The sequence below is a fragment of the Bradyrhizobium sp. genome, assembly GCF_035484855.1.
Lineage (GTDB): Bacteria > Pseudomonadota > Alphaproteobacteria > Rhizobiales > Xanthobacteraceae > Bradyrhizobium.
Genome location: NZ_DATHOP010000204.1, coordinates 1 through 55,503 on the forward strand (window position 1 = coordinate 1; position 55,503 = coordinate 55,503).

At 62.4% G+C, this 55,503-nt stretch carries 58 protein-coding genes and 1 tRNA gene; 31 read left to right on the plus strand and 28 right to left on the minus strand.

Annotation, left to right across the window (positions count from 1 at the left end; genetic code table 11):
• Positions 1–79 precede the first annotated feature (79 nt).
• The 3 genes from VK804_RS23105 to mobB form a co-directional block, all read right to left on the minus strand.
• Positions 80–322 (minus strand): hypothetical protein, encoded by a 243-nt coding sequence (locus VK804_RS23105; RefSeq protein ID WP_325374540.1) that lies wholly within the window; start codon positions 320–322, stop codon positions 80–82.
• A gap of 63 nt (positions 323–385) precedes the next feature.
• Positions 386–1,648 (minus strand): gephyrin-like molybdotransferase Glp, encoded by a 1,263-nt coding sequence (gene glp / locus VK804_RS23110; protein WP_325374542.1) that lies wholly within the window; start codon positions 1,646–1,648, stop codon positions 386–388.
• A gap of 8 nt (positions 1,649–1,656) precedes the next feature.
• Positions 1,657–2,184, minus strand: coding sequence for a molybdopterin-guanine dinucleotide biosynthesis protein B (gene mobB / locus VK804_RS23115; protein WP_325374544.1), 528 nt, complete (start codon positions 2,182–2,184; stop codon positions 1,657–1,659).
• Positions 2,185–2,280: 96 nt separating this feature from the next.
• On the opposite strand from mobB, the gene fdhD reads away from it, so the two are divergent.
• From fdhD to VK804_RS23130, 3 genes are read left to right on the plus strand one after another with little or no spacing between them, the layout of a single operon-like run.
• Positions 2,281–3,171, plus strand: a complete 891-nt coding sequence (fdhD, locus tag VK804_RS23120) for a formate dehydrogenase accessory sulfurtransferase FdhD (RefSeq protein WP_325374546.1) — start codon at positions 2,281–2,283, stop codon at positions 3,169–3,171.
• Positions 3,161–3,811, plus strand: a complete 651-nt coding sequence (gene mobA, locus VK804_RS23125; RefSeq protein ID WP_325374548.1) for a molybdenum cofactor guanylyltransferase MobA — start codon at positions 3,161–3,163, stop codon at positions 3,809–3,811. The genes fdhD and mobA overlap by 11 nt, the downstream gene beginning before the upstream one ends.
• 37 nt (positions 3,812–3,848) lie before the next feature.
• Positions 3,849–4,577: an SDR family NAD(P)-dependent oxidoreductase gene (locus tag VK804_RS23130; protein WP_325374656.1), complete on the plus strand. Its 729-nt coding sequence runs from the start codon at positions 3,849–3,851 to the stop codon at positions 4,575–4,577.
• 149 nt (positions 4,578–4,726) lie between these two features.
• Here the strand turns inward: VK804_RS23130 and VK804_RS23135 are convergent, their stop codons facing one another.
• On the minus strand, positions 4,727–6,688 hold the full coding sequence (locus VK804_RS23135) for a molybdopterin biosynthesis protein (protein ID WP_325374550.1): 1,962 nt from the start codon (positions 6,686–6,688) through the stop codon (positions 4,727–4,729).
• 12 nt (positions 6,689–6,700) lie between these two features.
• Complete coding sequence (locus VK804_RS23140) at positions 6,701–7,819, minus strand: molybdopterin-binding protein (protein ID WP_325374552.1); 1,119 nt, start codon at positions 7,817–7,819, stop codon at positions 6,701–6,703.
• 193 nt (positions 7,820–8,012) lie between these two features.
• Between VK804_RS23140 and VK804_RS23145 the strand changes: the two genes are divergently transcribed.
• Positions 8,013–9,203 (plus strand): ABC transporter substrate-binding protein, encoded by a 1,191-nt coding sequence (locus VK804_RS23145; protein WP_325374554.1) that lies wholly within the window; start codon positions 8,013–8,015, stop codon positions 9,201–9,203.
• Positions 9,204–9,266: 63 nt separating this feature from the next.
• Here VK804_RS23145 and VK804_RS23150 read toward each other — a convergent pair whose 3' ends face one another.
• Positions 9,267–10,232, minus strand: a complete 966-nt coding sequence (locus VK804_RS23150) for a TAXI family TRAP transporter solute-binding subunit (RefSeq protein WP_325374556.1) — start codon at positions 10,230–10,232, stop codon at positions 9,267–9,269.
• Between the two features lie 247 nt (positions 10,233–10,479).
• On the opposite strand from VK804_RS23150, the gene VK804_RS23155 reads away from it, so the two are divergent.
• Entirely contained in the window at positions 10,480–11,346 is an 867-nt protein-coding gene (locus VK804_RS23155; RefSeq protein ID WP_325374658.1) for a tripartite tricarboxylate transporter substrate binding protein, read from the plus strand.
• Positions 11,347–12,254: 908 nt separating this feature from the next.
• Positions 12,255–12,330, plus strand: a tRNA-Ile gene (locus tag VK804_RS23160).
• A gap of 419 nt (positions 12,331–12,749) precedes the next feature.
• Here VK804_RS23160 and VK804_RS23165 read toward each other — a convergent pair.
• From VK804_RS23165 to VK804_RS23180, 4 genes are all read right to left on the minus strand, one after another.
• Positions 12,750–12,992 carry a hypothetical protein gene (locus VK804_RS23165; protein ID WP_325374558.1) on the minus strand — a complete coding sequence of 81 codons (243 nt, stop codon included), beginning with the start codon at positions 12,990–12,992 and terminating at the stop codon, positions 12,750–12,752.
• Between the two features lie 1,860 nt (positions 12,993–14,852).
• Positions 14,853–15,095: a DUF6894 family protein gene (locus VK804_RS23170; RefSeq protein ID WP_325374559.1), complete on the minus strand. Its 243-nt coding sequence runs from the start codon at positions 15,093–15,095 to the stop codon at positions 14,853–14,855.
• A gap of 239 nt (positions 15,096–15,334) precedes the next feature.
• Positions 15,335–15,559, minus strand: coding sequence for a DUF4167 domain-containing protein (locus VK804_RS23175; protein WP_325374561.1), 225 nt, complete (start codon positions 15,557–15,559; stop codon positions 15,335–15,337).
• Positions 15,560–15,692: 133 nt separating this feature from the next.
• Positions 15,693–16,757, minus strand: a complete 1,065-nt coding sequence (locus VK804_RS23180) for a sensor histidine kinase (protein ID WP_325374562.1) — start codon at positions 16,755–16,757, stop codon at positions 15,693–15,695.
• Between the two features lie 572 nt (positions 16,758–17,329).
• On the opposite strand from VK804_RS23180, the gene VK804_RS23185 reads away from it, so the two are divergent.
• The gene (locus VK804_RS23185) at positions 17,330–17,518 is read left to right on the plus strand and encodes a hypothetical protein (RefSeq protein ID WP_325374564.1); all 189 of its coding nucleotides are present in this window, start codon (positions 17,330–17,332) and stop codon (positions 17,516–17,518) included.
• Positions 17,519–17,520: 2 nt separating this feature from the next.
• On the opposite strand, the gene VK804_RS23190 is transcribed toward VK804_RS23185, so the two are convergent.
• Complete coding sequence (locus VK804_RS23190; RefSeq protein WP_325374565.1) at positions 17,521–17,838, minus strand: HPF/RaiA family ribosome-associated protein; 318 nt, start codon at positions 17,836–17,838, stop codon at positions 17,521–17,523.
• Positions 17,839–17,978: 140 nt separating this feature from the next.
• Here VK804_RS23190 and VK804_RS23195 point away from each other — a divergent pair, with 140 nt between their 5' ends.
• Positions 17,979–18,347: a hypothetical protein gene (locus VK804_RS23195; RefSeq protein ID WP_325374567.1), complete on the plus strand. Its 369-nt coding sequence runs from the start codon at positions 17,979–17,981 to the stop codon at positions 18,345–18,347.
• 94 nt (positions 18,348–18,441) lie between these two features.
• On the opposite strand, the gene VK804_RS23200 is transcribed toward VK804_RS23195, so the two are convergent.
• From VK804_RS23200 to VK804_RS23230, 7 genes are all read right to left on the minus strand, one after another.
• The gene (locus VK804_RS23200) at positions 18,442–19,461 is read right to left on the minus strand and encodes an ABC transporter permease (protein ID WP_325374569.1); all 1,020 of its coding nucleotides are present in this window, start codon (positions 19,459–19,461) and stop codon (positions 18,442–18,444) included.
• A 228-nt stretch (positions 19,462–19,689) separates the two neighbouring features.
• Complete coding sequence (locus VK804_RS23205) at positions 19,690–21,201, minus strand: sugar ABC transporter ATP-binding protein (protein ID WP_325374660.1); 1,512 nt, start codon at positions 21,199–21,201, stop codon at positions 19,690–19,692.
• A gap of 37 nt (positions 21,202–21,238) precedes the next feature.
• Positions 21,239–22,192: a sugar-binding protein gene (locus VK804_RS23210; protein ID WP_414642834.1), complete on the minus strand. Its 954-nt coding sequence runs from the start codon at positions 22,190–22,192 to the stop codon at positions 21,239–21,241.
• A gap of 233 nt (positions 22,193–22,425) precedes the next feature.
• Positions 22,426–23,010, minus strand: a complete 585-nt coding sequence (locus tag VK804_RS23215; RefSeq protein ID WP_325374571.1) for a hypothetical protein — start codon at positions 23,008–23,010, stop codon at positions 22,426–22,428.
• Positions 22,997–23,341, minus strand: a complete 345-nt coding sequence (locus VK804_RS23220) for a hypothetical protein (protein ID WP_325374572.1) — start codon at positions 23,339–23,341, stop codon at positions 22,997–22,999. Before VK804_RS23220 ends, VK804_RS23215 begins: the two co-directional genes overlap by 14 nt.
• Before the next feature lie 75 nt (positions 23,342–23,416).
• On the minus strand, positions 23,417–23,617 hold the full coding sequence (locus VK804_RS23225; RefSeq protein ID WP_325374574.1) for a GDCCVxC domain-containing (seleno)protein: 201 nt from the start codon (positions 23,615–23,617) through the stop codon (positions 23,417–23,419).
• Positions 23,618–23,709: 92 nt separating this feature from the next.
• Entirely contained in the window at positions 23,710–24,672 is a 963-nt protein-coding gene (locus VK804_RS23230; RefSeq protein WP_325374576.1) for an aldolase/citrate lyase family protein, read from the minus strand.
• Positions 24,673–24,843: 171 nt separating this feature from the next.
• On the opposite strand from VK804_RS23230, the gene VK804_RS23235 reads away from it, so the two are divergent.
• The 10 genes from VK804_RS23235 (at position 24,844) to VK804_RS23280 (ending at position 32,156) form a co-directional block, all read left to right on the plus strand.
• Positions 24,844–25,572, plus strand: a complete 729-nt coding sequence (locus VK804_RS23235) for a tetratricopeptide repeat protein (RefSeq protein ID WP_325374577.1) — start codon at positions 24,844–24,846, stop codon at positions 25,570–25,572.
• 158 nt (positions 25,573–25,730) lie between these two features.
• Complete coding sequence (locus VK804_RS23240) at positions 25,731–25,880, plus strand: hypothetical protein (RefSeq protein WP_325374578.1); 150 nt, start codon at positions 25,731–25,733, stop codon at positions 25,878–25,880.
• A 164-nt stretch (positions 25,881–26,044) separates the two neighbouring features.
• A complete protein-coding gene (locus tag VK804_RS23245) occupies positions 26,045–26,644 on the plus strand; it encodes a hypothetical protein (protein ID WP_325374580.1) in 600 nt (199 codons plus the stop codon).
• A gap of 183 nt (positions 26,645–26,827) precedes the next feature.
• The gene (locus VK804_RS23250; RefSeq protein ID WP_325374581.1) at positions 26,828–26,977 is read left to right on the plus strand and encodes a hypothetical protein; all 150 of its coding nucleotides are present in this window, start codon (positions 26,828–26,830) and stop codon (positions 26,975–26,977) included.
• Positions 26,978–27,808: 831 nt separating this feature from the next.
• Positions 27,809–28,390 carry a DUF6932 family protein gene (locus tag VK804_RS23255; RefSeq protein ID WP_325374582.1) on the plus strand — a complete coding sequence of 194 codons (582 nt, stop codon included), beginning with the start codon at positions 27,809–27,811 and terminating at the stop codon, positions 28,388–28,390.
• Entirely contained in the window at positions 28,391–29,359 is a 969-nt protein-coding gene (locus VK804_RS23260) for a hypothetical protein (protein WP_325374584.1), read from the plus strand.
• A gap of 293 nt (positions 29,360–29,652) precedes the next feature.
• Positions 29,653–30,327 carry a hypothetical protein gene (locus VK804_RS23265; RefSeq protein WP_325374585.1) on the plus strand — a complete coding sequence of 225 codons (675 nt, stop codon included), beginning with the start codon at positions 29,653–29,655 and terminating at the stop codon, positions 30,325–30,327.
• A gap of 35 nt (positions 30,328–30,362) precedes the next feature.
• Positions 30,363–30,572, plus strand: a complete 210-nt coding sequence (locus VK804_RS23270) for a hypothetical protein (protein WP_325374587.1) — start codon at positions 30,363–30,365, stop codon at positions 30,570–30,572.
• A gap of 9 nt (positions 30,573–30,581) precedes the next feature.
• Positions 30,582–31,121 carry a hypothetical protein gene (locus VK804_RS23275; protein ID WP_325374588.1) on the plus strand — a complete coding sequence of 180 codons (540 nt, stop codon included), beginning with the start codon at positions 30,582–30,584 and terminating at the stop codon, positions 31,119–31,121.
• Positions 31,122–31,184: 63 nt separating this feature from the next.
• Positions 31,185–32,156, plus strand: coding sequence for a tripartite tricarboxylate transporter substrate-binding protein (locus tag VK804_RS23280; protein WP_325374589.1), 972 nt, complete (start codon positions 31,185–31,187; stop codon positions 32,154–32,156).
• A 55-nt stretch (positions 32,157–32,211) separates the two neighbouring features.
• Here the strand turns inward: VK804_RS23280 and VK804_RS23285 are convergent, their stop codons facing one another.
• Positions 32,212–32,460: a hypothetical protein gene (locus tag VK804_RS23285; protein ID WP_325374590.1), complete on the minus strand. Its 249-nt coding sequence runs from the start codon at positions 32,458–32,460 to the stop codon at positions 32,212–32,214.
• A gap of 116 nt (positions 32,461–32,576) precedes the next feature.
• The gene (locus VK804_RS23290; RefSeq protein ID WP_325374592.1) at positions 32,577–32,825 is read right to left on the minus strand and encodes a hypothetical protein; all 249 of its coding nucleotides are present in this window, start codon (positions 32,823–32,825) and stop codon (positions 32,577–32,579) included.
• A gap of 151 nt (positions 32,826–32,976) precedes the next feature.
• On the opposite strand from VK804_RS23290, the gene VK804_RS23295 reads away from it, so the two are divergent.
• From VK804_RS23295 to VK804_RS23325, 7 genes are all read left to right on the plus strand, one after another.
• Positions 32,977–33,975, plus strand: a complete 999-nt coding sequence (locus VK804_RS23295; protein WP_325374593.1) for a LysR family transcriptional regulator — start codon at positions 32,977–32,979, stop codon at positions 33,973–33,975.
• A gap of 117 nt (positions 33,976–34,092) precedes the next feature.
• Entirely contained in the window at positions 34,093–35,049 is a 957-nt protein-coding gene (locus VK804_RS23300) for a dioxygenase (protein ID WP_325374594.1), read from the plus strand.
• A 250-nt stretch (positions 35,050–35,299) separates the two neighbouring features.
• On the plus strand, positions 35,300–36,544 hold the full coding sequence (locus VK804_RS23305) for an amino acid ABC transporter substrate-binding protein (RefSeq protein ID WP_325374596.1): 1,245 nt from the start codon (positions 35,300–35,302) through the stop codon (positions 36,542–36,544).
• 146 nt (positions 36,545–36,690) lie between these two features.
• Positions 36,691–37,563: a branched-chain amino acid ABC transporter permease gene (locus VK804_RS23310; protein ID WP_325374598.1), complete on the plus strand. Its 873-nt coding sequence runs from the start codon at positions 36,691–36,693 to the stop codon at positions 37,561–37,563.
• Positions 37,560–38,519, plus strand: coding sequence for a branched-chain amino acid ABC transporter permease (locus VK804_RS23315; protein WP_325374600.1), 960 nt, complete (start codon positions 37,560–37,562; stop codon positions 38,517–38,519). Before VK804_RS23310 ends, VK804_RS23315 begins: the two co-directional genes overlap by 4 nt.
• Positions 38,516–39,262: an ABC transporter ATP-binding protein gene (locus VK804_RS23320; protein WP_325374602.1), complete on the plus strand. Its 747-nt coding sequence runs from the start codon at positions 38,516–38,518 to the stop codon at positions 39,260–39,262. Before VK804_RS23315 ends, VK804_RS23320 begins: the two co-directional genes overlap by 4 nt.
• A complete protein-coding gene (locus VK804_RS23325; RefSeq protein ID WP_325374604.1) occupies positions 39,252–39,989 on the plus strand; it encodes an ABC transporter ATP-binding protein in 738 nt (245 codons plus the stop codon). Before VK804_RS23320 ends, VK804_RS23325 begins: the two co-directional genes overlap by 11 nt.
• A 249-nt stretch (positions 39,990–40,238) precedes the next feature.
• On the opposite strand, the gene VK804_RS23330 is transcribed toward VK804_RS23325, so the two are convergent.
• Together VK804_RS23330 and VK804_RS23335 are read right to left on the minus strand one after the other, a co-directional pair.
• Entirely contained in the window at positions 40,239–40,361 is a 123-nt protein-coding gene (locus VK804_RS23330) for a type II toxin-antitoxin system VapC family toxin (protein WP_325374606.1), read from the minus strand.
• Between the two features lie 94 nt (positions 40,362–40,455).
• Positions 40,456–40,719, minus strand: a complete 264-nt coding sequence (locus tag VK804_RS23335) for a type II toxin-antitoxin system VapB family antitoxin (protein ID WP_325374608.1) — start codon at positions 40,717–40,719, stop codon at positions 40,456–40,458.
• Positions 40,720–40,799: 80 nt separating this feature from the next.
• Here VK804_RS23335 and VK804_RS23340 point away from each other — a divergent pair, with 80 nt between their 5' ends.
• The 3 genes from VK804_RS23340 (at position 40,800) to VK804_RS23350 (ending at position 45,427) form a co-directional block, all read left to right on the plus strand.
• Positions 40,800–41,684: a 3-keto-5-aminohexanoate cleavage protein gene (locus VK804_RS23340; RefSeq protein WP_325374610.1), complete on the plus strand. Its 885-nt coding sequence runs from the start codon at positions 40,800–40,802 to the stop codon at positions 41,682–41,684.
• Positions 41,685–41,783: 99 nt separating this feature from the next.
• Entirely contained in the window at positions 41,784–43,544 is a 1,761-nt protein-coding gene (locus VK804_RS23345; protein ID WP_325374612.1) for a caspase family protein, read from the plus strand.
• A gap of 320 nt (positions 43,545–43,864) precedes the next feature.
• Positions 43,865–45,427: a caspase family protein gene (locus VK804_RS23350; protein WP_325374614.1), complete on the plus strand. Its 1,563-nt coding sequence runs from the start codon at positions 43,865–43,867 to the stop codon at positions 45,425–45,427.
• Positions 45,428–45,479: 52 nt separating this feature from the next.
• On the opposite strand, the gene VK804_RS23355 is transcribed toward VK804_RS23350, so the two are convergent.
• On the minus strand, positions 45,480–47,216 hold the full coding sequence (locus VK804_RS23355; protein ID WP_325374616.1) for an ATP-binding protein: 1,737 nt from the start codon (positions 47,214–47,216) through the stop codon (positions 45,480–45,482).
• A gap of 10 nt (positions 47,217–47,226) precedes the next feature.
• Positions 47,227–48,276 carry a hypothetical protein gene (locus VK804_RS23360; protein WP_325374618.1) on the minus strand — a complete coding sequence of 350 codons (1,050 nt, stop codon included), beginning with the start codon at positions 48,274–48,276 and terminating at the stop codon, positions 47,227–47,229.
• Between the two features lie 209 nt (positions 48,277–48,485).
• Here VK804_RS23360 and VK804_RS23365 point away from each other — a divergent pair, with 209 nt between their 5' ends.
• Positions 48,486–48,890: a DUF4864 domain-containing protein gene (locus VK804_RS23365; protein ID WP_325374620.1), complete on the plus strand. Its 405-nt coding sequence runs from the start codon at positions 48,486–48,488 to the stop codon at positions 48,888–48,890.
• Positions 48,891–48,980: 90 nt separating this feature from the next.
• Here VK804_RS23365 and VK804_RS23370 read toward each other — a convergent pair whose 3' ends face one another.
• Complete coding sequence (locus tag VK804_RS23370; RefSeq protein ID WP_414642835.1) at positions 48,981–50,150, minus strand: MFS transporter; 1,170 nt, start codon at positions 50,148–50,150, stop codon at positions 48,981–48,983.
• Between the two features lie 333 nt (positions 50,151–50,483).
• Here VK804_RS23370 and flhA point away from each other — a divergent pair, with 333 nt between their 5' ends.
• Both flhA and VK804_RS23380 read left to right on the plus strand, forming a co-directional pair.
• A complete protein-coding gene (gene flhA / locus VK804_RS23375; RefSeq protein WP_325374624.1) occupies positions 50,484–52,715 on the plus strand; it encodes a flagellar biosynthesis protein FlhA in 2,232 nt (743 codons plus the stop codon).
• Between the two features lie 315 nt (positions 52,716–53,030).
• A complete protein-coding gene (locus VK804_RS23380; protein ID WP_325374627.1) occupies positions 53,031–53,228 on the plus strand; it encodes a hypothetical protein in 198 nt (65 codons plus the stop codon).
• Between the two features lie 177 nt (positions 53,229–53,405).
• On the opposite strand, the gene VK804_RS23385 is transcribed toward VK804_RS23380, so the two are convergent.
• From VK804_RS23385 to fliJ, 3 genes are all read right to left on the minus strand, one after another.
• Complete coding sequence (locus tag VK804_RS23385) at positions 53,406–54,278, minus strand: anti-sigma factor (RefSeq protein WP_414642836.1); 873 nt, start codon at positions 54,276–54,278, stop codon at positions 53,406–53,408.
• 33 nt (positions 54,279–54,311) lie between these two features.
• Complete coding sequence (locus VK804_RS23390) at positions 54,312–54,857, minus strand: sigma-70 family RNA polymerase sigma factor (RefSeq protein WP_325374629.1); 546 nt, start codon at positions 54,855–54,857, stop codon at positions 54,312–54,314.
• Between the two features lie 201 nt (positions 54,858–55,058).
• Complete coding sequence (gene fliJ, locus VK804_RS23395) at positions 55,059–55,481, minus strand: flagellar export protein FliJ (RefSeq protein WP_325374631.1); 423 nt, start codon at positions 55,479–55,481, stop codon at positions 55,059–55,061.
• Positions 55,482–55,503: the final 22 nt, after the last annotated feature.

Sequence of the window (55,503 nt, forward strand, 5' to 3'; positions counted from 1 at the left end):
CCGCCCGCGGATCCGGCAACCGCCCAAAGGCCTTCTTGAACTTCCGCATTCGACCCCCTCCATAATCCGGGAGTCATCTTCAGAATCCGTCTTGCCTTCCAATGCAATAGCCGGTGAAAACCCATATGCGATTCCCCTGCCGGTTATAGGGCGGAATGACCTTGTCCTCGCGATCAAGCTCGCCGGTTTCGAATGCCGCTGCCAGATGCGCCGCGCGCCGCTCGGCCGGCGCCACATAATCCACCGCCATCAGCGCCATGAAATAGATCGGCTGCAGCGCGAGCACCACCAGCACGGCGACGAATAATCCGCGGAAGTTCATGAGTAACTGGCCTCTCGAACCGGAGCATACCGGTATCCTGCGTCAGCGACGTACATTTCGCGATCATCCGCTGCCCAGGTTCGCATAGGCCAAAAATCCGACGGTCTGGCCCGGTTCGACATTCGTGATTCCCTCACCGAGTTCGACCAACCCGTCGGTGTCGACCAGCGACGACAACAGCCCCGCGCCCTCGCGCGGGAATTTCATCGCCTCCAGCGCGCCATCGGCCGCCCGACGCAACGTCGCCCGGACATATTCGCGGCGGCCGATCTTCTTCCGGTAGCTGAAGGCCGCGCGCACCGACATCGGAATAAGCTTCTGCTGGCTGGCGCCCGCCAGCGCCAGCACGGTCGGGCGTACCACATGCACGAAGGTGACAAAACTCGCCACCGGATTTCCCGGCAGGCCAATCAACGGCGTGCCCGCGATGATCCCCATTGCCACCGGGCGGCCGGGCTTGATCGCCATTCGCCACAGCACGAGCGAGCCCGCGCTCTCGACGGCGTTTTTGACGTGATCCTCCTCGCCGGTGGAAACCCCGCCGGTGGTCAGCAGCAGGTCGTGGGAGCCTGCGACCTGCCTGAGGCCCTGCGCCAGCGCGGCGCGATCGTCGCGCAAAATGCCGAGATCGCTAACCGCGCAGCCGAGCCGGTCCAGCATCGCCATCAGCATCAGGCGGTTGGAATCGAACAATTGCGCGGGCTTGCGGCGATCGCCCGGCGAGACCAGTTCGTTGCCGGTCGAAAACACCGCAACGCGGATGCGCCTCGTCACATCGATTTCGGTCAGCCCGAACGCCGCCAATAGCGCGACATCCTGCGGCCGCAACCGCTGGCCCGCTTTCAGCGCGGTGATCCCAATCGCAATATCCTCGCCGGCGGGGCGCACATTGGCCCCACGCTTCAAACCCGCGGGCAACACGACCCGGCCAGCTTCATCGAGCCGCACGTCTTCCTGCATGAACACGGTGTCGGCGCCCTCGGGCATCGGCGCGCCGGTGAAAATGCGCATCGCATGGCCCGGCTGGATCGCCTCGGCTGCCGACGTGCCGGCCTGGATGCGACCGGTGACGGGAAACGCCGCTTCGGCGCCGGTAGGAAGATCGCGGCTGCGCACCGCATAGCCGTCGACGGCGGAATTGGTGAAAGGCGGCAGCGGCAGTGGGGCGGAAACATCGCGCGCCAGAATGCGTCCGTCGGCCGCCTCTAGCGCGACGGTCTCGACCTCCCTGACCGCCGCCACCCGCGCGGCGATGATGCCGATAGCTTCATCGACCGACATCATCGGGCCGCCAAAGGCAAAGCAATCGTCGGACAATTGCGCCATGTTGCGTCTCAGGTTTCCGGTCGACTGCGCGCCAGCACGTCTTCGACGGGTATCGCAAACCGCTGCATCATAGCGGCAACGGCTGCGATGTCATCGAGATGGGCCACGGGAAGGGTGGTTTCAACCGCGGCATCGGTAGCAATCCCGGCGATGGCGGGATCCTCGGGAAACAGCAGCGGCTTGCCGTTGGCCAGCCGATGCACCTCGATCTTGCGATGCGGCTCGGACTTGAAGCCTTCGACGACGACGAGATCGACGGCCGACATCTTCCGCAGCAACTCCGGCAGAAGCGGCTCGCTGGCCTCCCGCAATTCATGCATCAGCGCCCAGCGCCTGCCCGAGGACACCAGCACTTCGGTCGCGCCGGACTGCCGATGCACCCAGGAATCCTTGCCCGGCACGTCGACGTCGAAACTGTGGTGGGCGTGCTTGATGACGGAGACGCGCAGGCCCCGTTCGAGCAAATGCGGGATCACCCGCGACAGCAGCGTGGTCTTGCCGGCGCCGCTCCAGCCGGCGAGCCCGATCACTTTCATCATATTCTCCGAGCCGCTTTCCGGGAACCGGGCTAGGTTTTGCCAAGGGGTGCTTTATATCGGGCTTCAGGGAAATGTCATGCTAGCCTGACCGACATGATGAAGATCGACAAAGCGCCCGTCCCCCTGATCCTGCCCAACCCGGGCGATCCCCGGCTGACCGAACGCGTTGCCGGTACCGATCAGACGGGCGCCGCGGTTGCGATCAACGTTCCGGTGGAGCGGCCGCTGACGCTGTATCTCAACGCGCAGGAGATCGTCACCATGATGACGATCGGCGACTATCCGGAATATCTCGCGCTCGGCTATTTGCTCAACCAGAACATGCTGAAATATGACGACGTCGTTACCGAGGTCGAATATGACGACGACCTGCAGGTGGTGGTGGTGCGCACCGAGCATCACACCAACTTTGAGCAGAAACTGAAAAAGCGGACGCAGACCTCGGGCTGCGCGCAGGGCACCGCGTTCGGCGACCTCTTGGAGGCGGTCGAAAGCGTCGCGCTGCCGAAGGCCGAGTTGCGTACGTCCTGGCTCTACCAGATGACGCATGCGATCAACACCATGCCCTCGCTCTATCTCGAAGCCGGCGCGATCCATGGCTGCGTGCTGTGCAAGGAGGGCACGCCCGTCTGCTACACCGAGGACGTCGGCCGCCATAACGCGGTGGACAAGATTGCGGGCTGGATGTTCCGCCACGGCGTCGATGCCGCCGACAAGATCCTCTACACCACGGGACGGCTGACCTCCGAGATGATCATCAAGACGGTGCGGATGGGAATTCCGATCCTGGTGTCGCGCTCGGGCTTTACCGCTTGGGGCGTCGACCTGGCGCGACAGGTCGGGCTGACACTGGTCGGGCGCGCGCGGGGAAAACGTTTCATCGCGCTGTCCGGACAAGAGCGCATCGTCTACGACCAGGACCTCGCTTATGTCGAGGAGGAATCCGTCCGTCACAAGCGCAAGGGCGCCGAGCGTGACGACTGAATTTCCGCCGACGTCAAGGGACGCGCCGGCGACGCCCGGAATATTGCTGGCCGGCGGCCTGGCGCGGCGGATGGGCGGCGGCGACAAGCCGATGCGCCGGATCGGCGGCCGCACCATCCTGGAGCGCGTGATCGCGCGGCTGAAGCCGCAATGCGACGGACTCATCCTCAATGCCAATGGGGATCCCTCGCGCTTTGCCGATTTTGGCCTGCCGGTCATCGCCGACACGGTCGAGAATTTTCCGGGACCGCTCGCCGGCATTTTGGCGGGCCTCGACTGGGCGGCGGCCCATCGGCCTGACGTTGCGTGGGTGCTGAGCGCGGCGGCGGACTGTCCGTTCCTGCCGCGCGATCTCGTCGCGCGGCTGCACCATGCGCGCGCCGACCAGGACGCACAGCTCGCAGTCGCCGCCTCCGACGGCCAGTCGCATCCGGTGATCGGCTTGTGGAGCGTGACGTTGCGCGAGGAGCTTCGCCACGCGCTGGTGGTGGAGGACGTCAGGAAGATCGACCGCTGGACCGCGCGCTACAAGCTTGCCACCGTCGAGTGGCCGACAAAACCGCTCGACCCGTTTTTCAACGCCAACACCATGAATGACATCGCGGAAGCGGAGCGATTGGCGGCGCTGGACGGGGGCTGAATCATCGCGAACTGAAGGGAATCCGATCATGACAGGCATGCCCGATCTGAAAGGCCGCGTTGCGCTGGTGACCGGGGGATCGCGTGGCATCGGCGCCGCGGTTGCCGCGGTGCTTGCCGCGGCCGGCGCCGCAGTTGCGGTCAACTATCGCGAACGTGCCGCCGACGCAGACGCCGTCGTTGCCGCCATCAAGGGCAAGGGCGGCCGCGCGATTGCGACCGCTGCCGACGTCTCGCAAGGCGCGGCGGTCGCCAAAATGGTCGCCGACGTCGCGGCGGCGCTGGGCCCGATCGATATCCTCGTCAACAATGCAGGCGTCGCGATCGTTCGTGGCGTTGATGACCTGACCGAAGCGGACTTCGACGCGACCATCGCGGTGAACCTGAAATCGGCCTTCCTCTGCACGCAAGCCGTGCTGCCCTCGATGCGCGCGAAGAAGTGGGGCCGCATCGTCAACATCTCGTCGGGGGCTGCACGCGGCGCCGGCTCGATCGGCCCGCATTACAACGCCTCGAAAGCCGGCATGGAGGGGCTGACGCGCGGCTATGCGGCGCGGCTGGTCAAGGAAGGCATCACCGTCAACGCGGTGGCGCCCTCGCTGATCGAAACCGACATGATGCGCGGCCGCTCGGATCTCGCCCAACGAATCCCGCTCGGACGCATGGGCCAGCCCGATGAAGTCGCCCACGCCGTGCTGATGCTGCTCGGCAACGACTACATGACCGGCCAGACCATCGCGTTGAGCGGCGGCATGGCGTTCAATTGAGCGGGGCCTTTCAACTCCACCGATGTCGTCATCCTGAGGCGCGAGCGCCGCGATGCCCTCGCATCGCGGATTTGAGCGAGCCTCGAAGGATGCGGCCGCAAGCTCCCTCTGCCGTCGCCCTTCGAGACGCCGCGCAAGTGCGCGGCTCCTCAGGGGGACGGCTGTACCGGCCGAAATCCCGCCGCCTCCAGCGCCGCGCGGCTTTCCTCCGACGCCAGCGCCTTCAGAAACGCCTGCACCGCCGGACGCTGCTTCCGCGCCGTCACCAGAGCGAAATCGTAATGCTCTTCGGCGAGCGGAATGAAGCCGAGGCCAGCCGCATGCGCGACCGGCGCGATCGTCATGCCCCAGTCGGCGCGAGCTTGCGCGATCGCAGCCGCAACCGCGTTGTGCGATTTCGGCTGGTTCCAGTAACCCTCGGGCCGTGCGCCGCCGAGCAGCCGATCGATCAGGATGCGGGTGCCGGCGCCCTGGTTGCGGTTGACCATGATGCAGGCGGGGTCGGCCAGCGCCGCGCCCACCGCGTGCCGCGCGCTCAGTCCCTCGAACCTGATATCGCCTTTTCGAAACACGATGCCCTGCATCCGCCGCCAGCCCGGCACCAGTTCGAGGCCGTCGCCGAGATATGGCGTGTTGTAGCTCTCGCTTTTTTCATCGAATAGATGGATCGGCGCGAAATCGCATTCGCCACGCTTGGCTGCCGCGAGCCCGCCGAGACTGCCGACCGCGATCGAACGCACGACGAGCCCCGCGCGCGAAAGCGGCGCGGTCACCAGATCGAGCCCGATGCAATGGCTGCCCACGATCACGAGATCAGGTACCCGCACATGCGGCGTGAACAGCGTGACCTCGGCCTCGGTGCCGGCCGGCATCTGATCGGCGAGCGCGTCGATCTTCAGGAATCCATCGGCCTGCGCAAAGGATGTGATCGCCCCGCTGCCCTTGCCGGTGGGATAGGCGATCAAGCCGCCCTCGCCTTCGACCAGCGACACCATGACGAATTCGGTGCGGCCGAGTTCGGAAGCGATCCGGACCGGGACCTTTGCCGCAACCTTGGCATCGGAGCGCGGTGGCAGGCCTGCCATCCGCCGCAGCACCGGCACGATCATGTCGTGGAAGGTAAACATTGCCGAGGTCGGAAATCCCGGCAGGATCACCACCGGTTTGCCGTCGCAGACCGCAAGGCACAACGGCTTGCCCGGCTTCAGCGCCACGCCGTGCGCGATGATGCCGGGCTTTCCGAGCCGCGCGATGATGCGATGCGACACGTCGCCCGCGCCCTTCGAGGTGCCGCCGGACAGCACCAGCATGTCGCAGGTCGCAAGCGCCTTGCGCATCACGGCTTCGAGCTGCTCCTCGTCATCGGCCACTGCGCCGAGAAACACCGCCTCGCCGCCGTTCTCGTTGACGGCCGCGGTGACGATGGCGCCATTGCTGTCGTAGATTTCAGCCACACCCAGCGGCGCGCCCGGTTGCACCAGCTCATCTCCCGTGGAAATCACCGCGACGCGTGGCTTGCGTGCGACGGAGACTTCCGCGATCCCGCAGGCCGCGCACATCCCGATCTCGCGCGAGCCGATCACGGCGCCGGCGCGCAACAGCGCCTCGCCGCGCGCGATGTCGGAGCCGGCATAGGACACGAACTGCCCGGGCGAGGCGGCGCGGCGGATCTCGATCGCGCGGATACCTGCCGGCTGGGTATGCTCGACCATGACGACGGCGTCGGCGCCGCGCGGCAACGGACCGCCGGTCGCAATCGAGGTCGCCGTGCCCGACAGCACCGGCCGGGTCGGCGCGGTACCGCAGGCAATCACCTCGTCGTTGAGCATGACGCGAACCGGTGCAGCTTCGCTCGCCGACGCCAGATCGGCGGAGCGCACCGCAAAGCCGTCGACATTGGAACGGTCGAACGGCGGCACGTCGATCGGCGCCACGATGTCGTCCGCAAGCGCGCAGCCCAGCGCGTCGGCGAGGCGCCGCGGCTCGTTCGGAACCGGGTGTGGAAACAGTGCCGCTTCGAAGCGCGCCAGCGCGTCTTCGCGCGACAGGATGGTCAGGAACTGGTCCTGGTCCACGCCGTCGCGGTTCTTGGGCAGGGGAGCATGGGTCATGGGGTGCCTATATCATTCCCGCAACATATAGGCATCGACCGCCGTCCCCGCAGCTTGGCCTTCCGACCCGCTGGATATCGCGAGCCAGGCGTCGGCGCGGGCGATGGCATCGAGCGACAATTCGCCGGTTGCCAGCGGCATCCATTGGCCATCGATTTGTTCGAGCAGGACGAGTTCGGTCACGCCGACGCTCGAGGCAATCTTGCGGGCAAGCGGTAGCGCAACCTGCTGTCGCGGTTGCCTCGCGGACAACCGCTCCAGCACGGGCAGCACCAGCGTCCACCAACCCGCCAGCGCCTGATCCGGCGCGCCCGGCAGCGCAATGACGGGAACCTTTCCAATCCGGCCCACGGCGGCGGTCCGGCCGGGCTGCAAGGCGATGCCATGCGCGAGGACCTCGCCGCGCCCGGCCAAGGCTGCGATCACGGCATCGGTGCGGCCGACGCCGCTGCCGCCGACCGTGACAAGGATATCGCTTGCGCCGATATCGAGCGCCGCGGCGACGGAAGCCACGTCACGCCCCGCAGCCTCGACGCAGACAACACCGGCCCCCTCGAAGCGGGCGCTTTCCGCGATCAGCGGCGCCGTCACGGCGCCGCCCGTATCAGGCGGGATATTGACGATGCGCAGCCGCGGCCGACGCACGCTCAATGAGCCCAGCCCCGCCGCGCGCGCGACCAGCAGGTCGAGCGGGCGAACCTGCCGCCCGCTGGCGATCTGATTTCCCTCCGCAATATCGCCGCCCGCGCGACGAACGCCCTGCCCCGGCACCGCTTCCGCCAGCGCCTGAAACATCGGACCGATTCGGTCGACGGCATCGGCATCGATCACGCAGTCGCAGCCGTCCGGCATGGCATCGCCGGCTTCGACCCAGACCGGCGACGCGATCAGCGGCAGCGGCGAATAGGACGACGCGCCGACGAGATCGCGCGCGCGCAGCGCCCAGCCATCGGCGATGGCAATATCGCGTGGCGGATGCGGGTTGAGCGGCGGCATATCCGCTGCAACGCAGCCCAGGGATTTCGCGAGCGGCAGTGCAACCGGCGCGACCGGTTCAAGGCCCCGCAGCAACGCCGCGCGGGCCGCGTCGAGCGAGGTAAGCGAAGCCGGCAGGCGTTGGGGCGCGATCATGCGGCCGATGGTGGACCACGCATCGCCAGCTTGGCAACCTTCTCGCGGCGCCTGAACAGATCAGTTCCGTTGACGTGGACTGCGAATTGATTGCAAGAACGTCGATCGCCGGGCTACGCTCCCGGCCAAGCAATACGGCCGGCGGCCTGACAATAGCGGGAGGAATTTTGTGATTTCAGCCAGGAAAATATCCATGGTCGCGGCGTTCGCGGCGGCGGCGTTATCATCGCCGGCAACGCTGGCGCAGGTCTCCGACGATTTGGTCAAGATCGGCGTGCTCACCGACATGAACGGTCCGGCCTCGACGCCGACCGGCCAGGGCTCGGTGACCGCAGCGCAGATGGCGGTGGACGATTTCGGAGGCCAAGTGCTGGGCAAGCCGATCAGCGTGATCGTCGGAGATCACCAGCTCAAGCCCGATATCGGTGGCGCCATCGCGCGGCGCTGGTACGACACCGAACAGGTCGACCTGATCGTCGACGTGCCGGTCTCGGCGGTGGGGCTGGCGGTGCAGGGTGTCGCCAACGAGAAGAAGAAGCTGTTCATCACCCATTCGACGGGAGCTGCGGATTTCCACGGCAAGTTCTGTTCGCCCTATGCGATCCAGTGGGTGTTCGACACCCACGCGCTCGCGGTCGGCACCGCGCAGGAAGTGGTGAAGCGCGGCGGCGACAGCTGGTTCTTCATCACCGACGATTATGCGTTCGGGCATGCGCTGGAGAAGGACGCCTCCGAGGTGGTAATCAAAAATGGCGGCAAGGTGATCGGCGCGGTGCGGCCGCCGTTTGCCACGCCGGATCTTTCGTCGTTCATCCTGCAGGCCCAGGCCTCGAAGGCGAAAATCATCGGCATCGCCGCAGGTCCCCCCAACAACATGAACGAGATCAAGACCGCCGGCGAATTCGGCGTGTTGAAGGGCGGCCAGCAGATGGCCGCGCTGCTCGCGCTGATCACCGACATTCACTCGCTCGGCCTGCCGGCGGCGCAGGGCCTGCTGCTGACGACGTCGTTCTACTGGGACATGGACGACAAGACGCGGGAATGGTCGAAGCGCTATTTCGCCAAGATGAACCGGATGCCGACGATGTGGCAGGCCGGCGTCTATTCCTCGGTCATGCATTACCTGCAGGCGATCAAGGAGGCGGGCACCGACGAGCCGCTCAAGGTGGCGGCGAAAATGCGCGAAAAACCGATCGAGGATTTCTTCGCCCGCAACGGTACCCTGCGCGAGGACAATCTGATGGTGCATGACCTGATGCTGGTGCAGGTGAAGAGCCCGGAGGAGTCGAAATATCCGTGGGACTATTACAAGATTCTCGCGACGATTCCGGGGGCGCAGGCGTTCGGGCCCCCGGATCCGGCGTGCCCGCTGGTGAAGAAGTGAAGGGGGCGAATGGCGAATGGCAAGTGATCCCTCGCTATTCGCCACTCGCTATTCGCCACTCGCCTATTTCACCACCCCGATTTCGCGGAAATATTTCATCACCCCGGGATGAATCAATGCCACATCGGGCGCCGCCGCGACCGTGTTCGCCGCGGTGGTCTCGCAGGCCTGCGCGAGCTTCTTGCAAAACGCGGCTTCGGCACCGTGCAGCGTTTTCGCCAATCGATAGGCGACATCGTCGGGCAGGTTCTCGCGCGTCAGCACAAAACTCCACGAACCCATCGAGTTGATTGGATCGTTCTGGTTGGGATAGCTGCCGGCCGGCACCGTCAGCGGCTTCAGGAACGAATGCTTGGCGCGGATGCGCGCGATCTCTTCCGCATCCGGCGCGATGAAGCGGCCGCCGCCGGGGCTGCCGGCGACCGCGGCAAATCCGGGCCAGCCGATGCCGGCGCCCCAGAGGGCTGCGACCCTGCTGTCGAGCACCATCGCAGGACCGTCGCCGGCGTGGTCGAGATAGACCGGCTGGAAATCCTCGTCCTGCTTCAATCCGAGCCCGTCCAGCATGTAGCGCGACAGGATCGGCAGGCCGGAGCCTTTTGCGCCGAACGCGACCGGGTGGCCGACGAGATCGCGAATGGTTTTATAGGGGCTGTCGGCGCGGACCACGAACATGCCGGGGCTCGAATATATCGCGGTCAGGATTTTCAGGTGCGTCCGCGGCCGGCCGATGCCCATGAAGGCTTCATAGGAAGGCTCGCCCGCGACGAGCGCGATGTCGAGTTCGCCCTTTTCCAAGAGCGGAATGTTCTCGTTGCTGCCCTTGGTGTTGCGCGGCGCGATCGTGAGCGCCGGATCGGCCGCGTTCATGACTTCCGCAAAGGCGTTGCCATAGAGTGGAAAGCCGCCGCCCGGCGTGGCCGTCCCCAGGCTGATCGTGGTGTTTGGAATGGTGTTACCTCCCTGTTGCGCCGAAGCACCGACTGCCAGCAACAAAACCCCGGCGCAAACGGCTGACGCGATCTTCATGGGTCCACCTCTTTGGCGCGGCGCCGCGAACCGCGCGGAACATACAAGCCCAAAGCCAATGTAGGCAAATCCGCAATTCTGTGAAAGCATGGCTGCGACTGAAGTGAAAAGCGGACGATGCCATGACGGAGACACCATGATCGCAGTTTCGCGTGCAATTCTGTTCACCTTCGCTTGTCTCGCGAGCACGGCCTTCGGGATTGCGCCCTCCTCCGCCGCCGACTATCCGAACCGCCCGGTGCGCTGGATGATCGGCTTTGCCGCCGGCGGCCCGGTCGACGTCGTCGCCCGCATCATGGCGCAGGCGCTGTCGGAGCATCTCGGCCAGCAATTCGTGGTCGAAAATCGCGCCGGCAGCGGCGGCAACATCGCGACCGAAGCCGCGATCAATTCGACGCCCGATGGCTACACGCTGCTGTTCAGCGGCGCCAACAACGCGATCTCGGCCTCGCTCTACAAGAAGCTGCCGTTCGATTTCATCCGCGACACCGTGCCGGTCGCGGTCTTCACGCAGGTGCCGAATTTGCTGGTGGTGTCGAACGCGATGCCGGTCAAGACGGTGCAGGAGCTGATCGACTACTGCAAGGCCAATCCCGGCAAGATCTCCTTTGCCTCCTCGGGCAACGGCACCACGGTGCACATGTCGGCGGAGCTGTTCAAGGCCATGACCAAATGCGACATGGTGCATGTGCCCTATCGCGGCTCGGCGCTGGCATTTCCCGACGTCATCTCCGACAAGGTGCAGCTGATCTTCGACAATCTGCCGACCGCGATGGCGCTGGCCAGGAGCGGCAGCGTGCGGGCGCTGGGTGTCACCTCGCCGCAGCGCTGGCCGAGCGCGCCCGACATTCCCGCCATCGCCGAGACCGTGCCGGGATATGAGGCATCGGTGTTCTACGGCATGTCCGCGCCGAAGGGCACGCCGCAGGAAATCGTCGACATCCTCAACAAGGCGGTGAATGAAGTGCTCGCGGACCCAAAGGTGATCGAACGCTTCGCCACCATCGGCGGCGTGCCGAAGCCGATGACGCCGGCCGATTACGGCAAGCTGATCGCGGACGAGACGGCGAAATGGCGCAAGGTGGTGGAGTTCGCCGGGGTGTCGGTGGAGTGAGGGAAGTCTGAGCATATCGCGGCCACATCTGTCGTCGCCGGCTTTTCTCTGGCCGTCATTGCCGGGCTTGACCCGGCAATCCATCCGCTTAGGAAAATGCTTCTCGCGAAGTTGGATGGATGCCCGGGTCAAGCCCGGGCATGACAAGTGAGGTTGCGCGCGCCCGCCTACTCGAGTTTTCAAACAACCTAACAACGTCATTACGAGCCATCGGGCGCGCATTCGCGCGACCCGTTGGCTCGCAATGACGTTGAGAGATGGCTCCGCGATCTCGCCGCATGCGTTTGCGCGAGGTATCCATTTATTTTCCGCCCTCCGCAATCAAAGGGCGCGGGGAATGCCGGGCGCTCGATGCACCCGCAGCCTCGCGTACGATAAAAAACAAAGTACACGAGTGTAGTCACCACAGGTCACACCGGAATCACCCGGCATTCCCCACGCAATGGTTTTAACGGCTACTCCGTGCTCGCCCCGGTGCTTCGGGCTTGTTGGCCACCGTCGCCCGCGTGCCTTAACGCGAACTTGACACCAGCGTCGAGGTGCCAGGCCCACACGGCTTTTCCGTCCGCCTCAGGTGCCCCCGTCAGGAGCGCCCTTAGCGTCCACCGCATCCCGCCCCGCGTTGTTGACGTTGCGCAACGCCCCTTTGGTGGGGCAGGACGGATGCGAATATAGGATAAACCGAATATTCGGTAAAGCAGAATATTTTTGCGCGGAGGCCTTGACAGCCGGGGGCGGACAGTCCAGCGCGGACAAGGGTGATTTGCCCGTCAGGCAAGAGATCACTCCACGACGGGCGCCGGCTGCTACGAGCCGCGGCACCAACCGCGGCATTGCCGGATCGCGGTCGTCCCTGTAAACGGTGCCGGCACCGTTGCCGGCCGCGCATCCAGCGGCCGCCCGCGGCGGGGCCTGTAGCTCAATGGTTAGAGCCGGCCGCTCATAACGGTCTGGTTCCTGGTTCGAGTCCAGGCAGGCCCACCAATGTTCGCCATCCCAGTCATCTGCCAAAAGCGGTAAATTCCCCGATACTCGAATATTGTCCAAGAGAAGCCACCAGCAAGCAACGGAATGGAGCCGCCCTGCTCAATTCCCCGGTAAAACATGTAGATGCCCAAAAACAAGATTGCATAAATGAAACACAGGTATGGAAAAAAGCCGCAGAGAACCAAGAGATTTCTCCAACTCACTTTTGGCGGCAACGAAGACATCACGTGCCAAACGACGAACCCGATTACTGCTGCCATACCCCCGAACAGCGGTACTAACGTGTAGAAATAGCCGCTCCGCTCACCGAGTAGAAAAGGTTGAAACCTCCGTAGCCGGTGACGGCAAGAAGCGGGATTGTGACACGGGCAGCGAGTATGTCCCCTTCTGCACCTTTCGGTATCCGCCCCCTCGCTTTAGTCGCCAACTTCTTCAAACGTTTTGGAAAGCTTTTGGTGACCGGGTATCTTTTTGCCAGAACCTTTTTTTGACTTCTTATAGTCTTTGATCAGCCTCTCTGGGCTGCGCTCGACCGCGTGCGTCACCTTTTTCATGATTGCCGCGCGAGACTTTTTACTGAGCGAATAACCCTCTATCGTTATTTTCAATTTGTCCTTGCCGTCGTGGTACTCGTGATCAATTTTTGGCTTTTTGGACATTATTTCATTCCTCGACTTTTGCTTTTGGCACGTCGCTGCGAACCGCCGTATGCGTCAACCCAGCGGCGACCAGATCAATAGTGAGCAACGATTATGATTGCCACCACAATGAATGCCGCGACTAGCGAAAGAGCGCGATCCAGCGACTTTGATCCTGGCTTTGCTGCATCGGGGTGAGGCATGACTTAATGTACCTGCTTAGGGATCATGGCCCCCTCTTGAACCTCGTGAGTGACAACGCGTTTTCGACCGGTACCGACGGCGCGTTGAAGCCATACGATAGCCTCATCGATCCAATGGTCGTAATGCGCCGGATCGGCTTGTGCCTTCTCACGACAGATCGCAGCTTGAACCAAGCACTCTTGTCGCTGATACATCACGTTTCCGGTCGTCTCGGCTCTAACCAAGCCTCAGTCACAGCACTTTCGATGATGTGCCGCTGAACTCTTCTGCATTGCGGGCAAGTGAACGTTCGCAAATCTTGGCCCGTACAGCTCGGCTCAATGGCCGAGAGCTTCATGGGAGAGCCGCAAGCGGTGCATTGCGGCCCTTGGTTCTGTGTGTCGAGCATGGCATTGCCTCAGTTCGGCGCAGTGAGTTCTCCGGTGAGCCAACCGGCTGCCCTGGATTTGAGGGGATCAGATGCAACGATGCTTGTCTCGACATGATCGCAGTTGGGACATTCGAACAGCCGGTGTTCGAAGCCTATTGGTCCGGGCGAAACATGTTCCAGCATCATCCGCGTTTGGCAGCGGGCACAGCGAGGGCGCTCAATAGCGGTCAAGAATTGTTTGGAGGAGGTCACGATGCTTCCCTGCACGGGCGGGAGCATCACCGGACTCTCTGTCACCGGTAGTTGCCGAGGGCCTGCGGTGATCCTCCATCCTGCCACGTCGGATGGCTAACATAGTGAGCAATATAGCTCACAGTCGAAATGTTAATGAAATGGTGTACCGACCGCGCGAACTTTCCAGAATGAAAGAGGCGCCGACCGAGGCGGCCTTACTGCGAGCCTTCGACGGTATGGGCGTCGAGCCATGCCTTGTTCCTGAAAAGTCGCCGCAAGGATATTGCGATTTGCAGATGCTGATCCCTCTCCGATCCGGGCGGTATCGAGCGGGAGAACCGGAGCATTGTGCGGCGTAGCTCGATAAGCTCGGCCATTGTGTAGCGGGGCTCTTCGACAGGTTGGCGATTGGTAGAGGGCATGATGCTCCCTCTTGGATCAGGCGGGAGCACGACACTCTCAGTCACCGATGGATGCCGAGAACGGAACGGTGATGCAGCCACCATCTGCCTCTGCGTTCCGGATTCTATGGTCAATATCGCTCACGTTCCAAAAGAATTTAACGAGTGATTAACAAATCAGGACACCGCGGGATTCAAATTAGGACAAGTGCCATCAAATACGGAGACTACCAACTGAGGCGGCCTCTAGGGTTCTGCGGGGCGATCACAGAAAGCGCAGTAAAAGTTGATGACATCTCCGGACCGGATGACCTTAAAGCCTTCGGGGGCGCTATCGACCCGCACATCCCACGAATATTCGTCCGCCGCCGAAACCAAGGCTACGCCGGCCTTTCGGCAATATGGGCACCTTAGATATTCAACCCAATGATCTCGGGCCATCCGTAAACATATGCCTCATTCCCGAAACGTTCTCTATGTCGTTTAGGCGGCATACCGTGGTTCTACTGAGAACAGTTTAGGGAGTGTATTAGCCGATTGTGCAGCCGGACAAAGCAAATTAGGCCACTGTGAAATTCAACTTAGGCCACTGAGGGCCATTACCCAAAATCCTATAGGAACGGATTGATAACAGAACAAAAGAGGAACAGTATCCCGTCGGGGGGGAGGCGCCTAACTGCGTTTGGCGGGGTTTTTGTATGAAGGTTTGGAATATACAGGCACGTTTCCAATCTCATGTCCCGCATCGTTGATTATAGCGATGCGGCGCTCAGGATCGTCTTCGGGCTTATCGATTGAAACGCCTATCGCGAGCACCGCCGCCCGGATAAGTGCATCGACATCGTCTTTGCAAACAAAGCCCGATGCATCAAAAAGCCTGTGGCCGTCCCTAACGTCGAAAAAGTAGCGGGGCATTGGCAACCTCCAGTTTGCCAAGTTCTTTGAGACTGTATTGTTCCGACGATAGGGCCGCCGCAGTTAGCAAGACCGCAGTCTTCTGTCGCTTGAGGCACTTCGCGGGCATTCGGGACCACGCCACCGATGTTCGGTATTGGTGGGGAAAGCCGTGATGGCGCTGATCGTGGCGAATGAGTCTTTGCAAGCGCTGTTACCCGGATCAATCGGCGGACGCAGTACACTGCTGGTTCGCCTGCTTAACTTTGATTGTCGCGCATCGCCCGAAAATAATGTTCGGCGTGCTGGAAGTAATTCTCCGCCACGATCCGGTCCCCCGTCAGAGCTTCGGCGCGGGCCAGGGTCGAATAGCGTTCATAGCTTGTTTGGAAATTGTGAACGTTACCCGCCTGGGGGCGGACGAATCCGGAAGGTTGATTTTCCTTGTGGGAGGGTTGAGATCTTCGCCGCATAGCGTTGGTCATCGCTTTCGTATATTGGTGAGACTGCCCGCCGCTGGTTTAAGTTTCGAGATGTATTTCATATTGATACCCACGCCGAAACCGGCCAACGTTCGTTCGAGAAGGTGGGGCGCGCCTTACGCTGAAGGCGTTTCTATCAGTTCAGAGCTTCCAACCGCTCGCCGTGGCCCGCGAAGGTCGCGTGAGTAACCGATACTGTCGTCCCCTTGGGGCCGCTCAAAGTGACGACCTGAGAGTCGAGTTGCCTTGCAAGGGCCTTCACGATACCCGTCCCCAGCCCAGTCTTCGGTTGGGCAAAAACGCCATCTGGTTTGCCAATTCCGTTGTCGGCGACCGAGAGCCTCCAATCGGTCCCGAATACATCGTATGCAACGGTAATCTGTCCGTCTTTTATGGTTTCGTTGAAGGCGTGTTTTAGCGCATTTATTACAAGTTCAGTGACAATCAATCCGAGACTCTCGGCGTTGGCGCAGGTCGAAACACCGCCTTTACCAATCACCTTCAAAGAAACCGCCTCGCCGTCACCTATCATCGAATGGGTCAGCGCTCCGCAGAGCGTGGTCAAATAGGGCAGCATTTCCATCGACCCAATGCCCGCCGAAGCATGAAGATGTCGTTGCACGGCTGCAACCGATACAACCCTTTTGTGGGCGTCATGCAGATGACGTCGCGTCTCCTCAGACTCCACAGACTTTGCCTTCAACATAATAATGCTGGCGATAATCTGCAGACTGTTGGCGACGCGGTGCTCGATTTCATCGAGAAGTACGTCCTTCTGTCGCAGCAGTTCATCCTTTTCGTGTTCCAGACCCCGTTGAATGGTGATGTCCTCGATGCTGAGCAAGATATTCTTGTGCCCCTTCTCATAGACAACAATGTTTGCACTCAGCAACAATACGCACTTTCTAGCGCGAGGAAGGTCATGCTCAATTTCGCAATCATCCATTGTACCGTGGTCAGGTATTACTCTCTCCAATAGCAACCGAAGCTTTGGAATATCCCATTCACCGTTTCCCAACTCGTAGAAGCGTTTGCCTCGGATATCGTCCGGATTGGTGGCGAACTTCACATAGAATGATCGGCTCGCGGCGATGGCCCGGAGGTCCTTGTCGAGAACGATTAGAGGTTCGCGAATAGTATCGACTATTGCTTGGGCGAGCGAACAGGCGTCTTCCACCTCGCTGAATTTCTGTCTGAACACAGTCGATCCTTTGCGCTATGGGGGCGTAGCGCTAAATATCTTGAGGGGATTTGAGAGATTGTTAGGTCAATCGCCTCAATGCACTTTAGGTCCACCGCTGCGGGAGTTTATTTAGCCGCATCCGTCCCAACGTCCGAATTGGGGTGAAAACCGATCCTGACGACCCTGAAATGGGACTCCCGAAGTGCCCCCCGGAAGCGGACATCACCAGGGTTGCCAAGTGCTGTCTTGTCGGAAGGGCGCTGCCTATGTCCCCTTGGCTGGAAAATTCATCCAGCCCCGGCTAGGAATCGCAGGTACACATTCACCGCGCCGCAGAGTATTCGCGGTCGTGATGCAGCTTGTACGCCGGGTCGAGTCGGAATTTCTTGGTGACGCGCTAATAAATCACAGGGACAAAAGCGCGGGACCTTATCACCCCCGCCAATACGTAACACGATGGCAATGCGGGCACGCTGCTGCCGTTCGGTTACTCGGCTGCACGCGAGTCGACCCTGGCCGGTCTTACCAATCGCAAAGAAACCCTACTTCGGCCTCACTCGGCGCAAAGCCTGTGGGTTGGAGGATTCGCCATGGCTTCCAAATTCGCAATTGGTGACAAGGTCGATCAAGCGTTCAGCAACCACGCGGAAGGAACGGTCGTTGCGATATTCACTGACCGCGCCGGTGTGCATCGCTATGCGGTTGAAATGTTCGGCCACCGCACAATACAAGTCGCAAACGAGAGCAGTCTAATCGCACACTGCAATTCTGCGGCTTGATCTCAAGCCGTCAGGGCATCGATCTGACGCCTCGCCGCAGCGAAAGCGTCCTTGATGGCTACATTGGCATGTTCGTGCCGCGCATCGTCCGATTCTGAATTGCTGACGACAATGTTTTCGTGCGGCGGAACCGTCAACCAAATGTTGACCTGAAATCCGGTGCCATGCCGATGCTTGTGGCTGGGCGCGATCACCTTCACGCGGCAACCGGTAATACGATGATTATGGGTTTCCAGCTTTTCGATTTCACTTAGTATTTGGGCGCGGGCGGCATCGGACGAGTCTGATCCTTCGAAGGTGATCTCGGGGGCGATTTGCATTTTTGGTCCTTTCAGCACTTATGCCAATCCGTTCGCCCCTGAATGGTTGCGTCCCTGATGACGATAGGTGAGGCTACAGTTTCTACGCCCTCATCCTGGAAGGCCAGAGCACAAGACGAGTCTTGGAAGGAGCTAGTATCATGAAAAAAGACGGAACAAAAATTATTGCAAAAATACTCGCCGCTCACGGCTACAGAAACAATACACCTATTGAGGACATACACGCAGGTAGGTGGCCTAGGAACACTAGGGCGGAGTATGCCGATGATTCCGAAGTTATAGTGACTACTCTCGATGGCGGAGATAAAATACCGTGGGCTGCTTGTTCACGAATCCATGACTCTGAAATGAAGGAGATAAATAAGTCGGTGGTCAATAATATATATTCTCTGCTGTCTCTTCTTGAGGAATTCAATAGTCTACCTTCGTTGATGGCTCTGCCCCACAATAGGGATGAGGCGAAGCATGCGCCTTGGTATAAAAGGGCCAGGAAAGAATTACTGGGCTAGCTTTCTGTCTCAATTATACCCAAGGAACCGACGAACCAGTTTTCCCATGGCCGGAATCACTTACTTCGCGCAAGCCCCGCCTGGACGCCAGTCCTCACTCCGCCTTCTCCACCGTTGCCGCAGCACCACCCGCCTGCGTCCGCCCCTTCGCCGTCGCCGCGCGGCGGCTGCGCTGGGCGAGGTACTGGTCGGCGAGCACGCCGATCAGGATCACCGTGCCCATCACCGCGAAGTTGAGCGAGCTCGGAATGCCCAAGAGGTTGACGAGGTTTTGCAGCACCTGCAGCAGCACGGTGCCGAGGACTACGCCGATGATCGAGCCCTCGCCGCCGCGCAGCGAGCAGCCGCCGAGCACGGCGGCGGCGATGGCGTAGAGCTCGTAGAAGGAACCATGCACCGCCGGCGAGATCGAGCGGGTGTACATGGCGATCATAACAGCCGAGAACGCCGTCAGCCCGCCGCAGATGGTGTAGGCTGAGATCACGACCCGGTCGGCGCGGATGCCGGAATAGCGCGCGGCCTCCTCGTTCTTGCCGACCGCATAGAGGTAGCGCCCGAACACCGAGCGGTGCAGCACCACCCAGGCGACCGCTGTGACGATCGTCAGCGCCACCACGCTGTGCGGCAACGGAAAGCCCATCACGTCGGTGCGGCCCGCGGTCAGCCATTCCAGCGTCGGAAAGCTCGCGCCGAAGCCGAAGCCGGCGGTGGCGTCCTCGGTGTAGTAGCGCGCGGCGCCGCGGTAGATCAATAGTCCGCACAGCGTGACCACGAAGGGCTGGATGCGCATCTTGGTGACGAGCGTGCCGTGCACCACGCCGATCGAAAGTCCGCCGGCGATGACGATGGCAAAAGCCGCGACCCAGTTGACGCCGCGATTGACGATCAGGTCGATGAACACGACGCCGAGCAGCGCGATCACCGAGCCGACCGACAGCTCGATGCCGCCGACGATGATGACGAAGGCTTCCGCAATGGAGAAGATGCCGAACAGGCCGATCTGATTGGCAGTGTTGGAGAGATTGCCAACCAGCAGGAAGCGCGGATTGATCGAGGTGACGACGGCACCGACCACCAGGATCAGGACGAGCAGGCTCAGGTCTTTCTTGTTCAAGGTGCCCTCGCCTAATGCCGGATGACTTTGAGTTGAATCGGCAACACTCGAATTCGGGTCACCTCTCCCCGCTTGCGGGGAGAGGTCGGATTGCATGCAATGCCATCCGGGTGAGGGGGACTCTCGGCGAGTCGAACTTGTTGAGAGAGCCCCTCACCCCAACCCTCTCCCCGCGAAGAGCGGGGAGAGGGAGAAGAGATCGATCGCCGCTGCCGCCTCAACTTAACCTCATCCCGCCTGGATGCTGCCGCCAACCGCCAGCTGAAGCACATTGTGCTCGCTGAAGCGGCTGCGATCAAGAAACCCCGAGATCGCGCCCTCGTGCATGACAGCGATGCGGTCGCTGACCCCGATGACCTCCTCCATGTCGCTCGAGATCATCAGGATCGCGACGCCGGCATCCGCGAGATGCCGCAGCATGTCGTAGATCTCCGCCTTGGCTCCGACGTCGACGCCGCGCGTCGGCTCGTCGAAGATCAGGACTTTTGGCCGCATCGAAAGCCATTTGGCGAGCACGACCTTCTGCTGATTGCCGCCGGACAACAAATCCACGAGTGTGGCCACATCAGGCGCGCGGATATTGAGGCGCACGCGCTGGCGCTCGGCGTTCTCGGTCTCGCGCGCGGTGTTCACCAGCCCGAAGCGCGCATAGGACGCAAGATCCGGCAGCGAGATGTTTTCGGTGATGGAGACGTCGAGCAGCAGGCCCGAACTCTTGCGGTCCTCCGGAACCAGATAGATGCCGTGCTCGATCGCCGCGCGCGGCGTGGCGATGCGGATTGGCCGGCCGTAGAGCCTGATCGCGCCGCCGCGCAGCCGATCGACCCCGAAGATGGCGCGGGCCAACTCGGTGCGCCCGGAGCCGACCAGCCCGGCGAGGCCGAGGATCTCGCCGCGGCGGACCGACAGGCTTACCGTCCGGTCCGGGTAGGTGTCGGTCGCGGCCTCGACGATGTCGAGCACGCTGTCGCCGGGCGGCGTCGCGGGCGGCACGTAGAGCGATTTGAGGTCGCGCCCGATCATCAGCCGGATCATCGCGGCGGGCGACAATTCGGCGCGGTCGAGCGCGCCGGCGATGCGCCCGTCGCGCAGCACCACGGCACGATCGGCGCATTGCATGACCTCGTTCAGCCGGTGCGTGATGAATATGATGCCGACACCACTGGCCTTCAGTCCGGCGATGACCCGCATCAGCCGCTCGGTCTCGGTCAGGCTCAGGCTGGAGGTCGGCTCGTCCATGATGACGAGGCGCGCATCGAGCGACAGCGCTTTCATGATCTCGACCAGTTGGCGCTGGGCGAGCGACAGAGCGGCAAGCGGCGCATCGGGCTCGAAATCGGCGCCGAGACGCTCGAGCAGCGGCTGAACCTGGGCATGGAGCCGTTTCCGGTCGATCAGTTTCAGCGGCCAGCCGCGCAAAGGTTCACGGCCGATATAGACGTTGCCCGCGACATCGAGATTGTCGAAAAGATTGAGCTCCTGGTGGACGAAGGCGATACCCGCCTCGATCGCGTCCGCGACGCTCAGAGACCGCCGCTCGATGCCGTCAAGGCGGATGACGCCGCCGCTCGGCTCGATGACGCCGCCGAGCACGCGCATCAGCGTCGACTTGCCGGCGCCGTTCTCGCCGACCAGGGCAATCACCTCGCCTGATGACACGGACAGACCGACGTGATCGAGTGCGACCACGCCGGGATAGATCTTGCTGATGTCTTTTAGTTCGAGGAACGGTTCCGGCATCGGCGGCTGCACCGCCAGCAGCGCTGGCACTCCCGAACTACTTGTGCAGCATCTGCTTCATCTGCGCCATGAAGTCGTCGACGTTCGACTTGTCGATCACCTTGCCGGGAACGATGATGATGCCGCCGGCGGGAATGCCGGACTTGTCGCCCTCGATATATTTCGCCATCAGCTTCATGCCCTGATAGCCCCACTCGAACGGCTGCTGCACCACGGTGCCGACGATGCTGCCCTCCTTGACGCCGCCGAGCGTGATCGGATCCTCGTCGAAGCCGATGATCTTGATCTTGCCGAGCTTGCCCGCCTCCTTCAGCACCTCATAGATGCGCGGCGTGTTGTAGGAATAGAAGCCGACCAGGCAGCTCACGTCGGGCATGGCGGCAAGCGCGTCTTCCACGTTGCGCTTGGCGCGGGTCTGGTCGATCTCGTCGCCGCGAACGTCGACCAGCTCGACTTTCGAGCCCTTGATCGTCGCCTTGACGCCTTCGATGCGCTCGCGCGCGTTGTCGGCGCCCGGAAGCCCGACGAAACCAAGGCACTTGCCGCCGTTCGGCAACGCCTTGAGCATCAGCTTGCCGGCTTCCTTGCCGAGATCGGTGTTAGACGAACCGATATAGGCGATGCGCTTCGATTGCGGAGCATCGCTGTCGGTGGTGAACAGCACCGTTTGCGAGGCGACCTTGTTGAGGCTCTCGGTCTGGTTCTTCGGATCCACGGCGCTGACCATGATTCCGGCGGCGCCCGCCGCCACGAGGTCATCCATGATCCGCTGCTGCACGGCGGCCGCGGCCTGTTCGGGATATTTGAACTGAAGGTCGTAGTTGGGCAATTCGCCCTGCGCCTTCTTCACGCCGGCCTCGGCGATCTTCCAGAAGTCGGACGCGCCGTTGACGACGAAGGCCAGAGTTTTCTTGTCAGCCGCATTCGCCGGGCCGAGACCAAGCGTCATCGCCAACGCGAGAGATACACCTGCAACCAAGAGACGCCGCATCACATCCTCCCTTATCCGGCTGGCCATCGGTGCGGCCAACTCTTTCATGTTGTTGAGCGAAATCTTGTTGAGCGAACGCCTCATTTCTGCTGTGCACGAGTCGCCATCCGCACTTGCGCAAGCGGCCACATCGTCAGCCCGGGCCTGCAAAGAAAAAATGAGGCGCTCGTAGCTTAAAATACCAGAGGCCCGCCCTGCGTGCAACGCAGGGATTCGCGCATCAATTGGCGCCGCTAGGATCCATAGCCCCGCTTGAGCAGCATGTTGGCGGCACGTTCGAACTCATCGGGCTGCGGCATCGCGAAGTCGAGCGCGTCGGCGTAGCGGGTGACGATGTTGAAGATTGCCGCAACCGCGATGGCATCCGTCAGGGCTTGCCGGCTTACGCCGCTGCGAAGCACCGCCCTGGCATCCTCGACTGTCAATTGCATCGGCCGCAACGTCATGGTCTGCAGGAACGCCAGCGTTTCCTTCAGGCCTTCCGAAATCGGCGCGGCACGAAAGTCCGCCAGCGCCGCATCGACCGCCGGCCGCGGCAGTATTTTTGCGGCCACCGCGCCGTGGGCGCTCACGCAAAAGTCGCAGGCGTTCCATTTCGCCACCATCGCCGCCATCAATTCGCGTTCGCCGACGCTCCAATCGCTCGGCCCCCGCATCGCGGCCTGCGTCCAGGCTCCCATCGGCGTGCCGAAAAAGTTCGTGTGATAGAAAGCGACACGCGCGGCATCCGGCAGCCGCATTCCGGAAACCAGCGAGATGAAGCCGATCAGCAGGCGATTTGCGAGCGTGTCGCCGCGATCAATCTCAGTCAGCCGCATCGCCGGCGTCCTCCAGCATCTTGATCGCTTGCCGCCAACGCAGCAGGCCGGCTCCCAATGCCGCCGCGGCGATGATTTCGAAGGCCGCCTTCTCGCTTCCCGCGTCCGACACCATTGCGGCCACCTGGGCATCCGTCACACGATGGGCGGACTCTCCAATCTGGCGCGCCAGATCACTGTAACGGTCCTGTACAGCCGCCACGCCCGCCGCCGCGTTCGCGGCCTGCTGGCGCGCGGCCGCAGAGGTCTCACCCGGTCCCTCGAGGACGCGACGTCGGAGTGCTTCGATGAGGGCGTGATGGTCGATCTGGTTCGACGTCTTCATGAACATTCCGGAATTCGGGATGGTCGTTGGTTGCCTCTTCCGGGTTGCGCCGGCGGATGATGACCCAGTGTTACGCTTGCATCAAGAACAACAGTCGCCCGCCTGGATCGGCGGACATGGCACGGAACCGCAGGAGCAAAACACACAGCAATCGCCCTGCCGCGGCTTCAACCTGACGCCGCACCCTTTGCAGTCGTAGAAGAACCGGCAGGCGTCGGTCGGCATGGTCTCCGCCGATTGGTGGCTGCAGTGCGGACAGGTGAGTACGGATTCAATTTGCATTGGCGGTTCTTTTGTACGCGAGGGCGGATCCTGGCCTGGTTCCGATTGCGCCGACATCGGATGATTTCCTCGAATTCAGATTGCAACCGCTATCACACCGGCAACTTCCGCTTCTGGTGTGCCCGGCCCTTGATGGCGGCGGCCTCGCTATGCCCCGCGATCACGCGCACGCCCTCGTCGATCCGCTCGATCACGTTGTCCGCGTTGCAGCCCTGCAGGAAGGCGACGCCGTTGTTGCGGCAGGCTGAAAGGATGCGGTCGCGCGCCGCCTGCATTTCCGGTGGGTAAGGTTCGCGGGGAATGGTGCGGTAGCCGAGCGAAAGGCTCAAGTCGCCCGGGCCGATCTCGGCAAACCCGAGCCCCGGCACCGCGAGGATCGCTTCGCAATTGGCGACGCCTTCGGGGCTTTCCAGCTTCACCCCGAGCAACAACTCGCCCTTCGGATTGAGCGGCCAGGGATCGCAGCGCTCCATGTATTGCTCGCTCGAGAGGCCCCAGATCGGCGCCGCGGTGGTTTCCGATCCGCGCCCCCGCGTGCCGATGCCGAGCCATTTGCGCTCCGCGCGGTCGGTCCCGTCGTCCTTTGCTCGTGTCGCGCCTGCCATCCGCGCCATCGGCGAGGGGATTTCGGGATCGACGCCGCCGGTGTTGTGTGGATAGCGGCAGGATTCCACGAATGCCCGCACCGCATCCGCGGTCTCCGCCTGGCACAGCAGGATGCCATGCACCCCGCGGCCGAGGATCTGGCGGAACTGCCACGCGTTGTAACGCACATAAGCGGCGTCGATCCCGTTCACCGGCGCCTCGACGATCACCGTCGGCGTGCGGTGGCCGGACCGTGTCGGCCCGGCATCGACCATGCCGCGCATGTACTCGGCAAGGCCGGCCATGTCGAAAGCGCCGTGCTCCATGCCGACATTCATGTAGTCGGCCCAGGTAGCGGCATCGATGCGGCCCTGCGCATGGGTCAGCACGTGGCCGCTATGCGGTCCGTCATAATAGATCGCCTGATCCTGCTCCAGCAGTTCGACGCAACGACTGATCCGCCCACCCATGCGTGGTCCACTCCCGCAGTCTCTGGCGATGCCGGAGCAAGGCTAGCATGGTGCCGCGTCACCGCGCGAGGTATCCGGTCGTCAGGAGATACAAGACTCCGCCTTGCCTCCGGGCCGAGCCATGATAGCCTCTCACCGGATAGCCAAAACGGGACTGGCTCAGGGGGGAACATGTCTCGGGTTTTGATCGGATTGGCCCTGGTGCTGGCGGCGATGCCGGCCTTCGCACAGACACACGACGAAAGCGTCGCCCAGTGCATGCAAAACGATGCCGATACCAGAATCAAGGGCTGCAGCGCGCTGATCAATTCGGGCCAGGAAACCCAGGCGAATCTGGCGATCCTCTACAGCAATCGCGCGATCGGAGAAAACAAGAAGGGCCTCCACGACGAGGCCATCGCCGATGCCACGCGGGCGATTGCGATCACCCCCGACTACGCCAACGCCTATGCGGTCAGGGGCAGCGGTTATCGTCTCAAGGGCTTGAACGACCAGGCCATTGCCGAATACACCAGGGCGCTCGAACTGAAATCCACGCCCGCGGTTCGCGCCATCATCGTCTGCGATCGCGGCAAGGCCTACGAGAACAAGGGCATGCACGACGCGGCGATCGCCGATTTCAGCCAGGGCATCGCGGTCAAGCCGGATTTTGCCAGCGGCTACAACTCGCGGGCATGGTCGCTGCACATGAAAGGCGAGGATGCCAAGGGCCTCGCCGACATCGAAAAGGCCATTGCGCTCGCCCCCAACGACGCCGCCTACATCGAGACGCGCGCCGAGATACTGGAGAAACTCGGTCAACGCGACAAGGCGATCGCGGATTACCGCGCGGCGCTGAAGCTCGATCCGGCCGACAATGATTCACGCTCCGCTTTGACGCGCCTCGGCGCGAAGCCGTAGACGGCGCTGAACCATAGAAGCGCCTCTCAACGAAAATATCCAAAACAACCCCATGCAAAGTAGCATGGTCCAGCCTTTGAGCGATCCCGCAGAAACATTTTGACACGTCGGGCAAATCACCGGCATGATTCCACCATCCCGCAATTTTTAAGACACCCATGGCCCTGGCCGACAACGGGTTCTTCGGTGCGATTGCAGGCAAAAAATCCTTCCGACAATTGAACCTGCAGCGGCTCGCGACAGCGAAGGATCGCCTGCACGTTGCGAAAACCGCGTGCGTTTCCGATGCGCGTTTCCTGAGAGTCTGACTCCAAATGCAGCCAATGGAATCGACGGTTGTGCAAACCTCGTCATGCCCGGGCTTGTCCCGGGCATCCACGTCTTTGCAACCCAGCAGCAAGAAAGACGTGGATGGCCGGGACGAGCCCGGCCATGACGAAGAAAAGCGATTCTTTCTTAAGGAGATATCGACGTGAACACAGTTTCAGACCCCAACGAGGCAACGGCCATCGCCGCAGCCGGTCAAACCAGGGCTGCCGAAGCCGTACGGGTAAAACTCTCGCCAGACGGATTCGCCATCGACCATCCGGATCAGGAGCTTGGCGAACAGCTGATGGCGGAGGCATTGGGGGTCGCCGATCGCGATGCGATGCATGGCATCCTGCGGCAATTGGTGAAGGCCAGCGTGAACGGGCAGAAGCCTGACGCGGTCAACCTCGCCTTCATGATTTCAATGGTGAAAAGCATCAAGCCCCGGGATGCCGTCGAGGCCATGCTGGTGGCGCAGATGGTGTCCGTTCACGTGATGGCGATGCGATGCGCCTATCACCTCGCCAACGCGGACGACATCGCCCGGCAAGACAGTGCGGCGCGCGCTCTCGGCAGGCTGGCCCGCACCTTTCCGGCCCAGATGGAGGCGCTCAACCGCTATCGCAACAATGGCGAGCCCGCCATCACCGTGCAGAACGTGAGGGTTGGGGATGGCGGCAACGCCATCGTCGGCAACGTCACGCAGCATCGAAGCGTGATCGTCTCGGACAGTAGCGGGGCGACCGCGGTGACGGATGCCTGAATGCACGCGATGCCCGATCGCGGCGCACGGGAGCACGATTCCGTGGACGCGAGGGGCGAAGCGCAGGGGTGAGCGATCACGCCCGTAATACCGGTCCAATGCTGGCGAGCTCGCGCTGCGGCGCCAAAACCGCACCAGTGGACGTGCCGCGCGCTGGCGGTGCGCGGCAAAAGGCGCTGCCGCATGCACGGCGGCGCGCCGGGATCCGGCGCTCGATGCGGAAACCAGAACGCGCGCCGGCACGGCCTGTTCACGGGGGAAGCGATCGGCGAGCGAAAGCAGATACGGGACTTGCTGGTGGAGGCGCAGAAGTTGCTGCAAGGGATGAAATGATTGATTTGGCTGCAGAGGCACACCAAAGCAGCTCACCGCATTGATCACGATCGCCGAATAACCCGAGGACATGTGATCTGCACGGTGACGGCGAACCGTTACGCACCCGAAGGTGCACCCGTCTCGCCGCCACCGCAGACCCTCATTGAGGGATGATGATTAGCCCAGCTTCTTGCAGTCATCGCAACGCGGTCTGCTAGCGGTGCCGGACTCACGATGCCAGGACTTTATCATTTTCCCGGCGGGGCATTCACTGTGGTCGTGATAAACGTTGCGATGTGACGGAGGGTATTCTGGTGAGTTGGTATGGTAGGGAGCAATCTTAGCCATGATCATGGCTCCTGATGGATATGAAGGAACCGGACTTGACCGAGGCCGCAAAGTCGATTCAACTCGACTTCGCTGTTACAGGCTCGTCCCGCATCCGGCTCCGGATCGCGGACGAAAATTCAGAAGCCGTCGGGTGTTCCAGACCCGGCGGCTTCGTCGTTTCCGCTGTCAGGTTGCGATTCGGGAATAGATAGGCTGCAGAGTCAAGCCCCGCCTATATCCTGTAGACTCTCCTCAAATAAGTCATTCATAGCTACCATATATTGTCAGTGGATATGTGTCCCTGACGGTTGAAGTGGATCTTGGTTGCATGTGATTCGGCGCTCCCGCTGTCTGTCAGGTCACACCGAGACAACCGCGGTGGGATGTCGAGGTGGCCGCGCGGTTGAAAACCTTGCACTCGCCCAATGGTTGCGCTTCAATCGGTCCAATATGCGGGGGAGTAATGAGTACCGACAACCATGAGGCCGTGAGGCTTATTGACCGTGCACGGCGGGTCTGATGCCCGTTCCTGCATTCGACGCTCGGGGATTATTACCGCCCTTCCTGGGGGCCAACTCGGCCATAGCTCCGTCGCGCTCGCCGTACCCATCTCTAATGACCGAATTGGTGTCCATGCTGGGCGGCACGCCTGAGCGTTGCAACCTTCTCTTTAGCCTACTCAAGTATCGGAGTTTGTTGCACTCGTTTGGGTACGTGGATGGGGTACAATTCATCGATGGTAGCTTCGTCGAAAACGTCGAGACCCGAGAAGGACGCGACCCCAGAGATATCGACATTTTCAGCTTTCTCATTCGCCCGGTCCAATATCACGGGAATGATCCTTTGTGGCAATCGACTGGGTTCGCCCAGTGGACGGGCGAGATCGTCAACCAGAGCTTAAATAAGCAACGATATCAATTGGACACCTACGCGATAGCAGTCGACCAGGCGGGACCGCTGCAATTGATGAACGAAACCATATATTGGTATAGCCTGTTCTCGCACAAACGTGTGACCCAGGAGTGGAAGGGGTTCGTGGCCGTCCCGTTGAATGCCTCCGATGATCAAACTGCTTTGTCGGCCATAATCTCAGGATCATAAATGCCAACGCTGCTCTCATCGCAGGCGATTCAAGACGACCTCGCGTTCGTCGATGAACAACTGCGCCAGCATAGCGACCCCTACGATACCATTCGTTATATGTGGCAACAGCGGCATGACGAGTTGCAGCGCCAACTAATGGAACTCGCGGGGTCTTTCGTCACCCGTGCCGAAGTCGCCTTACTGTTCGAAGGCTCTCCCGTTCGAGGTTCGGAAGATATCAAGCTCGCTTTCGCGACTAAGATGCTCGACCAATATCAGGCCTTTGTAGGTACTATAGCTGCCGAGCGCGGCGGCGCGGTGGTGGCGGCAAAGGGGCAGCTCCCGCGATCGTTTACCTCGCGGCTGTTTATTCGAGACATGCTTCGCGGCTCTGTGGGCTTTATGCTGCAAGAACCGGAGCCGGAACAAAGCTCCCTTGTTCCTACGCTGCTGAGGGAAGCCGTAGACGATGCCACGCAAGCCCTGACCGATCTTGCAAGCGGAGATACCGAGCAATTCCATGCTCGCGTCGAAAGCCTCAGCCCCAGGGCAATGAATGCTGTCAAGAAAATCGTTAAAACCCTCAACGAGTCTGACGCGGAAATCAAGATAGTAGGATCCGAGGCCGAAGTTCGTTTGGACCGAGAACACATAGCAACGCTCAATGCGAGGCTGAATGAGCTTGAAGTTTTGGAAAGCCGAGAGACGGTAACGGGTATCTTATTGGGACTATTCCCCGACCGGCAGCAATACGAGTTTCGGGTTGGGGAAGATGGCCCGGTAATCTATGGCCCGGTCTCCGAGGATTTGGATGAGCGCTATCTGACTAGTCCTGACTTCGCAGCTTCGATTTTGCTGAAACCAGTAACCGCCCAATTCCTTGTCATCACAAAGGTTCGGGCCGGCCAAATTCAGACACAGCAGAAAGTCCTAGAGCGGATCGACTTGGCGACATCTCCCCTCAGCAACACCACAGAAACCCTGTGAACAAACAGGCACCAACGCGCACGTTTGGCAGCGAAAGACGCCGAGTTTAAATTTGGCGTTGAAGGACAAACGGATTGCCAGGGCGGAGGCCGCATTGATGGAAGCGAGAGTCGCGCTGGCGGAATTGAAACTAACCTCATTGTCCCGTCGCCGGGTTTCAAAAAAGAAGCTGAACTAGGTGAAGGTCATTTTGATGTCGCCGGATGAAATAGAACATATCACTCCGGCAGCGCATCTTACGTCCGTTTTCTTTGGCTTCATTTCCGGACTGCCTCACGAGGACTTTTTGCGATATGTTAATCGTCACAAAGCCCACCCGGCATGTATTCTTTAGCGAGATCAAGAAGCGATCGGGCCTCCCCGCCGAGATTGTCGATGAGGTGACGCAAGAACTGCTGTCGGTCGCAGAAGACGGCAAGGACCGATCCAAAAGCGAAACGATAATCCGATACCTTTTGCCGCACATGTCAAAGCAGATGCGCACAAGAACTTTTCGGACCCTCATGAGGGTCGGCACAAAAACAATGCGAAATAAGCTTCTCCGACGCCTAACGCCTGAGGATGCTCCCGGCGTGGAGGACGAAATCATCAAGATAGCCCTGAGTGAGAGCAACGAGCACGCTCTCGTTGGCATTGTATACCGCTGGCCATTGGCGACATGGCGAGAGCACGCGGAGAAATTGTTTACCGCGGCAGCGGATCTTCCGTGGCTTCAACGCCAAATTGTTTTCAGATCAGAGAAGCTGGATGCCTTCTTGGATGGGGGATTAATAGAAGATCCCGTCACCGAACTCTATGTGAGAGCGCGCTACGGCCGAATGGCATCCACCAAACTAGTGGATGCCGCAATTCACCGTGCAAGAACCGAAGAACGGGGCACCTACGATTTTTCGGACCGTCTCGGCTTGATTGCTTGGTGCCTTGGCCGCTTCTCATTATTCGATAAGCTGAAGAGCCTGGAACAATAACCGGACCTAGGATTATTTGGGGGAGGAATACCGCTATGGCCACGCTCTGTTTTTTTGAGGAAACGATCCGCGATCAGGGCGGCAAAGAAACCATGTCACTCGAAATTGGTCGCTCTTCCTATTATGACGAGGACAGCCTGTATCTTAAGGTCGACGATAAAACGATCATCGTCAATCGGGCAACAGCAACCAAAATTTGGGAAGCCGTTGACGGCGTAGCGACCTATTTGTCCCTTCGCATCTAGGAGATTCCGATGGCAGAGCCAGCGTCGGCACTGAGCGCTGAGGCTAGTGCTTTCATGGATAAACTTTTCGACGCTAGAGGAGGGACGTTACTGGCGTTCGCTCAGGTCGAATGGTTTCTTGCCAAAATAATCTTAGAAGCGAAGGAGTTTGAGCAATATCAAGGAATCGACCTTTCATTTTCGCAAGACGCAGAAAAGCGAGCCTCCAAAGTGGAGGCGCTGCTGGATGTAAAGGGACCCTTTACTCCTTATGCCGACAAGCTTCGCAGCAGCCTCGATGAGGTTATGAATTTCGTTGAATTGCGCGGTTTTGCAGCTCACGGGCTACTTGTGCGCCCCGAGCCCGACAATTTTTCCTTGTCAAGCCCCATCCATTTTCGAATGTTTCGAATGTTCAAGGGCGGAGAGTTGATCGAGGGGAAGCTCAATCTTACTATGAAGCAATACACCGATCAACAAACAGCCCTTTCAACAGCAGCTCGAAAATTTGTCGCTGTCGTAAGGAAGATGTGGGTCGAACTTGAGTTGAAGCAGTTGGAACCCGAATAAGGGGGCCGTTTCCGGCCGAACCGGCATATGGTCACAACAATAATAACGTCAGCGAGGCAATCGATGGCGAGGCACTTGATGGCGGCGGCGATCCTGCTGATGGCCGCCGCAATCAACGGCGCACAGGCCGAGGATTACCCCGCCCACACGGTCACCATCATCGTGCCCTTCGCGGCCGGCGGGCCGGCCGACATCACGGCCCGCATCGTCGCCGACATTTTCAACCGCCATCTCGGCCAGAAATTCGTGGTGGAGAATATCGGCGGCGCCGGCGGCACCATCGGCGCGCTGCGCGCCGCGCGCGCGGCGCCCGACGGCTACACGCTGCTGTCAGGACATCTGGGCACCAATGCGCTGGCGTCGGCGTTCTATCCCGATCTCGGTTACGATCCGCAGAAGGATTTCGCAGCCGTTGGCCTTTCCGCCGAATATCCGGAATTGCTGGTGGTCCGAAAGGACTTTCCCGCCAACAACCTCAACGAATTCGTCGCCTATGCCAGGGCCAATGCGGCCAAGCTCAATGTCGGGCACGCCGGACTGGGTTCGGTCTCCTACATCGGCTGCCTGCTGCTCAACTCGGCGATCGGCATCAAGCCGACGCTGGTGCCGTTTACCGGCACGGCGCCTGTGCTGAATGCGATGCTCGGCGGCCAGATCGACTATGAATGCGATCCCGTGCTCGGCACCCTGAGCCAGGTGCAGGCCGGAGGCGTCAAGGCGTTGGCGGTCGCCGCCAAAAAACGCAGCCCGATGCTGCCGGATGTGCCGACCTCCTACGAACAGGGTTTTCCTGAATTCGACTGCGCGCCGTTCTACGGGGTGTTCGCGCCAAGCGGCACGCCGCAGCCGGTGATCGACAGGCTCGCCGAAGCCCTCGACAAGGGCCTCGGCGAGGAACAGGTGCAAAAACGATTGTCCGATCTCGGCGCCGAACTCATCGAGCCGGGCCGCCGCGGACCAAAGCCGCTCGCCGACCTCATCACAAGCGAATCCGCCCGCCTGCTGCCGATCCTGAAAGCCGCGGCGGAGAAATGAGCGCAGGGCTGTAGCGGTCTCGCGCCGAAAACGGCCTCGCCGAAACGGCGCAATCCTACGCGGCGCCCCGCGTCGCGGCGGCGGTGGCCTTCTCGCCGGGATGCAATAGCCGATAGATCTTGAAGGCGCTCTCGAGCAGTTCGGTGAGCGGCTTTCCCTTGACCTTCTGCACGACGCTGTCGACGATCGACGTGAAGGTCTGCTCACCGGAGGCAATCATCGCCTGCGCGATTTCCTGCGCATCGGATTCCACCACCTTCAGGTCCTGCTTCAGGGTTGTCTTGATGCTATCGAGTAACGACATTTGCGATCTCTCCCGATTTCCTGCTGAGATGTGTCGGCGCTGCTGGCGCTGGCGAGGCCGAAGCCACGGTCGCCGGGCTTGGGAACCCGGCGACGAGCCGCCGGCAGCACCAAAACCTAAAGCGCGAGGATGGCCATGATGGCGGCGGCGGCGGTATCGACAAGGCCCTCGCCGACCACGATGCCGGCGGCTTCGAGCGCCGACTCGATGGCCGCCTCGATCGAGCTGAGCGAGGCATCCTTGCCGAGGTCCTCGATATTCGTCAGCGCGGTGGTCAAGGCCTTTCCGGTGAGGCCAAGCTCCTTTTCGAGGATCGACTTGATCTCGTTTTCGACGTCCTGAGCGATGCTTTTTACGACCGACATGATGATTCTCCTGAGGCAATGGTTTGAAGAAAAAGTCCAAGCCAGGATCGACTACGCAACTTGAACGCGTGCGTAAACTTTTTAAATCGTATAGGTGATATTGACGCGCTCAATGACAGCGCGGCTGCGGCGACGGCCGGGGAGGACAAGGATGGCAAGCGTCAATCTGAAAGGCGTCGACCTCAACCTGCTGGTCGTGTTCGAGGCGATCTATTCGACTGGCAATATCAGCGCCGCCGCCACCCAGCTCGCGATGAGCCAGCCCGCGGTCTCCAACGCGCTGGCACGGCTGCGCGACCTGTTCGGCGATCCCTTGTTCGCACGCGCCAGGCGCGGCGTCGAAGCCACCAGCAAGGCCAAGCAGATGATCGGACCGGTGCGCGAGGCCCTGGTGCTGATCAGGCGCCAGCTCGAGGGCGGCGAACGCGTCGATCCCGCCACGCTGCGCCGGCGCTTCCGGATCCTGATGATCGACACCCTCGAGCCGCTGCTATCGCCGCCGCTGATCCGGACCATCATCGAACAGGCCCCGGGCGTCTCGATCGAATCGATCAGCGGTTACCGGGTCGACTTCGTCAACGCGATACTGACGGGAACGCTCGACCTTGCGTTCTACGTCTTCCCGGTCAACGCCGCCGACATCGTGACCGTCCCGGTCTGCGCGGTGGATGCCGTGTTCATCGCCCGCCGCGGCCATCCCGGAATCGGCAATCGGCTCGATATCGAAACCTTCAAGTCGCTCCGCCATATCGTGCTGGTGCCGGAAATGCGGGCCCACACCCATATCGACAAGGATCTGGCGGCGCATGAGCTGCCGCGCAACATCGCCTACATGGTCAACCGGCTCTGGTCGGTCCCGCCGCTGGTCGAACGTAGCGATCTGCTCGGCATCGTGCCGCGACATTTCGCCGAGGAGGTGGCGAGGAATTTCGACATCGTCATCCACGAACCGCCGATGAAGATATCGGAGCAGTATCTCTACATGATCTGGCACGCCAAGAACGAACACGACCCCGAGCACCGATGGCTGCGCGAGCAGATGCTGCAGACGGCGCGGGCCGTGTTCCCGCAGCACGGCTTGCCGGCCGCCGCCGGTTCCAAAACTCCGGCGAAGCGCGCCGCACTTCAGCCGGCCGCGCCGCGACGCTGACGGACAGCCGGCGCTAGCGGTCTGGCTGCACGTTCGAGTCCCGACTGGCGGTCGCCCCCGGGGCGCGGTAGGCTGGGGCAAACGATGTCACGGCTGCGAGGCCGAATGGAGGAACCTATGCGAGAGCTGACCCCGGAAACGATCACAGATGCCGTGCTCGACCAGATGGCGACGACCCCGGATGCGCGGATGCGGGAGGTGATGGCGGCCGCGGTGAAACACCTGCATGCCTTTGCCCGGGAAGTGAACCTGACGCCCGGCGAGTGGATCAAGGGCATCGAATTCATGACCACGGTCGGCAAGATGTGCACGCCGGAGCGGCAGGAATTCATCCTGCTGTCGGACACGCTCGGGCTGTCGGCGCTGGTCAACGGCCTGCACGACTCTACCGCCATCGAAGAAGGCACCCATACCAGCCTGCTCGGCCCGTTCTACCGTGAGACCACGCCAAAATTGCCCGCCGGCAGCCAGATCGCCAGGACCGTGAAGCCCGGCAGCGAGTGCGCGCTCTACGGCCGCGTCACCGACGTCAACGGAAAACCGCTCGCCAACGCCACGGTTTCGATCTGGCAGACCGGCGCCGACGGTCTGTACGACATTCAGGAAAGCGCCACCGTCGTCGACTACCGCGGCGTGTTCACTACGGACGCCGAGGGCGTCTACGCGCTGCGTACCGTCAAGCCGGTCGGATACTCGATCCCGATGGACGGCCCGGTGGGCGGCATGGTCAAGGCGCAGGGACGGCACGGCATGCGGCCGGCCCATATCCATTTCCTGGTGGGCGCGCCCGGCTATCGCGAACTGGTGACGGCGCTCTATCTGCGCGACGATCCGCATCTCGCCGACGACGTCGTGTTCGGCTCCGCGGACGATCTCGCCGTCGATATCGACGCCCACGACCCGAACAGCCCCATCAAGGGGCTGCCCAGCATCCGTTTCGACCTGCGGCTGGCGCGGGAAGGCGCCGCCGACCGCGCCAGCGGACGGGTCGGCTCCGATCCGGCCGCGATCCTGAAGGCGCCGGCAAGGTCAGGAAATGGGCAATCCCAGCAGGCGGCACCGGCCGCAGGTTGACGCCGGCCGGCCGGCATCGCGCGACGCCGCGGCTCTCCCGGGCAAGGTCAAGCCGCAAACTCGCCCGAGAGTCTTATTGTGGTCGCAGTCGCTTTGGTTCTAACGTCATCGCAAGCGCGGCAGGGGAATTCGAAAAACGGCAGGATCGGGACACTTCGGCGCGACACCGCCTCAGCCCTCGCCAATCGGGCGATCAACCCGAGCGCGGGCGGTCAATCGAACATCGAATATCGAACAAAAGGGAGGATCTATGAAACGCAGGACGTTTCTCGGCGCAACGATCGCCACCGCCGTCGTCGGGCGGACTTCGGTTTTACGGGCCGACGAGCCGCCGATCAAAATCGGTATGTCGATGCCCCAAACCGGCGGCCTCGCGGCCGGCGGCAAGGCCTCGCTGCTCGGCATCGAGATCTGGCGCGACGACGTCAACGCCAAGGGCGGGCTGCTCGGCCGCAAGGTCGAGCTCGTGGTCTATGACGACAAGTCGAGCGCTTCCGAGACGCCGGCGATCTATTCGAAGCTTCTGGACGTCGACAAGGTCGATCTGTTGTTCGCGCCCTACGCGACGGTGCCGACGGCGCCGATCATGCCGCTGGTCAAGCAGCGCGGCCTGTTGCTGATGGGGAACTTCTCGTTCCAGGTCAACAGCAAGGTCCACCACGACATGTGGTTCAACAATGCGCCCTGGGGACCGGCCGACAGCTGGGCGGCGGCTTTCCTCGATCAGGGGGAGAAGGCGGGTGGCAAGACCATGGCGCTGCTGACGGCGGACCAGGAATTCGCCCAGAATCTGGCGCTGACCGCGCGGAATGTCGCCAAGAACAGAAACCTGTCGGTGGTGTTCGACCAGTCCTATCCACCGAACACGGTGGAATTCTCCGGCATCATCCGTTCGCTCAACGCAGCCAAGCCCGACATCGTCTATGTCGCGTCCTACCCGCCGGATTCGGCCGGCATCCTGCGCGCCGTGAATGAAATCGGGGTCGCCGACAGCGTCAAGATTTTCGGCGGCGGCATGGTCGGCCTGCAATTCGCCTCCGTGATGGAGAACATGGGCTCGCTGCTCAACGGCGTCGTCAACTACAACACGTGGCTGCCGGAAAAGAGCATGTATTTCGACGGCACCAAGGAGTTCTTCGACAAATACACCAAGCAGGCGATCGCGGCCAAGGTCGATCCGCTGGGCTACTATCTGGCGCCCTACGGCTACGTTTCGGGCCAGCTCGTCGAGGCGGCCGTCAACGCCACCAAGTCGCTGGACCAGAAGGGCATCGCCAAATATCTGCACGCCAACGAAATCAAGACCATCGTCGGCCCGATCGCCTTTGCCGAAGACGGCGAGTGGAAGCAAACCAACACGCTGATGGCGCAGTTCCGTGGCGTCGTTGACAAGAACGTCGAGCAGTTCCGCCAGCAGGGCAAGCAGGTGATCCTGTCGCCGGCCAAACTCAAATCGGGCGATCTGATCAGTCCGTTCGAGGCGGCACGGAAGTAGACTCGCGTTTTCTTTTTCGGCAGTGTCGTCGAGTTGACCGGGATCGGGGCAAATATGCTCCGATCCCGGTATGGCGATTGGGCTTGCGCATGCAAGACGGGGAAGCGGCTCGAGGCGGGGTCAAGGGGGTCGTTTAAGTGATATCAATGGACCTGCTGCTCAATGCGGTGGTGCTCGGCGTGCTGCTCGGCTGTTTCTATGCGGCGGTCAGCCTCGGGCTGTCGGTCTCGTTCGGCCTTTTGGATGTGCCCCACGTCGCCCATCCGGCGTTCCTCATCATGGCGTCCTACGGCGTGTTCTTCCTCAACGACAGCTATGACATCGATCCCCTGCTGGCGGGGCTGATGATCACGCCGCTGTTGTTCGTGTTCGGCCTCATCGCCTACCGCATCTATTACGAGACCTTCGAGAAGCGCGGCACCGACGCCGGCGTGCGCGGCATCGCGTTCCTGTTCGGCATCGCCTTCATCATCGAGGTGCTGATCATCCTGCAATTCGGCGTCGACCAGCGCTCGGTCAGCGCCTCCTATATCGGCAAGGCCTGGCGGCTCGGCGACATGCGGATCCCGGTGCGGCTGCTGGTCGCCTTCGCGGTGGCCTCGGCGCTAACCATCCTGCTGACGCTGTATCTGTCGAAAACCTTCATGGGACGCGCGATCCGCGCGGTCGCGCAGGACCAGGAGGCGCTGCGGCTGATGGGCGCCAATCCGGTCCGGATCAAGCAATGGGCGTTCGGCATCGCCACCGCCGTGCTCGGGATCGCCGGCGCGCTGCTGATCATCGTCGCCCCCGTCGAACCGACGCTGGACCGCGCCTATATCGGCCGCACCTTCTGCGTCGTGGTGATGGCGGGGCTCGGCAGCATCACCGGCACGCTGATCGCCGCCATCATCCTCGGCGTCGCCGAATCGATCGTGCTGAGCACGGTCGGCGCCTCCTGGGCGCCGGCGATTTCGTTTGCCATGCTGCTGGCCGTGCTTGCGATCCGGCCGCAGGGCCTGCTCGGCAGGCGGTCATGAGACGCGACAGCATCGGCTTCTGGATCGCGATGGTGCTGTTTCTCGGCGCCGTGCTGCTGGCCACCCAAGTGGTCGGCAACGAATATCCGTTCTTTGCCGGCTATGTGATCCTGCAATTCATCGTGCTCGCGGTGGCATGGAGCATCCTCGGCGGCTATGCCGGTTACGTGAATTTCGGCACCAACGCGTTTTTCGGCGTGGGCGTCTACACCGCCGTGTTCCTGGTCAAGGCAACCGGCGCCTCGCTGTTCGTGCAGATCGCGACCGCAGCAGTAGTCGGCGCCCTGGTCGGGCTCGCGGTGGGCCTGTTGACCCTGCGCATGCAAGGCATCTTCTTTTCGATCGCCACCATCGCGTTGTCGATCGTGATCGAGACCTCGGTGACGAACTGGCGCTATGTCGGCGGCGCGGCCGGCATCCAGCTGCAGCGGCCGCCGGTGATGGAACCGTTTCACAGCTATGTGCAGATGCTGTTCTTCGTGCAGGCGCTGCTCGTGGTGCTGGCGATTGCGATCGCGCGCTACATCCAGCGCTCGTGGCTCGGCCGCGGCCTGCAGGCGCTCAAGGACGACGAGCTTGCCGCCGAATGCACCGGCGTGCCGACCTTGCGGCTGAAGCTGATGGCGTGCGTCGTCTCAGGCGCCCTGATGTGCGCGGCAGGCGCGCCCGCCGCCATGTACCTGCAATACGCCGATCCGTCGTCCGCCTTCAATCTCAATTACTCCGTCACCGTGCTGGCGATGTCGCTGATCGGCGGCACCGCGAACTGGATCGGCCCGGTGCTCGGCGCGATCCTGCTCGGCGTGACGCAACAATTGCTGGCCGTCACGATCTCCTCGGAAGTCAATGTGCTGGTGCTCGGCGTGATGCTGGTGTTGTTCGTGGTCGCAGCCCCCGAAGGTATCCTCGGCCTGATCCGCAGAATCGTCCATATTCGCGCCGGGAGCAAAGTATGACGTCGTCGGGCGGAAGCGAACCCCTGCTGCGGATCGACGCGGTGACCAAGCGCTTCGGCGGCTTCGTCGCACTCGACAATGTCAGCGTCGATATCCGTCCCGGCGAGCGGCTCGGCCTGATCGGCCCGAACGGCTCCGGCAAGACCACGCTGATCAACTGCATCTGCGGCGCGCTTCGCCTCGATGCCGGCACCGTGACGTTCCGCGGCGAGGACGTCTCGAGGCTGCCGCCGCATGTCCGCACGCGCCGGGGCATCGCGCGCAGCTTCCAGATCCCGCGTCCCTTCAAGAGCATGACGGTCGCCGAAAACCTGATGGTGGCGCTCGATTTCGCGAAGGTGGCAGGCGGCTTCGTCCCCGAGGCGCAACGCCGCGACACCGTGATGTCGGTGCTGACGCGGACCGGGCTTGCCGCCAAGGCCGACATATCGACCACCCGGCTGAGCCAGGTGGAATTGCGCAAGATGGAGCTTGCGCGCGCGATGGCGACGCACCCGAAGCTTTTGATTTCCGACGAGGCAATGGCCGGACTTTCCGCATCCGAAGTCGACGAGGTGCTCGATCTGCTGCTGGTGCTCGCGAGCGAGGACATGACCATCATCATGATCGAACACATCATGCAGGCCGTGATGCGGTTTTCGCAGCGCGTGATGTGTCTCGACGCCGGCAGGATCATCGCGATCGGCGCGCCCGCCGAGGTGATGGCCAATCAGCGGGTGCAGGAGGCGTACCTTGGCACTTAGCCTCGCCATCAACGACGTCGACGCCGGCTATGGCGCGGTCAAGGCCCTGCGCGGCGTCACGCTGCATGTCGAGGCCGGCGAGACCGTGGCATTGCTCGGCACCAACGGCAACGGCAAGAGCACGCTGATGAAGTGCGTGGCGGGCCTGGTCCGTCCGCAGCGCGGCAGCGTGCGGCTGACGATCGACGGCAAGGTGCACGATTTGACCAAATTGCCGACTGAAGCCATCGTCGATCTCGGCGTGGCCCTGGTGCCCGAGGGACGGCGGCTGTTTGCCAGGCTGACGGTGCTGGAAAACCTGATGCTCGGCGCCTTTCGCAAGGCCGCGCGCCGCGACATCGATCGCAACCTCGCGCTCGCCTTCGAGACGTTTCCGGCGCTGCAGGAGCGGCAGCGCCAGCTCGCCGGCACCATGTCGGGCGGCCAGCAGCAGATGCTGGCGCTGGCGCGCGCGCTGATGTCGTCGCCACGGCTGTTGTTGATCGACGAGCCTTCGGTCGGCCTGTCGCCGCTGCTGGTGTCGCAGACCATCGCCAAGATCGGCGAGCTCAACAAACGTTTCGGCCTGACGGTGCTGATGGCGGAACAGAACTTCAACCAGGCGATCCGCATCGCCGATCGCGGCTACATCATCGTCCATGGCGAGATCGTGGTTGCGGCAGCTTCGGTCGACGAATTGAAGGGCAATGACGTCGTTAAGCGGCTCTATCTCGGCGGCGTCGCGTAATGGCCAGGGAGGATAACCGAAAGCGCGATTGATCCGTCGGGTTGCCGCGACCCGAGACGCACGAACAATCAGCCTACACGATGCCTATGTCGGTCAGTCGAAAGTCACTACCCTTGCAGAGTAACGACGCTCCCATTGTTTTTGCGAGCGCGTACGTAAAGCAGCCTCCATAGTTGAAGGCCGCACCATGACCGGTTCCCTTGCCGAACCGCAGATGCGCCGAGCGGGCTGCCTGCGCCTGATCCACGGTCACCAGTTGCGGATGCCCGCCGCCTTGATGAAATCGTCCAGCCATCGCTCGGCCTTTTGTGGAGCGATCTTCTTCAGCCCACGCAGCACGATTGAAGTCTCCACCAGGTTCGCAGTTGACATCACCGGGTCTTCGTCGGCTGCGATGCTTCGCGCGTAAATCTCGGCATCATCTTCCTGGCGGAAGTTGCGATCACGGCCGGGCTGTCGACCACGATCATGTCGGCAGGCCGTGCTCGTTATAGCCGAGGATTTCGTCCGGGCTGCGTCCGGTATCGGGCAGCACGGCACACTGGCTTCCGATCTTCATCAACCTCGCCGCAACCAGGTCGGGACTCCGACGCCGGCATTCGCGTGCCAGCCGCTCGCGCAAGGCGACTGTGACGGCCGCGGTCAGGCTTTCGCCGGTGAGGCCGGCGACCTCGGTTGCGAGCTTATGGGCTTCGCCATTCTTGATGTTCAGATGCGTGGCTTTTGCCATGGTAGAAATATGTGGATCTAACATCGACGCAAGCTTGCGAAACAGGCTACGTTTGCAGATAAAAACAAGGAGACGACGCCATGCGCAAGGTCTGGATCGAGGCGGCGCTGAACGGTCCCTGGAGCCGCGCGATGCAGCCGGGCATTCCCGACACCGTCGAGGCCATCATCGCCGAGGGGATCGCCTGCGCGCGGGCCGGAGCCACCATCATTCATGCCCACGCCTATGACGGCGGCGGCCCGCAGACGTTCGACTGGCAGGTCTATGCCCGCATCATCGAGGGCATCCGGGCACAGGTGGACGTGCCGGTCTATCCGTCCTACCCGACGATCCAGACCACCGACCTCGAGGGCGCCCGCTCGGTCGCGAACGCCGCCGATCGGTTCGCCCATATCGAGGCGCTGGCCGCGCGCGGCCTGCTCGAATTCGCGGTGGCCGATCCCGGCAGCGTCAATTTCACGCTGACGGCGACGACGGCGGCGGCAAGCCCGGCCGGCACCTACCTCAATCCGGAAGCCCACATCCGGCACGCGCTGGATTTTGCCGCGCGTCATGGCTTTCATCCGGCGTTCGCGATCTATGAACCGGGTTTCACCCGCGCCGGCGCCGCGCTGGCGCGCGCAACGGGAGTCAAGACGCCGATCTATCGCTTCATGTTCTCCGAGCAATTCGCGTTCGGCTTTCCACCGAAACCCTACGCGCTGGCAGCGCATCTGGCGCTGCTGGAGGAGGAAGCGGGCGCTGCGCCCTGGATGGTCGCGGGGCTCGGCGTCGAGATCACACCGTTGATCGGCGAGGCCGTCGTCCGCGGCGGCCACATTCGCGTTGGGCTGGAGGATGCGCCGCTCGGCACGAGCGCGGACAATCTCGGACTCGTCGAGGAAGCGGTGCGGATGGTGCGCGCGCACGGCGGCGAGCCCGCTTCGGCCGCCGATCTGCGGCGGGATCTCGCGGCATTGCCGTAAACCTCTGCGTCATGCATCTGTGATGTTTTTCACATTTCCGCCCGCGCAAAACTGCAATATCGTGCGCGATACCGGGCGTCGCCTTTGCAGGAGGGGATCGTGCGTCGAGGCGCATTGCTTGCACTTACCATTCTAGCAGATGCCGTTCTAGCAGGCCTGTTTGCCGGCGCCGCGCCGGCCTCTGCCGATACGCGCGTCGCGCTGGTGATCGGCAACGGCGCCTATGCCCACGCGCCGCATCTGCCCAATCCGTCGAACGATGCGCGGGACGTCGCCGCGGCGCTGAAGCGCAACGGCTTCGACACCATCCTCGGCATCGATCTCGACCAGGCCGGCATGCAGGACGCCGCGATCCGCTTCGCGCGCGCCGCGCGCACCGCCGATGTTGCGATGTTCTACTACAGCGGCCACGCCATGCAGTATGCCGGCGTCAACTACCTGATCCCGGTCGACGCCGAACTCCGCGACGAGGCGGACCTGCGGCGGATGGCGAGGGTCGACGAGATCCTCGGCGACCTGCAGCAGGCCAAAAACCTGCGCATCCTGGTGCTCGACTCCTGCCGCGACAATCCGCTGGCCGACAACCTCAAGCGCTCGATTGGGACCACCCGCGGCGTCAGCATCGGACATGGGCTGGCCAAGATGGAGAGCCCGGACGGCACCATCATCTCCTATTCCACCCAGGCGGGGCGGACGGCGGAGGACGGCAGCGATCACAACAGTCCCTACACCTCGGCCTTTCTCCGGCACATCGAAGACAAGGACGACATCGCCAACGTGTTCCACCGCATCGGCGCCAGCGTCTACCAGTCCACCCAGGGCAAGCAGGTTCCGGAACTATCGCTGTCGTTTTTCGGGGAGTTTTATCTGAACGGCAAGTTGCAGGTCACCGTCGGCCCGGGCGCGGCGCCCGCGCCAGGCGCGCGGTCCGATCCTTGCGCCGCGGCCGAGGCGCACTGGAAGAGCGCGGAGGCGATCGGAAGCATTGCCGCGTTCGAGGACCATTTGGCGTACTTCCCCAACTGCGCCTTCGCCGGATTAGCCCGGGCCCGAATCGACGGCCTGAAAAACAAGGTGGCGATCGCAGCACCACCGCCGACCGCGATCCTCCCCGCCAATCCCGCGACGCTGCAAAATGGCCTCGTCGCGCACTGGCCGCTCGACGCCGACACCACGGACCTCGCGACCAACACGGCGCGAGACCTCAGCGGCAACAACAACAACGGCATGCTGGTCCGCATCTCGGCCACGGCGCCGCCGCCCCCCGGCAAATCCGGCGCGGCGCTGAAATTCAATGGCGGCAATTCGGTGCAGACGTCATTTGCCGGTGTGCTGGGCACTTCCGCGCGCACGATTTCGATGTGGCTGAAGACGACCCAGACCTCGCCACAGGGTGGAAAGAACACGTCGACACTGTTGGCCTATGGCGACGGGCACAAGAGCGCGTCGAACTGGTGCCTCAATCCCGGCTATTTCGTCATCGCCAGCAACGACAGGTACGGCGGTTCGGTCAACCATCGCGGCATCACCGTCGATTTTCCGTGCAACGCCGCGGTCACCTATGACGCGGCGATCTACGACGACCGATGGCACCATGTAGCCGTCGCGATGCCCGATTCCGGCACGACCTCGAACATCAGGGTCTATGTCGATGGCGTTCTGCAGACCAATGTGAGCTTCATCGCTCCGGGCAGTTTTAACACCGGCACCGGAACCAACGTGCAGATCGGATACGATTCCTATTACAACCTCGGCACCAACAACAATGGCGGTTTCCAGGGCGCCCTCAGCGACGTGCGTATCTATAACCGGATGCTCTCGCCGCAGGAGGTCGCGCAGCTCTACTCGACGGGCAATTAGAGCATGATGGCGTTAAGTGGAATCGGCACTGGATTCGATTCACCTCGCCCCGCTTGCGGGGAGAGGTCGGATTGCGAAGCAATCCGGGTGAGGGGGACCCTCCGCGAGTCGCGCTCGCCGAGGCAGCCCCTCACCCCGACCCTCTCCCCGCGCAAGAGCGGGGAGAGGGAGCACACCTCCACTGCCGTCATAGCTCAACCTAAACTTATCTCGCTCCAGCAGGGTGGAACGACCGCCGCAGAGCCCTGTCGAACCTATCCTCACGCCGGCGAGACCAACCGGTTGGCCGGGAATTGGTCCGGTTCGGGGAGTGTCTCGTCATGGCCGGCCGGATCGGCATCATCTCGCGATTGATGGTCGCCGCATTCCTGCTGTACGCCGGCATGGGATCGATGGCGCATGCCGAGAAGCGCGTGGCGCTGGTGATCGGAAATTCGGCCTATCGTACGGTGGCGGTGCTGCCGAACCCCGCTTCCGACGCCAGGCTGATGTCGGACACGCTGTCGTCGCTCGGCTTTTTCGTGGTCGGCGGCGGCGCGCAGATCGACCTCGACAAGGCAGGTTTCGAGGCCGCGTTGGGCGAATTCGCCAAGGCGCTTAACGGCGCCGACGTCGCGCTGTTCTATTATGCCGGCCACGGCGTGGAGACCCACGGCCTGAATTTGCTGGTGCCGGTCGACGTCCATCCGGCCGATGAAGGCGACGTGTTTGCGCAAACCATTGGGCTGGCCGGTATTCTCGACCAGATGGAGAAATCCGGCGCCCGGATCAACCTGCTGCTGCTCGACGCCTGCCGCAACAATCCATTCAGGAGCCAGGGTGTGCGCTCGGCGACAGGCGGGCTGGCGCAGATGCAGGCGCCTCCCGGGACGCTGATTTCGTTTGCGACCCAGCCGCGCAGCGTCTCGCTCGACGGCGACGACGGCCATAGCCCCTACACCCGCGCGCTGGCCGCGACCATGCAGCACCCCGGCTTCGGGCTGTTCAAGACGTTCAACGAAGTCGGGCTGGCGGTGGAGAAGGCGACCAGGGGCGTGCAACTGCCGTGGGTGTCGACCTCCCCGATCTCGGGCAATTTCTATTTCGCGGGCAAGCCTGCGCCGCCTTCGATCGAAACGCCGGCGTCGCCCGCCGAACCTGCCCGGCTGTCGGACGATGCGCTGCGCCGCGATCTCGTCACCGACTGCGACCGCCTGGCGGGCATGCCCTACGACACCGGGCACGCGCCTGATGTTCCCGGCGTGGAGGTCGACAAGATCAATGTCGCCGCCGCGGGCGCGGCCTGCAGCGACGCGATCGCGCAATATCCTGACGTCGCGAGATTCGCCTTCGAGGCGGGGCGCGTGGCGATGGCCCGCAAAGACTATGCCGAGGCGCGGCGGCTCTACGACAAGGCTGCAGCCAGTGGTTACCCCATGGCGATGAACAATATCGGCGCGCTTTATGAGGGTGGCACCGGGGTGCCGAGGAACTATGCCGAAGCGGTGCGCTGGTACAGCAAGGCCGCGGCGCTGGGCGAGCCGATCGCCATGGTCGATCTCGGCTGGCTGTATGAGCACGGTCAAGGCGTCGCCGAGGATCTCGCGGAGGCACGCCGGCTCTACGAGACGGCCGCCAACGCCGGCGTGCCCGCGGGCATGAACAATCTCGGCCTGCTCTATCTCAACGGCAAGGGCGTTCCGCGTGACTATGCCAAAGCGCGCCAATTGTTCGAGCAGGGCATCGCGCTTGGCGACGCCGCCAACATGAACGATCTCGGGGTGATGTACATGCAAGGTTCCGGCGTCCGCCGCGACGTCAAGACGGCGCGGGAGTGGTACGAAAAGGCGGCCGCGCTCGGCAATCCCGAGGCGAAGCAGAATCTGGTGGGGCTGCCGAGGTGATAGGGAATGGGGCCGAGCCGCGCGACGGCACGCGAAAAAGATCAGGTCACCATCAGGATATTCTATCCGCTGCATCGAGCCTTGCCCTGATGCGAGTCGCCAGTTCGGCGAATGAGAACGGCTTGCTGACCAGGTGAACCCCGGGATCGAGGCGGCCGTGATGGACAATGGCGTTCCTGGTATATCCGGTCGTGAACAGCACCTTCAGATTGGGCCGCCTGCGCGTCGCCTCGTTGGCGAGTTGGCGACCGTTGATGCCGCCCGGCATCACCACGTCGGTGAACAGCAGATCGACCTCGCTATCGTTGCCGAGAATGTCGAGCGCGGCAGCGCCGTTCGCGGCTTCGAGAACGCGATAACCGAGTTCGCGCAGGCTTTCCGCCGTGTAAGCGCGCAAGGCGGCGTCGTCCTCGACAACGAGAATGGTCTCCCTGCCGATCGCGCGAGCGGCGCCCGTCGGGCGCTCTTCGGGCTTCACCGAATCGGTTTCGCCGCGATGGCGCGGCAGATAGATCTTGACGGTGGTGCCTTCGCCTACCTCGCTATAGATCTTCAGGTGGCCGGACGACTGCCGGACAAAACCATAGACCTGGCTCAAGCCCAACCCGGTGCCCCTGCCGACCTCTTTTGTCGTGAAGAAAGGTTCGAACGCCTTCTCGAGCGTCGCTTCGTCCATGCCTGAGCCGGTATCGGCCACGGCGATCATGACATATTGGCCCTGCGTCACCGGCTCGGCGAGGTCTTGGACATAAGCCTCGTCCAGATAGAAATTCGCGGTCTCGATGGTCAGCTTGCCGCCATTCGGCATCGCGTCCCGGGCGTTCAGCGCGAGATTGAGCACGGCGTTTTCCAGCTGGTTGGAGTCGGCAAAGGTGGGCCAGAGACCGCCGGCCAACACGGTCTCGAGCGCCACGGCTTCGCCGAGCGTCCGGCGCAGCAATTCGCAAATGTCGGCGACCAGCCTGTTGGCGTCGAGCGCCTGCGGCGCCAGCGGTTGCTGGCGGGAAAACGCCAGCAGCCGGCTGGTCAGCGTGACGGCGCGGTGCGCGCCCTGCAGCGCCATATCCCTCGCGCGCGAAATCCGGGACGCGGCCGCCGACGGCGGCAAGGTCGAAAGCTGACGTCCGATCGCCTCCAGCCCGCCAACCACGATGGTCAGCAGGTTGTTGAAATCATGCGCGATGCCGCCGGTCAGCTGGCCCACGGCTTCGATCTTCTGCGCCTGCCGCAGCGCTTCCTCCGCCTTCTGTCGCGCTTCGAATTCCGCCTCCAGTTCGCGCGACCTTTCCTTCACCCGCTCTTCCAGGGTTTCCGTGAAGGCGCGAAGCTGAACCATCGCGCGCTTCTGCTCGGTCACGTCGACATTGACGCCGACAACCCGCTGCGGCCGTTGCTCCCCGTCATAGAAGACGATGTTGCGGGCTTCGATCCATCTCAAGGCGCCATCGTTGGCGCGGGTGATCCGGAATTCGGCGTTCAGTTCGCGCTTGCCGGTCTCGAACGCGCTTTCGATCAGCTGATCGATCCGGATTTGATCTTCCCTGAAAATGCAGGCACGCCAGCTCTCGTATCGGCCGTCGAAACCGGCAAGCCCGTACAGCGACAGAAATTTGGGTGAGAGGCGCACGGTATTTTCGGCGACCTGCCACTCGAAGATGCCGAGGCCCCCAGCCTCCTCGGCCAATCCCAACAAATCCTCGTTCTGCTGCCGCTGAGAATCGCCACCGCGGACATCGCCGCCATCGGGAGCAGCGGCATCATCGGATCGGTCGTCGCCGGAATCGTTCACGATGAACCTGTCATCCGCCGAGCAGGCGCTTTGCCTCGGTCATTGCCTTGAGTTTGCCGAACGCCGTGCGCTGCGGCAGATGATTGAGGCCACAGGAACTGGTGACGATGGTCTGTTCCGGGGCAAGCCAGCGATATTTCTGAATGCGCCCGGCAACGAGTTCGCCGCTCTCGACTTTCGGATCCTGCACGTCGACCGCGCCGACGCCGAGCTGCTTGTTGCCCAGCAGGCCTTCATAATGGTGCGTCATGTCGTGCTCGACGAGAAACGAGGAGCATTGGATGCCGCAAATCTTGTCGGCCTTGTACCGGCCGTGGTCGAAGTAGCGGTGCCCGATCTGGCCGTCATATTCCTTTCCGACCGCATAGTTGCCCTGACAGACATGCACGGAGACATGGACGTCCGCGGGCAATTTCTCGATCGCCATGTTGATGGCTTCGACGCCTGCCGCCACCTCGTCTTCCTCCGATATCGTGAACAGAGGCTCGTCGATCTGGATGTTCTTGCAGCCGGCCGCCGCCAGCAATCGGAAATTGTAGTGCAACAGCTTGCCGAGATCGAACATCATTGCCTTGATGTCGTGGTAGTGCTCGTCATAGGCGACCTTGGCCAGCATCAGCGGCCCGGTCATCGTCACCTTCACGGGTCGCCGCGTCAGCGCCGAGACCATCTTGAACTCGTCGACTAGCCCAAGATCGATGTTGTCGAAGATTCTGGTGCGGCAGGTGGCCGCGGGATGAAACACGTCGGGATCGTGCCTGGTGATGGGTTTTGGTTGCGTGGAGCCCTGAAACGCCGGAATTTTCTGCCAGAAGAAATTCAGCATGGCGTTCGGCGGCGAGTGCCGATTATGGGTTCGCCGGTGCATTTCTCCACCGGTGACCACATCGATATTGGCGATCTCCTGATCCAGGATCGCCGCCTGGCTGGCGCGATACTGCGCGTCGGCCATCGAGGCCATCGACAATTGTCCAACCGCAACGAGCCGGTCGAGCGCCTCATACCAGTCCGGCACGCTATGTGCCCCGACCACGGTCGTTGCGTATTTGGCGTATCTCATCCCTGCCCGGCCCTCCCCTCGCCGTCCCCCAATACCGTATACGACCTTATCAGGGGACCGGTTCGCGGCAACTTGCAATGGAAATTTGGCGGCGAGCAGATGGGCTGAGTTCCAGGATGACGGATGGCATATCTGCGCGGCCCCTGTTTGCAGGTGTTTCCGGGCCGATATAAGTTCCAAAGCGCCGCCGCAACTCCGGGGTCCCCGTCATGCGCGCTTTGGTGTTACTCGCCGCATTCCTGCTCGCGCTCGTCTCACCCGCTCGCGCCGACGACGTCGCCGCAGCGCAAAGCGTCATCCGCTCCCAAGCCGAAGCGTTCAGCCATGACGATGCGGCGGCTGCCTATTCCTACGCGGCGCCCGCGATCAAGAACATCTTCCCGCGGGCCGATATCTTCATGTCGATGGTGCAGCAGAGCTACTCGCCGGTCTATCGCCACCGCAGTTTCGAATTCGGCGAGGCGCGCGCCGAGGGCGGCGTGATCGCGCAGCGCGTCCACATCATCGACGAGAACGGCGAAGCCTGGGAGGCCCTCTACACGCTGGAACAACAGGGGGACGGCAGCCTGAAGATCACCGGGTGCAGCCTGCTGAAGGCGGGGCAGGCGGTCTGACTTTCGTCATTGCGAGGAGCGCTTGCGACGAAGCAATCCACCTTGTTTCTTCGGCGACTATGGATTGCTTCGCTGCGCTCGCAATGACGGTTACGCCATCACCAGCCGGCTGCGTGAGCGGAGCAATAGCGACACCACGATCAGGATGTTGAGCGCATTCCACGCGATGCCGTTCATGAACGCCGCCGCGTACGAGCCGGTGGCATCGAAGATCACGCCGGACACCCAGCCGCCGAACGACATGCCGAACACGGATGCGAAGATCACGATGCCGACGCGGGTCGCGGCTTCGCGCGCCGGCATCGATTCGCGGACGATGATGGCGTAGCACGGCACGATGCCGCCCTGGAACAGCCCGAACATCGCGGAGATGATGTAGAGCGAGGACAGGCTGTCGAAGAACAAATAGAACAGCAGCGCAAAGGCCTGCGCCACCGAGCCGATCAGGAGCGTGCGGATGCCGCCGATCCGGTCGGCGAGAAAACCGGAGCCGATGCGGCTGACGATGCCGAACGCCATCATCAGCGACAGCATCTCGGCGCCGTGCACCGGGCCATAGCCGAGATCGCCGCAATAGGCGACGATGTGGACCTGCGGCATCGCCATCGCCACGCAGCAGGCGATGCCGGCGATGCACAGCAATACCGTCAGCGTATTGGTCGAAAGCTCGAGATCCACGCGAGGCGGCGGCGCGTTGGCGTGATCGCGCACCGTGGCGGTACCGATCTGGGCGCGCAGCAGCAGCAACAGCAGCGTCATCGCCACGGCGCAGAACGCCCCGATGGCGATATGGGTGTAGCGCCAGCCGGCGTACTGGATGCCGAAGGTGATCAGCGGCGGCCAGACCGTGCCGGCGATGTAATTGCCGCTGGCGACGATGGTGACCGCGAGCCCGCGATAGCGCTCGAACCAGTGCGAGGCCTCCGCCATCAGCGGGCCGAAGGTCGCCGACATGCCCAGCCCAATCAGGAAATGCACCGCGATGAACTGCCACAGCGTGGTCGACAGCCCGACCATGACATAGCCGGCGCCGAGGATCGCGATGCTGAGCGAAATCGCCGCCACGATGCCGAAGCGATCGGTTACCCGCCCCATGACGACGCCGCCGAGGCCGAAGCCGAGCATGGTCAGCGTGAACGCCAGCGATACCGCACCGCGGCTGGCGCCGAATTCGGTCTGCACCACCGGCAGGACGACTACGATCGACCACATGCCGACGCTGCCGATCGAGCCGATCAAAAGCGCAATCGCAAGCCTCATCCAGGCCGGGCGCGAGTCCGGAATGAAGGCGGGTGATTCTCTGCGATCTGAGGGGGCGTGCACGGGCCGCAACTTCGTCGCCCGCGGCCTCCGGGTCAAGCAACATTGCCGCAAGATTAGGCATGCAGATGCGGGGGACAGGAGCAGGACCGTCATTCCGGGGCAGCCCGCGGGGCTGAACCCGGAATCTCGAGGTTCCGGGTTCGATGCTGCGCATCGCCCCGGAACGACGATGTGGCCGGGTGTTAACCCTTTCCTAACCATAAACCGGGCAAAAATTGCCCAGTAGCGAGAAGTCGAGTGTCGTCAGCCGCGTAAAACGGGGGAGTACCCGTGGACGCCAGTGCGGTGCCTCACTTTCGAAACGGTGGCCCCTTTGCCGCCGGGCAGGCGTTTGGCACCCGCGACCGGCGTTCGCGGGAGGAAGCAGCTGTTATGGTGGACGTCACGGCGGGTCAGGGCGCGGGCAGGCCGAGCTTTCCGAGTCTCTCTGAGATCGGCACCATCCTGAAACGCGGCGATCTGGCGCTGGCGTTCGGCATCCTCACCATCCTGGTGGTGCTGATCCTGCCCTTGCCCTCGATCGTGCTCGACCTGTTCCTGGCGATCTCGATCACGCTCTCGATCCTGATCCTGATGACCTCGCTGTTCATCCAGGCGCCGCTGGAATTCTCCTCGTTCCCGACCATCCTCTTGATCTCGACCATGCTGCGGCTGTCGCTCAACCTCGCGTCCACGCGGCTGATCCTCTCCCACGGCCACGAGGGCACGGCGGCTGCCGGCCACGTCATCGAGGCCTTCGGCAATTTCGTGATGGGCGGCAATTTCGTGATCGGGATCATCGTGTTCGCGATCCTGGTGATCGTGAACTTCGTCGTCATCACCAAGGGTTCGGGCCGCATCGCCGAGGTCGCCGCGCGCTTCCACCTCGACGCCATGCCGGGCAAGCAGATGGCAATCGACGCCGATCTCTCGGCCGGCCTGATCGACGAGAAGGCCGCGAAAGAGCGCCGCAAGGCGCTGGAGGACGAAAGCGGCTTCTTCGGCGCCATGGACGGCGCCTCGAAATTCGTGCGCGGCGACGCGGTCGCGGGCCTGCTGGTGGTGTTCATCAACATCATCGGCGGCATCATCATCGGCGTCGCCCAGCAGGACCTCTCGTTTGCCGAAGCCGCGCGGAGCTATACGCTGCTCACCGTCGGCGACGGCCTGGTCACGCAGATCCCGGCGCTGATCGTCTCCACCGCGGCCGGCCTGCTGGTTTCCAAGGCGGGCGTCAGCGGCGCCGCCGACAAGGCGCTGATGAAGCAGCTCTCCGGCTATCCGCAGGCGCTCGGCATGTCGGCCGGCGTCATGCTGGTGCTGGCGACGCTGCCGGGCATTCCGATGCTCCCCTTCCTCGCGCTGGGCTCGGGCGCGGCCGCGCTGGCCTGGAATGCACGCAAACAAAAGCGCGCCGCCACGGCCGCTGCCGCTGCCGCCGCGGCAGCTCCCGCCGCCGCCGCTGCTGCCGCGGCGGGCACCGCGGAAGAGCCGATCTCGACGGCGCTAAAGATCGACGATCTCAAGATCGAACTGGGCTATGCGCTATTGCCGCTGGTGAACGGCCCCGACGGCACCGACCGCCTGACCGAGCAGATCAAGGCGCTGCGCCGCTCGCTCGCCATCGAGATGGGATTTGTGATGCCGGCGGTGCGCATCCTCGACAATGTGCAGCTGGAAGCCAACACCTACATCATCAAGATCAAGGAAGTCGACGCCGGCACCGGAAAGATCTGGCCGAACCAGTTCATGGTCATGGATCCCGCCGGCAACCAGGTCAGCGTGCCCGGCATCCACACGACAGAGCCGACCTTCGGGCTGCCCGCGACCTGGGTCGACGCGTCGCTGAAAGAAGAAGCCACGCTGAAGGGCTACACCGTGGTCGACGCCGCCACCGTGCTCTCGACCCATCTCACCGAATTGCTCAAGAACAACATGTCGGACCTGCTGTCCTACGGCGAAGTGCAGAAACTGCTGAAGGAGCTGCCGAAGGAACAAAGCGAACTGGTCAAGGACATCGTGCCGAGCCTGGTCACGATCTCGGGCATCCAGCGCGTGCTGCAATTGCTGCTGGCCGAACGCATCTCGGTCCGCGATCTCTCCACCATCCTCGAAGGCATCGCCGACGCGCTGGCGTTCTCGCGCAACCCGGCCACCATGGTCGAGCATGTCCGCGCCCGGCTGGCGCGGCAGATCTGCGCGCAAAACACCTCGCATAACGGCTACCTGCCGCTGATCGCGCTGTCGGCGAAATGGGAGCAGGCCTTTGCGGAATCCCTGGTCGGCACCGGCGAGGAACGCAGCCTCGCCATGCAGCCTTCGAAACTGTCCGAGTTCATGACCGTGGTGCGCGACCGCTTCGAGCAGGCCGCGCGCGAAGGTGAGGCGCCGGTGCTGGTGACCTCGGCTGCGATCCGCCCCTTCGTGCGCTCGCTGGTGGAGCGTTTCCGTTCGCAGACCACGGTGCTGTCGCAGGCGGAAATCCACCCCAGAGCCCGGCTCAAGACGGTCGGCAGCGTGTGAGCGAAGCGGCCAGGCGGCGGCTTTTTCGCCACAGGCAAATGATTTATTCCCGGCCGAGGATTTGCGGCGATTTCGCACCGCGGCAGGGACGGAATCCATAAAATCTTATAAGATACTGTAATACTTCAAATATTTCTCACAGCTAAGGTGCTGATGCGAAAGTCCGGTCGCGGGCGTTCAACTCTATTCACTGCCTTGTGATCGCATCTGTGGGACCTAAGGGCGAATCCCTACGTTTGCTAGCGTGAGACGTTGAACCTGCCGGCGCGCGATGCCGACGAATGCGCAAAGGCAGGAAGGCGGCAGGAGACTTCCATGAACCACTCGATCTATAGCGCGGATCGCTCGACCCACCTCAAGGTGGTGGTCGTGGCGCTTGTCGCGGGTATCGCGGTGGCGGCCTTCGGAATCTCGGCCCGCACCAGTTCGGATGAGTTCACCCAGACCGCCCACGTCATCAAGGCCGGCAAGCCGGTCGCCGTGACCAACTCCAACATGATGGTGGTGCGCTAACGAAATTTGCGAATTCACGCGGCTCTTTACCAGCCCCCCAAAGTCGCCACGTGGATAATAGAAGACCCCAACTACCCCCAAGTTGACTACCGAAAACGCCCGCTCCCCACGGGCGTTTTCTTTTTGTGACGTAAAGGATAGCTGCGCGTTCTTGCCTGCTTTTCCCTGGCGCGAGGTTCAGCGGGACGGAACGCTCTCGATCAGCTTGCCGATATAGACCGGTGGTGATGTCGGCTTGCCGTCGGACGAGCCACCGCCCTGCTCGATCGTCACCGCATAGGTCGCGTCCTTGATGGTGTCGGCGTCGTAGGACGCCAGCACCGGACGGGAGGTGAACTCACCGCTACCGACCACGCCGAGCGAGCGCGGCCGCTGCAGCTTGTCGGAGATCAGCCATAGCTCGTAGCTCTTGCCGAGCTCTGCGGGGGGACCGACCCTGCGGATCGTGAATCGCCTGGTCGTCCCGTCGACCGTGAGAATGAAGGCGGGCGAGCCGCCGTCCTTCTGCAGCAGCGCGACATATTGGGCCGATGGCGGCGCTGGCAGCGGCGGCGCCTTGACCTCGACCACCTGGGTGCGCGGTTTCGGGCGAAGCGCGTCGGGCAGCAAATCCGGCTGCCAGGCGCCGACCCCGATCATGGCCACCAGCACGGCTGCGATTGCGCTGGTGGCGGCGGCGACGCTGCGCCAGCGCCGCGCCTGGGCGGACAACCGGATCACGTTGGAATTGTCGGCGGCAATGGCCACGGGCGCAACGACCTCCGGCACAGCCGGCGGCGGAGCCGAAGGCGGCTCGGGCAGCACCAGTGGCGCCTGCTGCCCGGACAGTCCCGTCGCGGTTTTGATCCTATCCCAGACTTGCGGGCTCGGCTCGACCGAGCCGACCATCTGGTTCAGCACGCCGAGCCTGAACTCCCACGCCTGCACCATCGCCGTGAAGTCCTTGTCGATGGACATCATGTTCTCGACCTGCGCCCGCTCGTCGGCGTCGAGCGTGCCGAGGGCATATTCCGCGGCGAGCGCGATATGGTCTTCGCTGTAGGCCATCATCTAAAGTCCAGACACTCCCAAATTCCCGGATCTCTAAAGTCCGAGACACTCCCGGATATCCATCATGCTGCGGCGCAGCCAGGTCTTGATCGTATTGACCGGCGTCTCGAACTTGGTGGCCAGTTGCTCGCGGCTCCAGCCGTTGTAATAGGCCAGCAGCACGAGCTTCTGTCGGTCCGGCTCCAGCCGGCCGACGCATTCGAGCAACCGCTTCAATTCTTCGGTCATCTCCCGGCGCGCCAGCGGATCCGGACTGTCGGCGGCCACTTCCATGGCCGTCGGCTCCTCTTCGATCGAGAGCTCGCCCTTCTTGCGCACGACGTCGATCGCCCGGTTGCGGGCTATCGACGCCATCCACGTGATCGGCGAGGCGAGCGCGGGATTGAACTGCCCGGCGCTGTTCCAGATCTTGACGTAAGCCTCCTGAATCACCTCCTCGGCGAGATCCTGTCGGCGCAAGATACGGAGCACCACGCCGAAGAGTTTCGCCCGCGTGGCGGCGTAAAGCCGCTCGAAAGCGGCCTCGTCCCCCTTGGCAACCGCGGCGATCAGCCAGACCAGCTCAGCTGGCGTCAGCATTCAGTGCCCCCAAAATCGCGATGCCCATCGCCTTGTCTACGCAGCCAGGTACCATTTCCGGCCAGTCGTATCATATCCTGCGGCAATGCGGGCCACCAAGTCACCGGAGCCTGCCTGTGGACTTTTGGCCAATAAAAAAACCCGGGCCTGGCGGCCCGGGTTTCTCGACTGATGTCCGGCAAAACCGGCGACGAAAGGCGGTCAGGCCACCACAGCCCCGATGCGGGCGCGCATCAAGCCGATGCTGTCGAGATCGGCCTGTTCGCGGGCGCCTTCCTCGGCGCGTTCGCGGGCCTGGTCGCGCTCGTCGAGCAGCTCGACCTTCTTGAGCTCCTCGAACGCCTCGCTCAACAGGCTCTTGGCGTCTTCGAGCTGGATCCGCAGTTCGTCGGCGGAGCGGGTCAGATTCTCCCGCCGCTGGATTGCGGCCTTGGCGTAGGTCGGATAGGCGAAATGCGAGGGGTCGTTGATCCCGGCGCGCTCCTGCTCCGACTGGATTTCGCGCTCGAGGTCGACCGACATCCGCTGGAAATCGGCGATCATGCCCTCGATCTGGGCGACCCTGCGGCGCTTTTCGTCGACCTGAAATTTCTTCAGGCGGATCAGCGTTTCACGTGACTTCATCGACTCATACTCCCCAGAAGTC

What these genes read in the sequence shown, in the direction of transcription:
- VK804_RS23175 (WP_325374561.1), bottom strand. Translation starts at nt 15,559, where the DNA reads ATGACCAACGCTATGCGGCGAAGATCTCAACCCTCCCACAAGGAAAAT.
- VK804_RS23205 (WP_325374660.1), bottom strand. Translation starts at nt 21,201, where the DNA reads ATGCCGGAACCGTTCCTCGAACTAAAAGACATCAGCAAGATCTATCCC.
- VK804_RS23340 (WP_325374610.1), top strand. Translation starts at nt 40,800, where the DNA reads ATGCGCAAGGTCTGGATCGAGGCGGCGCTGAACGGTCCCTGGAGCCGC.
- VK804_RS23145 (WP_325374554.1), top strand. Translation starts at nt 8,013, where the DNA reads ATGGTCGCGGCGTTCGCGGCGGCGGCGTTATCATCGCCGGCAACGCTG.
- VK804_RS23135 (WP_325374550.1), bottom strand. Translation starts at nt 6,688, where the DNA reads ATGACCCATGCTCCCCTGCCCAAGAACCGCGACGGCGTGGACCAGGAC.
- VK804_RS23130 (WP_325374656.1), top strand. Translation starts at nt 3,849, where the DNA reads ATGCCCGATCTGAAAGGCCGCGTTGCGCTGGTGACCGGGGGATCGCGT.
- mobB (WP_325374544.1), bottom strand. Translation starts at nt 2,184, where the DNA reads ATGAAAGTGATCGGGCTCGCCGGCTGGAGCGGCGCCGGCAAGACCACG.
- VK804_RS23140 (WP_325374552.1), bottom strand. Translation starts at nt 7,819, where the DNA reads ATGATCGCGCCCCAACGCCTGCCGGCTTCGCTTACCTCGCTCGACGCG.
- VK804_RS23210 (WP_414642834.1), bottom strand. Translation starts at nt 22,192, where the DNA reads ATGCGGCGTCTCTTGGTTGCAGGTGTATCTCTCGCGTTGGCGATGACG.
- VK804_RS23230 (WP_325374576.1), bottom strand. Translation starts at nt 24,672, where the DNA reads ATGGGTGGGCGGATCAGTCGTTGCGTCGAACTGCTGGAGCAGGATCAG.
- VK804_RS23255 (WP_325374582.1), top strand. Translation starts at nt 27,809, where the DNA reads ATGCCCGTTCCTGCATTCGACGCTCGGGGATTATTACCGCCCTTCCTG.
- fdhD (WP_325374546.1), top strand. Translation starts at nt 2,281, where the DNA reads ATGATGAAGATCGACAAAGCGCCCGTCCCCCTGATCCTGCCCAACCCG.
- VK804_RS23380 (WP_325374627.1), top strand. Translation starts at nt 53,031, where the DNA reads ATGAACCACTCGATCTATAGCGCGGATCGCTCGACCCACCTCAAGGTG.
- VK804_RS23170 (WP_325374559.1), bottom strand. Translation starts at nt 15,095, where the DNA reads ATGCCCCGCTACTTTTTCGACGTTAGGGACGGCCACAGGCTTTTTGAT.
- VK804_RS23185 (WP_325374564.1), top strand. Translation starts at nt 17,330, where the DNA reads ATGGCTTCCAAATTCGCAATTGGTGACAAGGTCGATCAAGCGTTCAGC.
- VK804_RS23265 (WP_325374585.1), top strand. Translation starts at nt 29,653, where the DNA reads ATGTTAATCGTCACAAAGCCCACCCGGCATGTATTCTTTAGCGAGATC.
- VK804_RS23235 (WP_325374577.1), top strand. Translation starts at nt 24,844, where the DNA reads ATGTCTCGGGTTTTGATCGGATTGGCCCTGGTGCTGGCGGCGATGCCG.
- VK804_RS23385 (WP_414642836.1), bottom strand. Translation starts at nt 54,278, where the DNA reads ATGATGGCCTACAGCGAAGACCATATCGCGCTCGCCGCGGAATATGCC.
- VK804_RS23225 (WP_325374574.1), bottom strand. Translation starts at nt 23,617, where the DNA reads ATGCAAATTGAATCCGTACTCACCTGTCCGCACTGCAGCCACCAATCG.
- VK804_RS23250 (WP_325374581.1), top strand. Translation starts at nt 26,828, where the DNA reads ATGCACGGCGGCGCGCCGGGATCCGGCGCTCGATGCGGAAACCAGAAC.
- VK804_RS23155 (WP_325374658.1), top strand. Translation starts at nt 10,480, where the DNA reads ATGATCGGCTTTGCCGCCGGCGGCCCGGTCGACGTCGTCGCCCGCATC.
- VK804_RS23335 (WP_325374608.1), bottom strand. Translation starts at nt 40,719, where the DNA reads ATGGCAAAAGCCACGCATCTGAACATCAAGAATGGCGAAGCCCATAAG.
- VK804_RS23360 (WP_325374618.1), bottom strand. Translation starts at nt 48,276, where the DNA reads ATGAGATACGCCAAATACGCAACGACCGTGGTCGGGGCACATAGCGTG.
- VK804_RS23240 (WP_325374578.1), top strand. Translation starts at nt 25,731, where the DNA reads ATGGCCCTGGCCGACAACGGGTTCTTCGGTGCGATTGCAGGCAAAAAA.
- VK804_RS23390 (WP_325374629.1), bottom strand. Translation starts at nt 54,857, where the DNA reads ATGCTGACGCCAGCTGAGCTGGTCTGGCTGATCGCCGCGGTTGCCAAG.
- VK804_RS23300 (WP_325374594.1), top strand. Translation starts at nt 34,093, where the DNA reads ATGCGAGAGCTGACCCCGGAAACGATCACAGATGCCGTGCTCGACCAG.
- fliJ (WP_325374631.1), bottom strand. Translation starts at nt 55,481, where the DNA reads ATGAAGTCACGTGAAACGCTGATCCGCCTGAAGAAATTTCAGGTCGAC.
- VK804_RS23330 (WP_325374606.1), bottom strand. Translation starts at nt 40,361, where the DNA reads ATGTCAACTGCGAACCTGGTGGAGACTTCAATCGTGCTGCGTGGGCTG.
- VK804_RS23285 (WP_325374590.1), bottom strand. Translation starts at nt 32,460, where the DNA reads ATGTCGTTACTCGATAGCATCAAGACAACCCTGAAGCAGGACCTGAAG.
- VK804_RS23270 (WP_325374587.1), top strand. Translation starts at nt 30,363, where the DNA reads ATGGCCACGCTCTGTTTTTTTGAGGAAACGATCCGCGATCAGGGCGGC.
- VK804_RS23105 (WP_325374540.1), bottom strand. Translation starts at nt 322, where the DNA reads ATGAACTTCCGCGGATTATTCGTCGCCGTGCTGGTGGTGCTCGCGCTG.
- glp (WP_325374542.1), bottom strand. Translation starts at nt 1,648, where the DNA reads ATGGCGCAATTGTCCGACGATTGCTTTGCCTTTGGCGGCCCGATGATG.
- VK804_RS23215 (WP_325374571.1), bottom strand. Translation starts at nt 23,010, where the DNA reads ATGCGGCTGACTGAGATTGATCGCGGCGACACGCTCGCAAATCGCCTG.
- VK804_RS23370 (WP_414642835.1), bottom strand. Translation starts at nt 50,150, where the DNA reads ATGAGGCTTGCGATTGCGCTTTTGATCGGCTCGATCGGCAGCGTCGGC.
- VK804_RS23305 (WP_325374596.1), top strand. Translation starts at nt 35,300, where the DNA reads ATGAAACGCAGGACGTTTCTCGGCGCAACGATCGCCACCGCCGTCGTC.
- VK804_RS23350 (WP_325374614.1), top strand. Translation starts at nt 43,865, where the DNA reads ATGGCCGGCCGGATCGGCATCATCTCGCGATTGATGGTCGCCGCATTC.
- VK804_RS23190 (WP_325374565.1), bottom strand. Translation starts at nt 17,838, where the DNA reads ATGCAAATCGCCCCCGAGATCACCTTCGAAGGATCAGACTCGTCCGAT.
- VK804_RS23220 (WP_325374572.1), bottom strand. Translation starts at nt 23,341, where the DNA reads ATGTTCATGAAGACGTCGAACCAGATCGACCATCACGCCCTCATCGAA.
- VK804_RS23195 (WP_325374567.1), top strand. Translation starts at nt 17,979, where the DNA reads ATGAAAAAAGACGGAACAAAAATTATTGCAAAAATACTCGCCGCTCAC.
- VK804_RS23260 (WP_325374584.1), top strand. Translation starts at nt 28,391, where the DNA reads ATGCCAACGCTGCTCTCATCGCAGGCGATTCAAGACGACCTCGCGTTC.
- VK804_RS23280 (WP_325374589.1), top strand. Translation starts at nt 31,185, where the DNA reads ATGGCGAGGCACTTGATGGCGGCGGCGATCCTGCTGATGGCCGCCGCA.
- VK804_RS23320 (WP_325374602.1), top strand. Translation starts at nt 38,516, where the DNA reads ATGACGTCGTCGGGCGGAAGCGAACCCCTGCTGCGGATCGACGCGGTG.
- VK804_RS23150 (WP_325374556.1), bottom strand. Translation starts at nt 10,232, where the DNA reads ATGAAGATCGCGTCAGCCGTTTGCGCCGGGGTTTTGTTGCTGGCAGTC.
- VK804_RS23365 (WP_325374620.1), top strand. Translation starts at nt 48,486, where the DNA reads ATGCGCGCTTTGGTGTTACTCGCCGCATTCCTGCTCGCGCTCGTCTCA.
- VK804_RS23275 (WP_325374588.1), top strand. Translation starts at nt 30,582, where the DNA reads ATGGCAGAGCCAGCGTCGGCACTGAGCGCTGAGGCTAGTGCTTTCATG.
- VK804_RS23315 (WP_325374600.1), top strand. Translation starts at nt 37,560, where the DNA reads ATGAGACGCGACAGCATCGGCTTCTGGATCGCGATGGTGCTGTTTCTC.
- VK804_RS23290 (WP_325374592.1), bottom strand. Translation starts at nt 32,825, where the DNA reads ATGTCGGTCGTAAAAAGCATCGCTCAGGACGTCGAAAACGAGATCAAG.
- VK804_RS23310 (WP_325374598.1), top strand. Translation starts at nt 36,691, where the DNA reads ATGGACCTGCTGCTCAATGCGGTGGTGCTCGGCGTGCTGCTCGGCTGT.
- VK804_RS23165 (WP_325374558.1), bottom strand. Translation starts at nt 12,992, where the DNA reads ATGTCCAAAAAGCCAAAAATTGATCACGAGTACCACGACGGCAAGGAC.
- VK804_RS23295 (WP_325374593.1), top strand. Translation starts at nt 32,977, where the DNA reads ATGGCAAGCGTCAATCTGAAAGGCGTCGACCTCAACCTGCTGGTCGTG.